Below are 55,817 nucleotides of genomic sequence, written 5' to 3'. Positions count from 1 at the left end.
CCGGTGCCGCAGGCCGTGTTGGACCGGGTGTGGCACGAGCCGGTGCAGCGCGCCCGCGCGCTCGACGGGCTCGTCGCGGACGGTCTGGTGGAGCCGCTTCCGGGCGGTCTGTATCGGCTGCCGCTGAGCTGACGGACAGCCAAGTCACAGCCGTCGTGCCTCTGTTACGGAGCAATTTGGCCGACAAAGGCCCACATAAAGGGACATAACAGTCGCACCCTTTACCCCGTTCCTACGGCTGTTACACAACCGCCGGATAGCCGATTGCTAGCCGCAGGCTGGTTCGGACAGCGCCGTGACAACCACTCCCTAACTTCTTTTCCGTGCCCGGCAGACCACCGGACACGGGGAACGAACGCAGGACTTCAGGCACGGGCCGGAGTAAACGGGGAACGGAGGCGGTTGATCATGGCGCAGGGCGAGGTGCTCGAGTTCGAGGAGTACGTCCGCACCCGGCAGGACGCGCTGCTGCGCAGCGCACGCCGACTGGTCCCGGACCCGGTCGACGCCCAGGACCTGCTGCAGACGGCGCTGGTGCGCACGTACGGCCGCTGGGAGGGCATCGCCGACAAGCGGCTCGCCGACGCCTATCTGCGCCGGGTCATGATCAACACCCGTACGGAGTGGTGGCGGGCGCGCAAGCTGGAGGAGGTCCCTACCGAGCAGCTGCCCGACGCGTCCGTGGACGACTCCACCGAACAGCACGCCGACCGGGCCCTGCTGATGGACGTCATGAAAGTGCTCGCACCGAAGCAGCGCAGTGTTGTAGTACTGCGACACTGGGAGCAGATGTCCACTGAGGAAACGGCCGCGGCCCTCGGCATGTCGGCCGGTACGGTCAAGAGCACGCTGCACCGGGCGCTCGCCCGGCTCCGCGAGGAGCTGGAGGCCCGCGATCTGGACGCACGCGCGCTGGAGCGTGAGGAGCGGGAGCGTTGCGCGGCCTGACCGGGGCCGGGCCCGACGGGGCCCGAGGCACTACACAGGCGGTGATCACGGTGGGGGCCGTGCTCGCCGCCATCGCCCTTTTCGTCGCCGCGTGCGGCACCGGGGGCACGGGGACCCGGGACGAGGGCCCGGCGCATGCGTCGGCGGTCGCGGGAGCCGTCGCCTCGCCCAGTCCGAGCACGACCACCGGCTACCGGCGGGTGGACGCGGTCGCGCTGATCAAGAAGGACCCGGCGGTCTCCCCCACGGTGAAGCGCGGGCTGAAGCCGTGCGGTACCGACGGCTACCCGATCGACGTCACCTACGGCTATCTGACCGGCGGATCCGTCAACGACATCCTGATCAACGTGTCGGCCTGCAGTGACTGGGTGGGCATCGGCACATACGTGTACCGGGACGTCGCAGGCACGTACAAGAATGTGTTCAAGGCGGAGGACTCGCCGGTCGTCGCGGAGATCGACGGCACCGACCTGACCGTGACGAAGCAGGTGTACGACACGGACGACCAGATGTCGAACCCGTCGCGGGAGACCGTGATCACCTACAGGTGGAAGGCGGGCCGCTTCAACGAGCGGTACCGGCACGACACCTACTACAGCAGAACCGGTGGCGACGCGGCGTCCGCGTCGGACAACTGAACCCCCACGACTGAACCCCCCACGCACGCACACAAGGACTGAGAGCACCGGGATGGCAGACCAGACCCACGTCCTGTTCGTCGAGGACGACGACGTCATCCGCGAGGCCACCCAGCTCGCCCTGGAACGCGACGGCTTCGCGGTCACCGCCATGCCCGACGGCCTGTCGGGCCTGGCGGCGTTCCGGGCGAACCGCCCCGACATCGCCCTGCTGGACGTCATGGTCCCCGGTCTGGACGGCGTCAGCCTGTGCCGTCGCATCCGGGACGAGTCGACCGTGCCGGTGATCATGCTGTCGGCGCGCGCCGACTCCATCGACGTCGTCCTCGGCCTGGAGGCGGGCGCCGACGACTATGTGACCAAGCCGTTCGACGGCGCCGTGCTGGTCGCGCGGATCCGGGCGGTGCTGCGTCGCTTCGGGCACGCGGGCGGCGGCGACCGGGCCGAGGCGGCGGAGGACACGATGACCGGGGGCGTGCTCACCTTCGGGGACCTGGAGATCGACACCGAGGGCATGGAGGTGCGCCGGGCCGGGCAGCCGGTCGCGCTCACCCCGACCGAGATGCGGCTGCTGCTGGAGTTCTCCTCGGCGCCGGGCACCGTGCTCTCCCGCGACAAGCTGCTGGAGCGCGTCTGGGACTACGGCTGGGGCGGGGACACCCGGGTCGTCGACGTGCATGTGCAGCGGCTGCGCCAGAAGATCGGCCAGGACCGGATCGAGACGGTCCGCGGCTTCGGCTACAAGCTGAAGGCCTGAGCGGGCGGCATGCGGGGGATCCTTCGGTACCCGGTCCGGCGCATGGAGCGCGCGGGCCTGCACACCGGGCTCAGATGGAAGCTCAGCGCGGCGATCGCGCTGGTGGCCGGCCTGGTGGCGATCGCGCTGAGTCTGGTCGTGCACAACGCGGCCCGGGTCTCGATGCTGGACAACGCACGCGACCTGGCCAGCCAGCGCGTCCAGTACGCGCAGCGCAACTACGAACTGAGCCGGCGGCCGAACTTCCCCAACATCAAGGTCGACGACCCGGAACTGCCGGACTCGATGCGCGAGATGGTGGAGCAGGGCCGGAAGGCCAGCGATGTCATCGATCACGGCGGGGTGCCGGACATCTGGGCGGCCGTGCCGGCCAAGGACGGGCATGTGCTGTCCCTGCACACCCACATGCCGGACCGTTCCACCGATGTGATGAAGGACCTCGACCAGGCGCTGGTCATCGGCTCCGTCGCGGTCGTGCTCGGTGGCAGCGCACTCGGCGTGCTGATCGGCGGGCAGCTGTCCCGGCGGCTGCGCAAGGCGGCCGCCGCGGCGAACCAGGTCGCCAGGGGCGAGACCGACGTCCGGGTGCGGGAGGCCATCGGCGGGGTCGTACGGGACGAGACCGACGATCTCGCGCGCGCGGTGGACGCCATGGCGGACGCGCTGCAGCAGCGCCTCGAGGCCGAGCGGCGGGTCACCGCCGACATCGCGCACGAGTTGCGCACCCCGGTGACCGGCCTGCTCACGGCCGCCGAACTGCTCCCCCCGGGCCGCCCGACCGAACTCGTCCTGGACCGGGCCAAGGCGATGCGCACGCTCGTCGAGGACGTCCTGGAGGTCGCCCGTCTGGACGGCGCCTCGGAGCGGGCGGAACTGCAGGACATCATGCTCGGCGAGTTCGTCTCCCGGCGCGTGGCCGCCAAGGACCCGGGGATCGAAGTAAGGGTGGTGCACGAGTCGGAGGTCACCACCGACCCGCGCCGACTGGAGCGGGTGCTGTTCAACCTGCTCGCCAATGCCGCCCGGCACGGCAGGCCGCCGATCGAGGTGACCGTCGAGGGCCGGGTCATCCGGGTCCGCGACCACGGTCCCGGCTTCCCCGAGGAACTGCTCGCCGAGGGACCGAGCCGCTTCCGCACGGGCAGCAAGGACCGCGCCGGTACGGGCCATGGGCTGGGCCTGACCATCGCGGCGGGCCAGGCCCGGGTGCTCGGTGCCCGGCTGACGTTCCGCAACGTACGGCCCGCCGGGACCCCCGACGGCATCCCCGCGGAGGGCGCGGTGGCGGTGCTGTGGCTGCCGGAACACGCGCCGACCGCCACGGGAAGCTATCCGACGCTGCCGTTGTCGGGGGGCAGCGCCCCGTAAGGGGCGCGGGGAACTGCGCGAGCAACCACGCCGGTGCCGCAGACGCGCGACGGCATGACGCGGCACCCCTGCCGGCGCACTCAGCGAAGCAGCGAGTCGGTGAGAAGCTCTGCGGCGGTCCCATCGAGCGGCGCGTGCCCCAACAGAAACCGGTACCAGAAGAACCCGTAGAACTGATCGACCAGCAGGTCGACATCCCGGTCGGCGGACAGTTCCCCCCGTTCCCGGCCCCGTTCGAGAATCCGCCGGACAGCCGCCCGACGTGACTCGGTGAACGTCCGCATCAGCTCGGCCAGATGCGGATCCCGGGCCGCCTCCCGGACGAGGGTGCGCAGAGCCGGGCCGGACGGCGGACGCCGCGACGCCTCGAAGGTGGCGACCGCCAGCTCCCGCAGATCCGCCCGGAGGCTCCCCGTGTCCGGCGCCGGCACGTCCTGGGCGGCGCGGTCGGTGAGGGCGTCCAGCAGGACGGCTCCCTTCGAGGGCCACCAGCGGTAGAGGGTCTGCTTCCCCACCCCGGCCGCGCGCGCGATCGTCTCCACACTCACCGGGGCACCGTCGGCGTCGGCGAGCAGTTCCAGCGCGGCGTCGAGGATCGCCCGGCGCGCGGCCTCGTTACGGCGGCGCCCGGTGTGCGGGCGGGGTTCGTTGCTGTCGTGCACGGGCCCATCCTCTCCGAGTCCCGACGGCCTCCCGAACCGCGGGATGGCGGCCAGGCCCAGACATCGCTTGACGAGACCGCCGGTCTCGGTAACACTTTAACGAGACCGGCAGTCTCGGCAACGAGTCGGAGCCCGGTGATTCCTCGGGAGAGAGCCACTCATGAGCACTTCGAACAGCCCTGTGCCTGCCCTCGCCGGACAGCGTGTCGTCGTCATGGGCGGCAGTTCCGGAATCGGCGAGGCGGCGGCCGCGTTCTTCGCGGCGGACGGCGCGGAGGTGGTCATCACCGGCCGCAGTCAGGACCGCCTCGCCGCCGCGGCGGACCGGATCGGCGGCAAGGTCTCGACCTACCGGCTGGACGGGGCGGACCGCGCCGCGGTGGACGCCTTCTTCGCCGGCTCCGGGCCCCTCGACCACCTGGTCGTCGCGCTCAGCGGCAGCAAGGGAGGCGGCCCCTTCGCCGAACTGGACCTGGCCGAGCTGGCGGAGGGCTTCGACGGCAAGTTCTGGCCGCACGTCCATGTGCTCCAGGCCGCGCTACCGGCGCTGCGCCGCGACGGCTCGGTGACGCTGGTGACCGCCGCCTCCGCCCGCGCCGCCCTGCCCGGCACCGCCGGCCTCGCCGCGATCAACGGCGCCCTGGAGGCGATGGTCCCGCCCCTCGCGGTGGAACTGGCCCCGCTCCGGATCAACGCCGTCTCCCCCGGCGTCGTCGACACCCCCTGGTGGAACGGCGTACCGACCGAACAGCGCCGGGCCCTCTTCGACGGCTTCGCCGCGATCACCCCCGTCGGCCGCGTCGGCCGTCCGAACGACATCGCCCGCGCCATCCACATGCTCGCGGCCAACGACTTCGTGACGGGCGTGGTACTGGAGGCGACGGGTGGAGCGACCTTGGCAACGGGGCGCTGACAAGGGCTCAGCAGGGGCACGGGGCTGTACCGAGTGCGGTCCGCCGCGTGCGCGTGACCGGTCACGACGGCGCCCCGGCCACCGGACCGCAGAGCGCCCCGAGTCATGAGGCCCTCAGCAAGCCCAGTCGCGCTCCAGATCCAGCCCGCCCTCCCGCCGCTGGGTGAAGGAGAACCAGTTGCCGGAGTCGTCCCGGAAGAGCGCCTCCGTGCCGTACGGCCGCTCCTGAGGCTCCTGGAGGAACTCCACCCCACGGTCCTTGAGCTTCTTGTAGTCGCCGTGGATGTCGTCCGTCACCAACACCCCTGCGCCGAGCGCCCCCTTGGCGACGAGCGTCCGCATCATCCCGGCTGACTCGGGGTCCATCGCGGGCGGCCCCGGCACCATGAGCGTCAGCTCCACGTCGGGCTGGCCGGGGGCGCCGACGGTCAGCCAGCGCGCACCGCCCTCCCCCATGGTCATGTCCGTGCGGACCTCGAGCCCCAGCTTCTGGGTGTAGAACTCCTTGGCCCGGTCCTGGTCCAGCACCCAGACGGTGGTGATGGCAAGCCCCTTGATCATGTTTCTGCTCTCCTGTCGGCGGATTCCCTCTCGTCACGGTAGGCAGGACCGGCGCCGGACCGCTTCTCCGATCTTGCGGTGCTGAATCCGCCGGCCCAGAGCATGGCGTAGCACCCGGGTATCAGAGAGGCCCCGCGCCCCACGTGCCGCGCGCGGTACTCGCTCGGGGTGAGTCCGGTGCGGGCCTTGAAACGGGCGGAGAACGTGCCGAGGCTGCTGAAGCCGACCAGGGTGCAGATCTCGGTCACGGTGAGGCTGGCGCAGCGCAGCATCTCCGCGGCGCGCTCGATCCGCCGGTGGGTCAGATACTGGCCCGGCGTCTCGCCGTAGACGTCCTTGAAGGCGCGCAGGAAGTGATACCGCGAGTACCCGGCGCAGGCCGCCACGGCGTCCAGATCGAGACCGGGGTCCGCCCAGTCCCGGTCCATAGCGTCCTTGGCCAGACGCAGCCGCCGCACTTTGTCCATGCAGCCGATGGTGACACGGGGCACTGACAACGCCACGGGCAAAGAAGAAGACCCCGGGGGCGGACACCGACCCGGGGTCTTCAGTTCAGGTGAGCCTCAGACCGCCTCGACGACCTGCACCGGAGCCGCGTCCTCGTCGCTCTTCGCCGAAGGCATCGCGCCCTTGAGCGGAACCTCCTTCACGAACACCGCCGCGGCCAGCACGAGCACCGCGATCCCCGCGCCCAGCAGGAACGCCGAGTGCGTACCGGCGGACACCGCGTACTGGTACGCGTCCCGGACCGGGGCCGGCAGCATCTTCAGGTGCTTCGCGTCCAGCGCCGCGGACTTCTCGGTGACGCCCTTGCCCAGCGCACCGGCCCGCTCGGCCATCACGTGCTTGACCCGGTCGTTGAACAGCGCGCCCATGATGGCCACACCGAAGGAGGAGCCGAGCGTACGGAACAGGGTCGTGGACGACGACGCGACGCCCATGTCCTTCATCTCCACGCTGTTCTGCGCCACCAGCATGGTGATCTGCATCAGGCAGCCCATGCCCAGACCCAGCACGGCCATGTAGATGCCGGAGGTCAGCCGGGTCGTACCCGTGTCCATCAGCGACAGCAGATACAGCCCGACGATCATCAGCGCACCGCCGACGATCGGGAAGATCTTGTAGCGGCCGCTGTTGGTGGTGACCCGGCCCGCGACCATCGAGGTCACGAGCATCGCACCGAGCATCGGCAGGAGCAGCAGACCGGAGTTGGTCGCGGAGGCGCCCTGCACCGACTGCTGGTACAGCGGCAGGTAGAGCGTGGCGCCGAACATCACGAAGCCGGTGATGAAGCCGATGACGGACATCAGCGTGAAGTTGCGGCTGCGGAACATGTGCAGCGGTACGACCGGCTCGGTGGCCCTGGTCTGCCACCACACGAAGCCGATCAGCGCGACGACGCCGATGCTGGTCAGCTCCATGATCCGCGCGGAGGTCCAGGCGTACTCGCTGCCGCCCCAGGTGGTGACCAGCACGATCGCGGTGATGCCGACGGTCAGCAGCGCGACACCCAGGTAGTCGATGCGCGCCTGCGACCGCTTCTTCGGCAGGTGCAGTACGGCGGTGACCAGCGCGAGGGCCACGGCCCCGAGCGGCAGGTTGATGTAGAAGGACCAGCGCCAGCCCCAGTTGTCGGTGATGGTGCCGCCGACCAGCGGGCCGCCGATCATCGCCAGCGCCATGACGCCGGCCATCATGCCCGTGTACTTGCCGCGCTCCCGCGGCGGGATCAGATCGCCGATGATCGCCATGACGCCGACCATCAGACCGCCGGCACCCAGGCCCTGTACGGCCCGGAAGCCGATGAGCTCGCCCATGTTCTGGGCCATGCCGCTGAGCGCCGAGCCGATCAGGAAGATCACGATCGAGGTGAGGAACGAGCCCTTGCGCCCGAACATGTCACCGAGCTTGCCCCAGATCGGGGTGGAGGCGGCGGTGGCGAGGGTGTAGCCGGTGACCACCCAGGACAGGTGCTCCAGGCCGCCCAGCTCGCCCACGATCGTCGGCATCGCCGTACCCACGATCATGTTGTCGAGCATCGCGAGCATCATCGCGATCATGAGTGCGAGCAGGACCACTCGCACGCTCTTGGGCTGTTTGCCCTCCGGTTTGCTTTCCATGACGCTTTCGACCGTGTCCGCCATCTCTTCCCATTCCCCCTGCGGCGGCTACTTACTTGCCGCCCGGCTAGTTCAGTACACTGGGAAGGTAGCCTGCCACTAGCCGGTCGTCAAGTAAGTTTCCGCGGGAGCGCAAGGAGTACGAGGATGGGCGTCACCATGGACGGCACGAAGCAACAGCGCCGCGGCAACACCCGCCAGCGCATCCAGGACGTGGCGCTCGAACTCTTCGCGGAGCAGGGCTACGAGAAGACCTCGCTGCGCGAGATCGCCGAGCGTCTCGACGTCACGAAGGCGGCCCTGTACTACCACTTCAAGACGAAGGAAGAGATCATCGTCAGCCTCTTCGAGGATCTGACGAAGCCGATCGAGGACCTGATCGAGTGGGGCCGCAGCCAGCCGCCCACCCTTCAGACCAAGCAGGAGATGGTACGGCGCTACAGCCGCGTGCTGGCCGACGCCGAACCGCTCTTCCGCTTCATGCACGACAACCAGGGCACGGTCCGGGACCTGCGCATCGGCGACATCTTCAAAGACCGGATGCGCGATCTGCGGGACATCCTCATCGACCCGAAGGCCGAGCTCGTCGACCAGGTGCGCTCGGTCAGCGCGCTGTTCACCCTGCACGCGGGGATGTTCCTGATGCAGGACCTCGAAGGCGACTTCGAGAAGAAGCGCACGACAGTCCTCGAAGTCGCCCTGGACCTGATCACCCAGGCGCACGAACACGCACGCCGGCAGGACTGACTCAGAGGCTGATGCCCTTGGCCCGCAGGAAGGCGACCGGGTCGACGGCGGAGCCGTGGTGCGGGGTCTTGCGGACCTCGAAGTGCAGGTGCGGGCCGGTGGAGTTGCCGGTGGAGCCGGACCGGGCGATGTGCTGGCCGGTCTTGACGATCTGGCCGGCCTTGACGTCGATCCGGGACAGGTGCGCGTACTGCGTGTAAGCGCCGTTGCCGTGCGAGATGACAACGGCGTTGCCGTACGCCGCGCCGTCACCGGCGCCGCCCGGGCCGGCCTTGACGACGGTGCCGCCGTGCGCGGCGACGACGTCGGTGCCGGTCGGTACGGCGAAGTCCTGGCCACTGTGCCTGGCGCCCCAGTGGCTGCCGGCCTGCGCGAAGCTCGCGGAGAGCGTGTACGGCTTCACCGGGTGGACCCAGGAGGCCGCGGAGGGTGCGGCGGCGCTCGCGACTCCGGTCCCCAGCACGGCCGCGGCCGCGGTTCCGGCGGCCAGGACGGCCACGCGGGAACGGAGCGAGGACGTACGGGAAGAACGGGACGTGACGCGCGGGGACATCGAAACCTCGTGGAGTCGGGGGCAGAATCGCCACCCGGTGAACGGTCGTTCCACCGAGCGGCCAATCCTGGATAACCCGGCACCCTGCCCGCACCAAAACGCCTCGTCTACGGCGTTCAGTAGTAGATGCGCCCCTTTACTTGCCCTTGAAGCTCTCTTTACCTGGCGGATTTACCGGCGGATCAATCCCACTATCCGAGCTAGTAAGGGACATATCGCCTGTGCGGCATATCACCGGCGACCCAATGCGGCGATCGTGGAAATGTGACGCACACCTCTGGTCACCTACCGTTCAGTAACCCTACGGTTCCCCTCGCGCCACCCTCACCTCAGATCATGCCCCTGACATTTCAGGCTTGCGTACGGACGTGAGAGGACCCCCACCGATGACCAGACGCCCCTGGGCGCTCCGCATTTCCGCAACCGCCGTCTCAGTGGCCGCCCTGGCCGCGATGGCCGCCCCGGCCCACGCGGCGGACGACACGGCGACCACGAGCAGCACCACCGCCAAGGTGGACTACGCCACCTGGCAGAAGGACTGCCAGGCCGTGATGGACCAGGCACTGCCGTACCTGAAGGAGCGGATCGCCGACGCCGGGCCGGGCGAGAAGCAGGCGATCGTCTTCGACATCGACAACACCACGCTGGAGACCGACTTCGGCTTCAGCTACCCGCAGCCGGCCAACAAGCCGGTCCTGAACGTCGCGCAGTACGCCCAGGAGCACGGCGTCTCGCTGTTCTTCGTCACGGCGCGCCCGGGCATCATCTACCTGCCCACCGAGTACAACCTCGAACACGACGGCTACGACGTCTCCGGCCTCTATGTCCGCGGCCTGTTCGACCTGTTCAAGGATGTCGCCGCCTACAAGACCGCCCAGCGCGTCGACATCGAGAACAAGGGCTACACGATCATCGCGAACATCGGCAACAGTGCCACCGACCTTTCCGGCGGCCACGCCGAGAAGACCTTCAAACTGCCGGACTACAACGGGCAGTTGTCGTAGGTCACTGCGTTCGCGGGCATGCGGAAGGGGCCGGTGCTGTGCAGCACCGGCCCCTTTCGTTCGGCCATTCCGCCGGAGGCTTACGCCTCCTTGCTCAGGTTCGGTCCGGCACCGCCGGCCGCCTGCTCGATCGGCGGGACGTCGGGCAGCGCCGACTTCTCCTCGCCGCGGAAGGTGAAGGTCTGGGACTCGCCCTCGCCCTCGGTGTCCACGACCACGATGTGACCGGGACGCAGCTCGCCGAAGAGGATCTTCTCCGACAGCGAGTCCTCGACCTCGCGCTGGATCGTGCGGCGCAGCGGACGCGCGCCCAGCACCGGGTCGTAGCCCTTCTTCGCCAGCAGTTCCTTGGCGGACTGGGAGAGCTCGATGCCCATGTCCCGGTCCTTCAGGCGCTCGTCCACCTTGCCGATCATCAGGTCGACGATCCGCAGGATGTCCGCCTGCGTCAGCTGCGGGAAGACGACCACGTCGTCGACGCGGTTGAGGAACTCGGGGCGGAAGTGCTGCTTGAGCTCGTCCGAGACCTTGTTCTTCATGCGCTCGTAGTTCGACTTCGTGTCACCCGTGGCCGCGAAGCCCAGGTTGAAGCCCTTGGAGATGTCCCGGGTGCCGAGGTTGGTCGTCATGATGATGACCGTGTTCTTGAAGTCCACGACCCGGCCCTGGGAGTCGGTCAGGCGACCGTCCTCCAGGATCTGCAGCAGCGAGTTGAAGATGTCCGGGTGGGCCTTCTCGACCTCGTCGAAGAGGACGACCGAGAACGGCTTGCGGCGCACCTTCTCCGTCAGCTGACCGCCCTCTTCGTAGCCCACGTAGCCGGGGGGCGAACCGAAGAGACGCGACACCGTGTGCTTCTCGCTGAACTCCGACATGTCGAGGGAGATCAGCGCGTCCTCGTCGCCGAAGAGGAACTCGGCGAGCGCCTTGGACAGTTCGGTCTTACCGACACCGGACGGGCCGGCGAAGATGAACGAACCACCCGGACGCTTCGGGTCCTTCAGACCGGCGCGCGTACGACGGATCGCCTTCGACAGCGCCTTGACGGCGTCGTTCTGGCCGATGACCCGCTTGTGGAGCTCGTCCTCCATGCGGAGCAGACGGGAGGACTCCTCCTCGGTGAGCTTGAACACCGGGATGCCCGTCGCCGTGGCGAGGACCTCGGCGATCAGCTCGCCGTCGACCTCGGCGACGACGTCCATGTCGCCGGCCTTCCACTCCTTCTCCCGCTTGGCCTTCGCGGCCAGGAGCTGCTTCTCCTTGTCGCGCAGGGAGGCGGCCTTCTCGAAGTCCTGCGAGTCGATCGCGGACTCCTTGTCCCGGCGGACGGCGGCGATCTTCTCGTCGAACTCGCGCAGGTCCGGCGGAGCGGTCATCCGGCGGATGCGCATCCGGGAACCGGCCTCGTCGATCAGGTCGATCGCCTTGTCCGGCAGGAAGCGGTCGGAGATGTACCGGTCGGCCAGGGTGGCGGCCTGGACCAGGGCCTCGTCGGTGATGGAGACGCGGTGGTGCGCCTCGTACCGGTCGCGCAGGCCCTTGAGGATCTCGATCGTGTGCGGCAGGGACGGCTCGGCGACCTGGATGGGCTGGAAGCGGCGCTCCAGGGCCGCGTCCTTCTCCAGGTGCTTGCGGTACTCGTCCAGCGTGGTCGCACCGATGGTCTGCAGCTCACCGCGGGCCAGCATCGGCTTCAGGATGGAAGCCGCGTCGATGGCGCCCTCGGCGGCACCCGCACCGACCAGCGTGTGCAGCTCGTCGATGAACAGGATGATGTCGCCGCGGGTGCGGATCTCCTTGAGCACCTTCTTCAGGCGCTCCTCGAAGTCACCGCGGTAGCGGGAGCCGGCGACCAGGGCGCCGAGGTCCAGCGTGTAGAGGTGCTTGTCCTTCAGCGTCTCGGGCACCTCGCCCTTGACGATGGCCTGGGCGAGGCCCTCGACGACGGCGGTCTTGCCGACGCCGGGCTCACCGATCAGCACCGGGTTGTTCTTGGTACGGCGGGACAGCACCTGCATGACCCGCTCGATCTCCTTCTCGCGCCCGATGACCGGGTCGAGCTTGGACTCACGAGCGGCCTGGGTGAGGTTCCGGCCGAACTGGTCCAGGACGAGGGAGGTCGAGGGCGTGCCCTCGGCCGGGCCGCCGGCGGCGGCGGTCTCCTTGCCCTGGTAACCGGAGAGCAGCTGGATGACCTGCTGCCGCACCCGGTTGAGGTCTGCTCCCAGCTTGACCAGGACCTGGGCGGCGACGCCCTCGCCCTCACGGATCAGGCCGAGCAGGATGTGCTCCGTGCCGATGTAGTTGTGGCCCAGCTGAAGAGCCTCGCGGAGCGACAGCTCCAAGACCTTCTTGGCACGGGGGGTGAAGGGGATGTGGCCGGACGGGGCCTGCTGGCCCTGGCCGATGATCTCCTCCACCTGCTGGCGGACCGCCTCAAGCGAAATGCCGAGGCTCTCCAGGGCCTTAGCGGCGACACCTTCGCCCTCGTGGATGAGACCCAGGAGGATGTGCTCGGTGCCGATGTAGTTGTGGTTGAGCATCCGGGCTTCTTCCTGAGCCAGGACGACAACCCGCCGCGCGCGGTCGGTGAACCTCTCGAACATCGTTAATCGCTCCTCAGAGCGGTCAGGCAGTGGGGGGAACTTCCCCTCCCTGTCCTTCCGCAGCTTAGTCCCGCAAGCGGGGACCGCTCATTCCAACTGCCGACACCGTCGATGGCCTCCTGACCGTGTGCGCCGACATCTGCTCCAACCCGATGGTGCGAGACGATGTTCCCGCAGGCCAGGCAGTTACCCCCATCGCCAGTACGCCGATGGCGAACGTGAGACGGCCCGTCCTGCGTGTCGTCCCCTCCCACTAGGCATGTCTTACCCGCCGGGACTGACACTCCATGCGGCGCGCACCGGTTCCCTCCGCTATGGGCGAACAACCTTGCGCCTCCCCGCACCCCCGCGCGCCCCCTCTTTCGGCACTCTGCGCGATCAATCTGACACGCAGCGTAACCCGGCGGATGCTTCGGCGGTTGCACTTGACATGGTTGGCTCGGTCCCCACGGCCTCAACGGTCCCCCTTCCTCGTCGTCCTCTCGATCCGGACGTACCGGACACCGGTGGTCTTCCGGACGGCCCGGATGCCCGGGTCCGGCACTGGTACGAGAACGATCTGGGCTGGGCGACAGTGCCCGGACGGCCGCTGCGGCTGCTCACCGGGGTGCGGTTCGACGTCCTGGACGTGCCGGCCGAGGCGGGCGCGGGGGCGCTCCGGCATCTCGCGCCGGGCTCTCCGGTGGCCCTTCGGGGCGACCGGATGGAGCTGCTGGTGGCCGCGGGCAGCGCGGAGGAGCTGCCGGGGTTGCTGGACTGGCTGGAGTGGAGCGCCGTGGCCCTCGACCTGCGGGTCCTGGGGGCGGGCGACGCGATGGAGGCACCGGTCCCGCCGGCGACCGGGTCCGAGGGGTTCGTGCGGGCCGGGTCCGTGCAGGGGGCCGCCGTGTGGCTGCGGCCCCCTGGGCCCGGAGGCGAGGTCGAGGCCTCGCTGCCGGCGATGCCGGCCCTGGGGCGCGAGAAGGGCGCCCCCGATCTCGTACGACTGCTGGACACGGTGGCAGCGCAGTGCCACCGGGTCCGGCTGCGGCGCCCGCGCGCGGGACTGCCGACCGCCTGCCGGCGGGATCAGCCGTTGGCCTTCTCGTAGGCCTCGCGAATGGTCGCGGGAACACGACCGCGGTCGTTGACCTCGTAACCGTTCTCCTTCGCCCAGGCGCGGATCGCCGCGGTGTCCTGGCTGCCACCGGAAGCGGCACGCGCCTTTCCGCGTCCGCCCGACGCACGGCCACCGGTACGACGACCGCCCTTCACATAGGGATCGAGAAGGCCGCGCAGCTTGTCCGCATTGGTGGTCGTGAGATCGATCTCGTACGTCTTGCCGTCCAGCGCGAACGTCACGGTCTCGTCCGCCTCGCCGCCGTCGAGGTCGTCGACAAGAAGGACCTGAACCTTCTGTGCCACCGGATTTCCTTTCATCGATAACGTTGAGGACCAGGGCTCTGCGGCGTCCCGCCGTTTCGCCGCCCCTGTTATATGCAGTACTGCAGTACGTCGGAAAGCAAACCGCTTTTGCCGGAAAAACACAAACCCCTGGGAGAGGACGGGTAGAGGACCGACGGACCGCCTCCGCCCGGAAACATGCGCGTTTCGGACATAGGGCACCGGGGCAATGACGATCACAGATGCAGAAGCATCCGGCTGTTACCCAAGGTGTTCGGTTTCACTCGTTCGAGACCCAGGAACTCCGCGACGCCCTCGTCATAGGAACGCAACAGCTCCGCGTACACATCGGTGTCGACCGGTGTCTCGCCGATCTCCACGAAGCCGTGCTTCCCGAAGAAGTCCACTTCGAAGGTCAGGCAGAAAACCCGGCGAACGCCGAGCCAGCGCGCGGTCTGCAGCAACTTCTCCAGCAACTGATGACCGACACCGGCGCCCTTGAGGCCGGGCTTCACCGCGAGAGTGCGGACTTCCGCGAGGTCCTCCCACATGACGTGCAGCGCACCGCAGCCGACCACCTCGGCGTTGTCGTCGCGTTCTGCGACCCAGAACTCCTGGATGTCTTCGTAAAGCGTGACCGTGGCTTTGTCGAGCAGGATGCGGTCACGGGCGTAGGCGTCGAGGAGGCGGCGCACCACCGGGACATCGCTGGTCCGGGCGCGCCGGACCGTGATGGCTTTTGCGGACACTTCAGGGCGCTCTGCTGACATGAGCGGACGCTATCGCCCGTCCGCGTCCGGTGCCGAGCCGGGGTTCTCCTCTTCCCGCGCTTCGGGCGCTTCCCGTTCCGGGGCTTCCCGGTCTTCCTCTCGCGCGGCTTCCTGTTGCCGCGGTTCGGGAGCTTCCTGGGTTTCCGGTCCCTGGACGATGCGTACGGCGTCCCGTAGGGCCTGGCGCTGTTCGTCGCTCATCATCCCGAAGAAGGCGACGAGAGCGGCTGCCGGGTTGTCGCTCTGCGACCAGGCGTCGTTCATGAGGGCGGCGGCGTACGCGGCTCGCGTCGAGACGGCCTCATATCGATAGGCCCGCCCTTCCGCCTCGCGGCGCACCCAGCCCTTCTGATGGAGATTGTCCAAAACCGTCATCACGGTGGTGTACGCGAGGGAGCGTTCCTGCTGGAGGTCTTCCAGGACTTCTCGAACGGTCACCGGGCGGTTCCACTTCCACACCCGCGTCATGACCGCGTCTTCGAGTTCTCCCAATGGGCGAGGCACACCTCAGAACAATAGTGGGAGATCCCGGCAATGGCGTGCCGAACGTGCACTAAGCCCATGAATGCGAACAAAAAGGGCGCGCGGCTCGACGTGACGGAGCCGGGGCCCGGCGGCGGTCGGACTCAGGCGTCGCCGCGGGCGGAGGCCTTACGCGCGCTCTCCGCGCGCGCGAGGGCGGCGTCGACGGCCGCGTCCTCCTTGGCCTTGGCGGCCCCGCCCTGGGTCTTCACGATCACCCTGACCACACCGATGAAGAACACGGCCATCACGACCGGGGGCACGAGCGCGGAGACGTAGTCCATGCGCACCAGAGTAGCCACGCGCCCACACCCGAAAGGTACGGGGGTACGCAAACCTCCGGCCCGACAGGCCCCCCACCACGGCCCGCCGACCGCCGACGGCGAGTCCGCCCCACCAGGGCCACCCGCACCCGACGACGAAGCCTGCACGGGTGGTGCGGGTTCGGGCGGGTCAACGGGTCCCGCGCCGGGGACGGTCAGCCGGCGGCCAGCTGGCGGGTTTCGGCCGGGTTCGCCGGCGGCACCGGCTTGCGGCGCGGGAAGACCTCCCCCGGCGTCGGAATGGGCCGCTTCGGCGCCGCCGGCTCCGTACCGGGCCGCTCCCCAGGTGTCGGCGCAGGTTTCGGCGCGGGCTCCCGCGGAGGCTTCTGGGTGGGCTTCTGGGGCTCTCCGGCCGCCTCCGAGCCCTGCCATACCCCGGAAGCCCCGCCGCCGCCGGGAAGGGCCATCAGGCGGGTGCGAGAGGGCGGTACGGCGGGCGCCGGCACCTTGCGCGCGCCCTGCGCGAACCGGGCCCGTACGTCCTGCTCGGCCAGCGCCTGGCAACGGTCCAGCAGTGCGGCCGCCACCGGGTTCCCGCGCAGCGCCCGCAGCGCGGCGAGATCGTCCGGCGCCGGCCGGTGCCCGGCCCCCAGCGCCTCCTCCAGGAGGGTGAGGTAGCCGACGGCGGTACCCGGCAGCGCGGCCCGGTACCGGCCGAGGTCTGCCACCAGGAAAGCGCGCAGTCTCGCCCCCTCGTGCAGCGCCTCGTCGAGCGACGCGGCGAGCCGGAAGCAGTCCTGGACGTCCTCGGCGGACGCTTGGCCGGGGTGAAGGGCGAGGGCGAGGGCGCGGCGGAGCACACGCAGCTCCTCCACGCCGAACGCCATGCCGCCGCGGGATCCGTATGGCGTGGGCATGCGGCGACGCTACCGCTAATCGGACAAAAGTGACGAATAGGGATGTTTTTTCGCCGCGTGTCGCTCCCGGTTTCCCTCGACCGGGGCTACGGCACGCACGCGACCGGACCAGGCACGCACGCGTGGAGCAGGAAGAACCGGCGCCCCGCCCAGGCACCGGTCACCTCACCCGCCGGTCACCGCACGCCGGTCACCTCACAGCCGCGACACGTTCCGCTCGTACACCAGCCGCAGCCCGATCAGCGTCAGCCACGGCTGGTGCTCGTCGATCACCGAGGACTCCCCCAGCACCATCGGCGCGAGCCCGCCCGTGGCGATCACCCGCACGTCGTCCGGATCGTCGGCGAGCTCCCGCGCCATCCGGCCGACGACCCCGTCGACCTGCCCCGCGAAGCCGTACACGATGCCGGACTGCATGGCCTCGACCGTGTTCTTGCCGATCACGCTGCGCGGCCGGGCCACCTCGATCTTCCGCAGCTGGGCGCCCTTGACGCCGAGCGCCTCCACGGAGATCTCGATGCCGGGCGCGATGACCCCGCCGACGTACTCCCCGCGCGCGGAGACCGCGTCGAACGTGGTCGCCGTACCGAAGTCGACGACGATCGCCGGGCCGCCGTACAGCTCGACGGCCGCGACCGCGTTGATGATCCGGTCCGCGCCGACCTCCTTGGGGTTGTCGGTGAGGATCGGCACGCCCGTCTTGACGCCCGGCTCCACCAGGACGGCGGGGACGTCGCCGTAGTAGCGCCGGGTGACCTCGCGCAGTTCGTGCAGCACCGACGGGACGGTCGCGCAGATCGCGATGCCGTCGATGCCGTCGCCCAGCTCCTCGCCGAGCAGCGGGTGCATGCCCATCAGGCCCTGGAGCAGCACCGCCAGCTCGTCCGCCGTTCGGCGCGCGTCCGTGGAGATGCGCCAGTGCTCGACGATGTCCTCGCCGTCGAACAGGCCGAGGACGGTGTGCGTGTTGCCGACGTCGATCGTGAGGAGCATCGCGGTTACTCCGCCTCGCGCAGGTCGAGGCCGATGTCCAGGATCGGCGCGGAGTGGGTGAGCGCGCCGACGGCCAGGAAGTCCACGCCCGTGTCGGCGTACACGCGCGCGATGTCGAGCGTGAGCCGGCCGGAGGCCTCCAGCAGGGCCCGCCCACGCACGATCCCGACGGCCTCCGCGCACTCGTCGGGCGTGAAGTTGTCCAGCAGGATCAGGTCCGCGCCGGCCTCGACGACCTCGCGCAGCTGGTGCAGGGTGTCGACCTCGACCTCGATCGGGATGTCCGGGAAGTTCTCCCGTACGGCCTTGAAGGCCTGCGCGACGCCGCCGGCGGCGACCACGTGGTTGTCCTTCACCAGGGCCGCGTCGGACAGCGACATGCGGTGGTTGACGCCTCCGCCGCAGCGGACGGCGAACTTCTCCAGCGAGCGCAGGCCCGGGGTCGTCTTGCGGGTGTCCCGCACGCGCGTCTTGGTTCCCTCCAGCACGTCCGCCCACGCGCGCGTGGCGGTCGCGATGCCGGACAGCCGGCACAGGATGTTCAGCGCGCTGCGCTCGGCCGTCAGCAGGTCACGCGTGCGCGTGGTGACCGACAGCAGCTTCTGCCCGGCCTCGACGCGGTCGCCGTCCTCGACGTGCCGCTCGACCTCGAACTCGTCCGTGCAGACCACGGACAGCACGGCCTCGGCGACCCTCAGACCCGCCACGACGCCCGCCTCGCGCGCGGTGAAGTCGCCGGTGGCGGTGACGTCCTCGGGGATGGTCGAGACGGTCGTCACGTCCACGCCGCCGTCCAGGTCCTCCTGGATGGCGATGTTGGCGATGTCCTCGACCTCGATCGGGTCGAGGCCGGCGGCGGCCAGCAGCTCGGCGAGCGCGGGGTCGAGCCCGCTCACTGCGTATTCTTCGGCCCCCTCGTCGCCGTCAGCGCCGCAGGCGCAGCCGTCGCCGCAGCCGCCGGTCGGGGCGAGGGGAAGGTCGTCGGTGCTCACGTCTGTCACTGCTCCTGAGGCGCTGGGTGTTACCGGGTAGGGGGGAAGTCTGCGGTGTCCGTGGTGTGCACGGCCAGGGACCGGTCGGGGTTCAGCCGTACGACGATGTGGCGCCGCCAGTGGGTGTCGTCCCGCTCGGCGCGGTCCTCGCGCCAGTGGCAGCCGCGGGTCTCCTCGCGCAGCCGCGCGGCGGCGACCAGGACGCGGGCGACGCACAGGAGGTTGGTGGCCTCCCAGGTGTCGACGCCGGGCTCGGCGGTCTTGCCGTTCTCCTCGAGGGCGTCGCGGGCGTCCGTGTGCAGCCGCTGCAGCTCCTCGGCCGCCTTGGCGAGGGACCCCGCGGAGCGCAGCACGCCGGCGCCCTCGGTCATGATCCGCTGGATGGCGAACCGGGTCTCGGGGACGAGCAGCGGGTGCGCGGGCGTCTCAAGGTGCGGGACCGGCACGGGCACACGCGCGTGGAGGCCGTCTTCCGCCCGCGCGGCGACGATGTCGGCGGCGATCCGCTCGGCGTACACGAGGCCTTCGAGGAGGCTGTTGGAGGCGAGCCGGTTCGCGCCGTGCACGCCGGTGCAGGCGACCTCGCCGCACGCGTACAGGCCGGGCACGGTCGTACGGCCCCGGGCGTCGGTGCGCACGCCTCCGGAGGCGTAGTGGGCGGCCGGGGCTATCGGGATCGGGTCGGTGAGCGGGTCGATGCCGTTGGCGCGGCAGGCGGCCAGGATGGTCGGGAAACGGTGCTCCCACATCTCGGCGCCGAAGTGCCGGGCGTCGAGGTACATGTGCTCGGCGCCCTGCTCCAGCATCCGCCGCAGGATGCCCTTGGCGACGATGTCCCGGGGCGCCAGCTCGGCCAGCTCGTGCTGCCCGACCATGAAGCGCACCCCGCCGGCGTCGACCAGGTGGGCGCCCTCGCCGCGCACCGCCTCGGAGACCAGCGGCTGCTGGCCCTCGGCGTCCGGGCCGAGGAACAGCACGGTCGGATGGAACTGCACGAACTCCAGGTCGCTGACCTCGGCGCCCGCGCGCAGCGCCAGCGCCACGCCGTCGCCGGTCGACACCGACGGGTTGGTGGTCGCGGAGAACACCTGGCCCATGCCGCCGGTCGCGAGCACCACCGCGGGCGCGTGCACGGCGCCCACGCCGTCGTGCTGGCCCTCGCCCATCACGTGCAGCGTGACGCCCGCCGTACGGCCGTCGGCGTCGGTCAGCAGGTCCAGCACGAGCGCGTTCTCGATGGTGTGCAGCCCACGCGCGCGTACGGCCTCCACGAGCGCCCGGGAGACCTCCGCGCCGGTGGCGTCGCCGCCCGCGTGCGCGATCCGGCGCCGGTGGTGGCCGCCCTCGCGGGTGAGGTGGATGTCGCCCTCGTCGTCGGTGTCGAAGTGGGCACCGGTGGAGATCAGCCGGCGTACCGCGTCGGGACCCTCGGTGACGAGGATCCGTACGGCCTCCTCGTCGCACAGGCCCGCGCCGGCCACCAGAGTGTCGTCCAGGTGCTGCTCGGGCGTGTCACCCTCGCCGAGTGCGGCGGCGATGCCGCCCTGTGCCCAGCGCGTGGAACCGTCGTCGAGGCGGGCCTTGGTGACGACGACCGTCGTCAGGCCCGCGGCCTCGCAGCGCAGGGCCGCGGTCAGGCCGGCCACTCCGGAACCGACGACGACCACGTCCGCGGCGATGGCCCAGCCGGGGGCGGGCGCGTGCAGTCGTATGCCTGTGCTGGTCACGAGGCGGCTCCAAAGGTCAAGGGGAGATTGTCGATCAGCCGGGTGGTCCCGACCCGGGCGGCGACGGCGAGGACGGCCTCGCCGGTGAAGTCGTCACCGATCTCGGTGAAGTCAGACGGGTCGACGAGCGCGAGGTAGTCCAGTTCGAGCGGCGGGACGAGCCGGGCGGCCTCGTCGAGCACCTGGCGGGCGGCCGCACGGACGGCCGCCGGGCCGCCGGGGGACGCGGTGGCGACCGCGTGCGCGTCGGCGGCCGCGCGGGACTCCCCGAGGGCGCTCAGCGCCTCGGCACGCGCGTGCGTGGAGGGCACTTCGCGGGCACGCGCGCGCAGCGCCTCCTGCGCGGCGTGCCGGTCACGGCCCGAGAACAGCGCGTGGGACAGCGCGAGCGCCGTACGGCGCTCGTCCGGCGAGAGGTAGCGGTTGCGGCTGGACAGGGCGAGCCCGTCCTCCTCGCGCACGGTCGGTACGCCGAGGATCTCGACGCCGAAGTTCAGGTCCCGCACCATGCGCCGGATCAGGGCCAGCTGCTGGGCGTCCTTCTGGCCGTACAGGGCCACGTCGGGCCGGGTGAGGTGGAGCAGCTTGGCGACGACGGTGAGCATGCCGTCGAAGTGGCCGGGACGCGAGGCGCCCTCCAGCCGTTCGCCCATGGGGCCGGCGGTGATCCGGACCTGGGGGGCACCGCCGGGGTAGACCTCGTCCACGGAGGGCGCGAACACCGCGTCCGCACCGGCCTGTTCGGCGATCTTCACGTCGGCGTCGAGAGTGCGCGGGTACCGGTCCAGGTCCTCGCCCGCGCCGAACTGCAGCGGGTTGACGAAGACGGTGACGACGACCTCGCCGTCCGGTCCCGCGATCTCACGCGCGGTGCGGATCAGGGTGGCATGGCCCTCGTGCAGGGCGCCCATGGTCATCACGACGGCACGGCGACCGTTGCGCACGCGCGCGTGCAGCTCGTCGGCGGTGCTGAGCAGGACGGTGGTCATCGGTCGTTCCCCTCGGTGCCGGTGGTGCCTGGGCCGGTGCTGCCGTTCGTGCCGTCGGCGCCGTCGGCCAGCACACCGAGCAGGTCCTCGGCGAGTTCCGGCTTCAGCAGGCCGTGCGCGAGCGCCCGGTCGGCGGTCGCGCGGGCCATCGCGACATAGCCCGCGACGGTCTGCGGGGCGTGCCTGCGCAGCTCGGTGATGTGTGCGGCGACCGTGCCGGCGTCGCCGCGCGCGACGGGCCCGGTGAGCGCCGCGTCGCCGGAGCGCAGCGCGTTGTCCAGAGCGGCGCCGAGCAGCGGGCCGAGCATCCGGTCGGGCGCCTCGACGCCCGCGGTGCGCAGCAGCTCCATGGACTGGGCGACCAGGGTCACCAGATGGTTGGCGCCGAGCGCGAGGGCCGCGTGGTAGAGCGGGCGGTTCTGCTCGCTGATCCACTCCGGCTCGCCGCCCATCTCGATGACGAGGGCCTGCGCGGCCAGCCGCAGCTCCTCGGGCGCCGTGACACCGAAGGAGCAGCCGGCGAGCCGCTGCACGTCCACCGGAGTGCCCGTGAAGGTCATCGCGGGGTGCAGGGCCATCGGCAGCGCGCCCGCGCGCAGGGCCGGGTCGAGGACCCGTGCGCCGTACCGGCCGGAGGTGTGCACGAGGAGCTGGCCCGGCCGTACCGCACCGGTCTCGGCGAGGCCGGCGACCAGGCCGGGCAGGACGTCGTCGGGGACGGTGAGCAGCACCAGGTCGGCGCGCGCGAGAACCTCGGCGGGCGGCACCAGCGGCACGTCCGGGAGCATGGTCCCGGCGCGCCGCCGGGAGGCGTCGGAGACGCCGGAGACGGCCACTGGGCGATGTCCGGCGAGCTGGAGGGACGCGGCGAGCGCGGGGCCCACGCGACCGGCGCCGACGACGCCGACGGTGAGCCGCGCGGGGCGGTCCTTGAGGTCTTGCTGGTGGACTGTACTCACGCGACGGCGGCCTTCCCGTTCCAGTCCGCTCTGGGTACCGGACGATTTCTCGTCATGTTAACGCTATCTCGGTCCGGCGCCGATCGGTCGTCCACAGGCTGTGGGTTACGCCACGTGTACGCCCCGCAGCCGCGTGTCCACCCTCGCCCCGGCCGCGCCCCGGCCCGCGCGGCGTCAGGGCATCGGCGTGCGCCGGAACCGGCTGCCCGCCCGGACTCCCGCAGGGCATGATCCGTACATGACTGATACGGCGGAACCGGACGAAGAGCGGCAGGACGAAGAGCGGCAGGCGGAGCAGTCCGAGCAGGAGCGGATGCGGGAGCGGCGCCGGGCCGCCTCCGCGAAGGCGGAGCGCGTGCTGTCGCGCCCGGGCGTCCAGCGCACGATCCGGGAGCGGCTGGCAGCCCTCCAGGAGGCGTCACCCGAGGTGTACGACCTGGACCGGCCCGTGGACATGTACGGCAACGGGATCGTGGCGGACCTGGAGGAACGGGTCGCGGCCCTGCTCGGCACGGAGGCCGCCGCGTTCTTCCCGACCGGCACCATGGCCCAGCAGGTCGCCCTGCGCTGCTGGGCGGGCCGCACCGGCGACCGCACGGTCGCCCTGCACGCCCTGGCCCACCCCGAGGTGCACGAACGGCAGGCGTTCAGCCAGGTCAGCGGGTTGCGCCCGGTGCGCGTGACCAGTGAGCCACGGCTGCCGACCGCCGCCGGGGTACGCGACTTCGACGAGCCCTTCGGCACGCTGATGCTGGAACTGCCCCTGCGAGACGCCGGTTTCGTGCTGCCCACCTGGGAGGAGCTGACCGAGGTCGTCGAGGCCGCGCGGGAGCGCGACGCGGTGGTGCACTTCGACGGCGCGCGCCTGTGGGAGTGCACGGTCCACTTCGGCCGGCCCCTGAAGGAGATCGCGGACCTGGCGGACAGCGTCTACGTGTCGTTCTACAAATCCCTCGACGGCTTCGGCGGCGCCGTGCTGGCCGGCCCGAGGACGCTGGTGGAGGAGGCGAAGACATGGCGGCACCGGTACGGCGGCATGGTCTTCCAGCAGTTCCCCACCGTGCTGTCGGCGCTGGCCGGGCTGGAGCGCGAGCTGCCCCGGCTGCCGGACTATGTGCGGCACGCGCGCGTGGTCGCCGCCGCGCTGCGCGAGGGTTTCGCCGCGGCAGGGGTCCCGTGGTCGCGCGTGCACCCGGAGGAACCGCACACCCACGACTTCCAGGTCTGGCTGCCGTACGCCCCGGACGTCCTGATGGAGGCGGCGGTGCGCCAGGCCGAGGAGACGGGCACGTTCCTCTTCGCCGGTCCCTGGAACCGTGGCGGGCCGGGGGTGTCCTTCACCGAGGTCGCCGTGCGCTCTCCGGGCCTGGAGTGGACCACGGACGACGTACGGGCGGCCGTGGCCGACTTCGTGACCCGACTGCCCAAGGTGTGATCACAAGGCGCGTCGTCAGTCGAACCGGATGTGCCGGATGGTCACGCCCGCCTGCCGCACCCGGGTGCGCACCCGGCCGTCGGCGTTGGGCTTCAGCGTCAGCCCGGCCAGGACGGCGATCCGGTCCGCGGTCTTCGCCACGGTGGAGTGGTCCGTCCACAGATGCTCGGCGAACTCCGGCTCACTCAGCCGCTCCAGACAGTGGTCGAGCTGCTGGACCGCCCAACTCTCCCTGCGCAGCATCGCGTTCTTCCCGGCCGAGAACGGAAGGAACGCTCCCAGGCCGCGCCCGCTGAGCCGCTTCAGGACGGTCTCGCGCTCGGCGAGGAGCGTGAAGTGGTGTACATCATGGCTGAGTTCCCGCAGCCGCCCGACCGTTTCGGCGAAGCAGCCGGATTCGGTGACCGTCATGGGGACGATCACCACGCCGTCGTGCCGGGTGAGAGCCAGGTCCAGGACCTCCACCACGCCCTGCCGCCAGGCCGCCAGGTCCTGGAAGTCTCCCCGCAGTCCGGGCGGCAGCATGCGGCGCAGACCGAAGCCGGCGTGCTCGGGGTCGCAGATCACACTGCCGGGCAGACGGCGGTGGATCTCGTGTGCGGTCTGTGTCTTGCCGCCCCCGAAGGGGCCGTTGATCCACAGGAGCATGCGCAGACCCTACCGACGCGCCGGCGGCGGTGTGTCCGCTCAGCCGTGCCCGCCGGCCCGGACGAGCCCCGTCTCGTACGCCAGCACCACGACCTGCACCCGGTCGCGCAGGCCGAGCTTGGTCAGGATGCGGCCGACGTGGGTCTTCACCGTGGCCTCGCTCAGCACCAGCCGGGCCGCGATCTCACCGTTGGACAGGCCCTGCGCGACCAGCACCATCACCTCCCGCTCCCGGTCGGTGAGCCGCTCCAGCTCCTTGTGCTGCGGCTCCTTGCCCGCGGACGGCAGCATCGGCGCGAAGCGGTCCAGCAGGCGCCGGGTGGTGGAGGGCGCCACGACCGCGTCACCGCTGTGCACGGCGCGGATCGCGCCCAGCAGATCACCGGGCGGCACGTCCTTGAGCATGAAGCCCGAGGCGCCGGCCTTCAGCCCGGAGAAGGCGTACTCGTCCAGGTCGAAGGTGGTCAGGATCAGCACCTTCGGCGGGTTGGGCTCCGCGCAGATCCGCCGGGTGGCCTCCACGCCGTCCAGCTTGGGCATGCGGACGTCCATCAGGACGACGTCGACGGGCGTGGACCGCAGCACCTGCAGGGCCTCGACGCCGTCGCCCGCCTCCGCCACGACCTCCATGTCCGGCTGGGCGGCGAGCACCATCCGGAACCCGGTGCGCAGCAGCACCTGGTCGTCGACGAGCATCACGCGGATCGTCATCGGGCCTCTTTCGTTCGGGACGGAGGGTGTCCGTCCGGGGCGGTGGTGGTACGGGCCTTGTGGTGCCGGTGTCACAGGTGTCCACAGGGGGCGTGCGGGCCGCGTCAGTGCGCCGGTTTGAGCGGGAGCAGGGCGCTGATCCGGAATCCTCCGCCCGGGCGCGGTCCCGCGTCCAGGGTGCCGCCGACCATCCCTACCCGCTCGCGCATACCGATCAGGCCGTGCCCCCGGCCGTCGGCGCCGCCCTCCTCGTACAGCTCGTGCGGCGCGCCCTTGCCGTCGTCCTCGACGAGCAGGCCCAGCCCGTCGTCGAAGTAGACCAGCCGGACGCTCGCGCCCGCGTTGGGCCCGCCGTGCTTGCGGGTGTTGGTGAGCGCCTCCTGGACGATCCGGTAGGCGGTCAGCTCCACGCCGCTCGGCAGCGGGCGCGGGGTGCCCTCGACCTTGAAGTCGACCGGGAGGCCGGAGCTGCGGCACTGCTCGATCAGCTCGTCGATCTGCCCGACGTCGGGCTGAGGGACGTACTGCCCGCTCTCCTGGTGCTCCCCGGTGCGCAGCACGCCCAGCAGGCGGCGCATCTCGGCGAGCGCCTGACGGCCGGTGGAGGAGATCGTCTCCAGGGCCTTCTTGGCCTGGTCGGGCGCGGTGTCGAGGACGTAGGCTGCGCCGTCGGCCTGCACCACCATCACCGACACGTTGTGCGCCACGACATCGTGCAGCTCGCGCGCGATACGGGCGCGCTCGGCGGCGACCGCGACCTTCGACTGCGCCTCGCGCTCCTTCTCCAGGCGCGCCGCGCGCTCCTCCAGCTGGGCGAAGTAGGCGCGTCGGGTGCGCATGGAGTCACCGAGCACCCAGGCGAGCGCGAAGGGCACCGTCTGGAAGACGACGACGGCGATCTGCCCCAGAAAGCTGGCGTGCTCGTTCGGCCAGCGGATCTGCGCGAGGGTCGCCGCGACGAGGCTGGCGGTGAGCGCGAGCCGGGAGGCCCAGCGCGCGCCGACCGTCGCCACCGTGTAGGTGATCACCAGCATCGCGAAGTCGGCGACGGTCGTCTCGACGTCCAGCACCAGCTGGGCCAGCCCCGTCGCGAGGGCGACCAGCAGCATCGGCTCGGGAAAACGGCGGCGCAGCGCGACGACGACGCACAGGACGGCTGACACGGCCGCCGCCGGGGCGAGCGGCATGTGGTGACCGGGCGCCCCGTGGAGACTGACCACGCTCAGACCGGACAGCCCGAGCAGGACGACGGCCCAGAAGGTGTCGACCCAGGTCGGGTGGCGGCGGAGGAAGTCGTAGAGGCGCTGCACGTAACCCAGAGTAGGGAAACCGGATGCGTGCAGGGGTCAACCGGAGGGCCGATCCGCGCCCGGGGCGCGTACTCCGCAAGGTGGAGGAAGTGATCACCTGTGTGCCTAGTCTGTTGCGGTGACGGATGAGACGGCACGCGAAGCGGGACGGCGCCCCGGCGACGAAGACGGCCGGCGCGGCCGGCGCGGCTGGCGTACGGCGACCGAGGCGGCGCTGTACGGGCCCGGCGGCTTCTACCGCCGCCCGGAGGGCCCGGCCGGCCACTTCCGTACGTCCGTGCACGCCTCCCGGCTGTTCGCGCAGGCGGTGGCCCGGCTGCTGTGCCGGGTCGACGAGGCGCTGGGCCGGCCCCCGGTACTCGACTTCGTGGACATGGGCGCCGGGCGCGGGGAACTGGTCACCGGGGTGCTGGCCGCCCTTCCGGCAGAAATGGCCGCACGCGCGCGTGGGTACGCCGTCGAGCGCGCCGACCGCCCGGCCGGGCTGGACGAACGGATCACCTGGCTGGACACGCCCCCGGCCACCGTCACGGGGCTGCTGTTCGCCAACGAGTGGCTGGACAACGTGCCCGTGGACGTCGCCGAGGTCGACTCCGCGGGTGCGCCCCGGCTGGTGCTCGTCGCAGACGACGGCACCGAGCGGCTCGGGGACCCGGTGACCGGCGCGGAGGCGGACTGGCTCGCCCGATGGTGGCCGCTGCCGGCCGAGGAAGGGCTGCGCGCGGAGATCGGGCTGCCCCGTGACCTGGCGTGGGCGTCTGCGGTGGACCGGGTGGTGCGCGGTCTCGCGGTGGCCGTGGACTACGCGCACACCGTCGACACGCGCCCCCCGTTCGGGACGCTCACCGGTTTCCGGGAGGGCCGCGAGACGGCACCCGTGCCGGACGGGTCGTGCGACATCACGGCGCACGTCGCACTGGACGCATGCGCGGCGGCCGTCACCGCGCGCACGGTCCCCCGCGCCGGCGCCTCGGACACGCCCACGGCGTCGGACACGCTCTCGGACACGGCGCGCACGCCCTTCGATGCGGCGCGCACGCCCTTCGATGCGGCGCGCACGCTCGCGGATACGGCGCGCACGGCCGGAAACACGGCGCTCGCCCCCTCCGACGACGCGCCCGGCACGCCGCCGGGCACGGCTTGCACGCCGCAGAACACGGCGCACACACCCCCAGGAGAGGCGCATGATCCGAAACACAGTCCCTTGAGCACGGCCCAGGCGCCCCCCGGCACAGAGCGCACACTGCCCCCCGCGCGCCTCCTCACGCAGCGCGCCGCCCTGCGCGCCCTGGACCTCACCGGCGCACGCCCCCCGCTCGCGCTGGCCTCCACCGACCCCGCGGCCTACGTGCGCGCCCTCGCGAGCGCCGGGGAGGCCGCCGAACTCACCGCCCCGGGCGGACTCGGCGACTTCGGCTGGCTGGTCCAGCCGGTTGGAATTCCGGACCCGCTCGCCTGAGCCGGCCGCCCTGCCACCCGTTTCCTGCGACCCGCCTACCTGTCGTCCTGCGACCGGCCTACTTGTCGATGTCGCCGACCACGAAGAACATCGAGCCCAGGATCGCCACCATGTCCGCCACCAGCGTCCCCGGCAGCAGCTCGGTCAGCGCCTGGATGTTGTTGTACGAGGCAGACCGCAGCTTCAGCCGGTACGGCGTCTTCTCGCCCTTGCTGACCAGGTAGTAGCCGTTGATGCCGAGCGGGTTCTCGGTCCACGCGTACGTGTGCCCCTCGGGCGCCTTCAGCACCTTCGGCAGCCGCTGGTTGATCGGCCCCGGAGGCAGCTCGGCGAGCCGGTCCAGGCAGGCGTCGGCGAGGTCGAGCGCGTTGTGGGTCTGCTCCAGCAGGACCTCGAAACGGGCGAGGCAGTCACCCTCGCTCCGGGTGACGACCCTCAGGGTGTCCTGGAGGTCGCCGTACGCCAGGTACGGCTCGTCACGGCGCAGGTCGAAGTCGACGCCCGAGCCACGCGCGATGGGCCCGCTCACGCCGTAGGCGTGCACGGTCTGCGGCGTCATCGCGCCCACCCCGCGCGTGCGCCCCCGGAAGATCTCGTTGCCGAGCACCAGGTCGTCGAAGACGTCCATGCGCGAGCGCACGTCGGCGACGGCGGCACGCGCGCGTGCGGCCCACCCGGCCGGCAGGTCCTCCTTGAGGCCGCCGACGCGGTTGAACATGTAGTGCATGCGCCCGCCGGAGACCTCCTCCATGACGTTCTGGAGCACCTCGCGCTCACGGAACGCGTAGAACACCGGCGTGATCCCGCCCAGCTCCAGCGGGTAGGAGCCGAGGAACATCAGGTGGTTCAGCACCCGGTTCAGCTCGGCGAGCAGCGTGCGCGTCCACACCGCACGCTCGGGCACCTCCATGCCGAGCATCCGCTCCACGGCGAGGACCACGCCCAGCTCGTTCGAGAACGCCGACAGCCAGTCGTGGCGGTTGGCGAGCACGATGATCTGGCGGTAGTCGCGCGCTTCGAAGAGCTTCTCGGCGCCGCGGTGCATATAGCCGATCACCGGCTCCGCGTGCACGATGCGCTCCCCGTCCAGCACGAGCCTGAGGCGCAGCACGCCGTGCGTGGACGGGTGCTGGGGCCCGATGTTGAGCACCATGTCGGTGCTTTCCGCGGCGCCGCCGATCCCGACCGTGGTCTCCGTCGTAGGAGTCATGGCCCCAGTTTCCCCTACGTACGCTGGGCCCATGGAGACGGGGAGCCCGGAGGAGACCGGGATACCGGGGGCCGAGCTGGAATGGCGGGGGCTGCAGCCCGCTCTGATGCGGGTACGCCGGCTGCTCGTGGTGGTGTGGGCGGGCGTGCTCGCGGTCGTCACCGGGCTGATCCTGGGCCTGCTCGTGGGGCCCGCGTGGGCCGCCCTCGCCCTGGTGCCCGTGGCCGGCGCCGCGTGGTGCTGGCGGCTGGTGGGGCGCAACTGGCGCTCGTGGCGGTACGCCGAGCGCGCGGACGACCTGCTGATCAGCCGCGGTGTCCTGTGGCGCGAGCAGACGGTGGTGCCGTACGGGCGGATGCAGCTGGTGGAGGTCACCTCCGGGCCCGTCGAGCGGCGCTTCGGGCTGGCCACCGTGCAGCTGCACACGGCGGCCGCCGCGACCGATGCCACCATCCCCGGCCTGGACCCGGCCGAGGCGGAACGGCTGCGCGACCGGCTCACCGAGCTGGGCGAGGCGCGATCGGCGGGCCTGTGACGACCCCGGACGAAGGCATACAGGCGACGGACTCCACCGGTGCTGAAGGTCGCGCGGACGTGATCGAGCGCCGACTGCATCCCGTCACGCCGTTCCGCCGGGCGTGGGCGCCGATCGCCGTACTCGCGGGATGGGCGGTGCACGACCCGAACGGGACGCAAGCGCAGCTGGCCCGGCTGACCGCGACCGCGCTGCTGCTGGGGCTCGCGGTGCTGGTGCCGGTGGCCGGCCTCTACGGCTTCCTCTCCTGGTGGTTCACGCACTTCGCGGTGACCGACACCGAACTGCGCATCCGTACCGGCCTGTTGTTCCGGCGCACCGCACACATCCGGCTGGAGCGCATCCAGGCCGTGGACGTCTCCCGTCCGCTCCTCGCGCGCCTGGCGGGCGTCGCCAAGCTGCGGATCGACGTCGTCGGCGCCGACGACAAGGACGAGCTGGCCTTCCTCGGCGAGCAGGAGGCGCGCGACCTGCGTGCGGAGCTGCTGGCGCGCGCGGCGGGTTTCGCGCCCGAGACGGCGCGGGAGGTCGGCGAGGCGCCGGCGCACGAGCTGTTGCGCGTGCCCTCACGCGCGCTGGCGCTCTCCTTGGTGCTGACGGGCGCCACCTGGGGCTCGCTGTGCGCCGCGCTCGTCGTACCGACCGTGCTGTGGCTGGCCACCCACAACCTGTGGACGGTCCTCGCGACCGCCCTGCCGCTGTTCGGCGCGGCCGGGGCGAGCAGCGCGGGACGGTTCGCCGGCGAGTTCGACTGGAAGGTGAGCGAGTCACCGGACGGGCTGCGCATCGACCACGGGCTGCTCGACCGTACGCACGAGACGGTCCCGCCCGGCCGGGTGCAGACCGTGCGGATCGTGGAGCCGCTGCTGTGGCGGCGGCTCGGCTGGGTGCGCGTGGAACTGGACGTGGCCGGGTCCGCCAACTCGGTGCTGGTGCCGGTGGCTCCGCGCCCGGTGGCCGAGTCGGTCGTCACGCGCGTGCTGCCGGGCGTGACGGTGCCTCAGGAGCTGTCGCGGCCGCCGGGGCGGGCCCGCTGGTGCGTGCCGGTGTGGTGGCGCGGCCAGCGCCTCGCGGTCACCGGCGCGGTGTTCGCCGCCCGGCACGGTCTGCTGCGGCGCCGGCTCTCGCTGGTGCCGCACGCCAAGGTGCAGAGCGTGCGGCTGAGCCAGGGGCCCTGGCAGCGCCTCTGGCGGCTCGCCGACGTGCACGTGGACACCGGGGCGGACAAGACGGTGACGGCCGGTCTGCGGGACGCCGAGGAGGCCGCGCGGCTGCTGCACGCCCAGGCGGAGCGGTCCCGTACGGGCCGCAGGGACGCCCGCCCCGACCGCTGGATGACCGGATGACGTCGGGCCCGGCTCCCCTCGCGGGAGGCCCGGCCCGATGGCAGATGCCTGATGGCTGGTGCGGCTCAGGAAGCCGCGCTGCGCAGCCCCTGGACGTCGATCTGCTCGGTCTCGTCGTGCGCGGTCAGGTCGATGACCTGGCCGACGCCGTCCGACCGCGCGTCGGCGTGCTTGAACTCGACCTCGCTCTCGGCCTTGTGCACGGCGAGGGCCTCCTGGCCGACGACGTCGGCGAGATCCTCGTTCTGCACGGAGTCCAGCGGGGCCTTCGGTGCGTCCTTCTGGGTGCCGAAGAAGTCGAATCCGCCCTCGACCACGGGGCGTCGTGCGGGCGCGGCCGGTACGACGGCCACGGCGGTCGGCACCGTGAAGTGCCCGGCGGGCGGCCGGCACATGGGCTGGGCGGGCTCGGCCGGTGCGAGGGAGGCGGCGACCGCGCGCGTGTGCCCGTCGGCCGCCACGGGCTGCCCCTTCGCCTCATCCTCCTGGCCGGCCGGCGCACCGGCCTCGCTCGCGGAAGCGGCGGCGCCGTGTGGCATGCCCTCCGCCACGTCTTCGCGGTTGCCGTCCACTGCGCCTTCTGCCTGCGCGGCGGAGGGGGGCCCGCCGGCGTCGGCCTTGCGGGCATCGGCCTCGCCCGACGGGACGGCACCCGCGTCGGTCCCGGTCTCGGTGGCGCCGGGCGCGCCCGCCTCGGGGGCCGCCGCCTTCGGGGCCAGGTGCGGGGAAGCCGCTTCGGAAGCCGCGGGCGCGGCCGTGTCCGTGTCCACGGAAGCGGGGGCGTCCGTCTCGGAGTCGCCCGAGGCCTCGGCGTCGAAGCGGGCCAGGGCCGTCAGGGCCTGCCCGTACAGCCGTGCACCCTCGGGCGAGAACACCGCGTACGCCGTCGGCTCGTCCCCGGAGTCCGCCCCGGCCTCGGCGCCGGCCTCGGCAGGCTCTTCGGCCGCCTTCACCACGGCCGGCTCCGGCTCGTCCTCGGCGCGGCGCGCGGGCGGCAGCGCGGGCGAGGGCGCGGCCGCCTCGATCTCCAGCAGCCGGCGTCCCTCCAGCGCGCTCGCGCGCTCGGTCTCCGCCGTGGCGTACCGGCGCAGCAGGGACGCGTGCTCGTTGCGCAGGCCGGCCAGCTCCGCGCGCTTGGCGCGCAGCCGCTGCTCCAGCTTCGTGCGCAGCTCGCGCGACTCCTCCAGGTCGGTCTCCAGTTCGGCGACCCGTTCCTCGTACCGCCACTCGTCGCCGGCACGCGCGCGTGTGAGCTCGGCGACCCGCTTGCCCGCGTGGATGTCCCAGCGGCGCATCACGAAGGCGCCCACGACGGCCGTGGCCGCGGCGGCCCCGGCCAGCGCGCGCAACACCGTGGCCTCGGAGAACACCCAGGGACCCAGCGCGCAGACGACGGAGACCCCGGCGATCGCCGACGGCGGCAACAGCCGGTGCAGAGGCGGTGAATGGCGGTGGCGTCCACGTGGCATGGCCAGAAACTTACCGCGCGTAGGCGAATCGCGGACCCCCGCCCCGTAAAAACCCGGCCACATCACCGGCTTCACGGGGCGTGGGGGCAACGAGGTTCAGTGGGCGACCAGCCGCGTGCTGAGCCACTGGAGCGTGGCGGGGATCTCCCGCCGCCAGGTGTTGAAGTTGTGCCCGCCGCTCGGAAGGATGATCGACGAAATCCTGGTCACGTTCGTCGCCTGCACACTCTTGATGAATCTGAGCGTGTCCTTGTAGTTGTGCTCGCCGACCCTGCTGCTGGTGACGAGCAGCGATGTCTCGGGCGCGGTCAGATGCCTGAGCGTCCAGAAGAGGTCGGATCGATTCTGCAGGTTCTTGTCACCGCGGAAGAGGTCCCCGGTGGTGGGATCGATCGGCGCCTTGTAGTACGGCGACAGGCCCGCGGCGGCCCCGTACGAACCCGGATGGTGCATGGCGATCTTCAGCGCACAGTAACCGCCGGTCGAGTCGCCGACGATGCCCCAGCTGGCGGGCGTCTTGTCGACCCGGTAGTGGGCCATCACCGAGTCGCGCAGGTCCTTTGCGAAGAACGTCTCGGTCTGCGGGCCACCGGGAACGTCCACGCACTCGGTGTCCCGCGGCGGCGCCACGGTCGGCCGCAGCATCACCAGGATCATCGGCTGCATCTTCCGCTGCCTGGCCAGCTGCTGCGCCGTACCGGGGTAGTGCAGCTTGTCCACCAGCGCCTGAGCCGTACCGGGGTAACCCGTGAGCACGACGGACACCGGGAACTTGCGCGCGCTGTTCTGTGGCTGGAAGTACTCCGGAGGCAGGTACACGAACGCCGGCGTGGCGATGTGCGTCGTACGGCCGATGATGTCGACCCTCTGGACCTGCCCGGCCACCTGTGGCAGCGCGCTGCTCGCACCGATGACCCGGGCCGTGGAGACGACCTGGACGGGGCTGTTGCCGCCGCCCGCTATATGGTCGACGACCACCCCCTGGCCGTTCTCCTGGCCGAACAGGTCCGCCCAGCTGGCGTAGAAGCCGAACGCCTGGTTGGCGGCGAGGCCCACCGAGGCGAACAGCGCCAGCTGGGTGGTGAGCAGTAGACCGACCCGCCCGCTGACGGCCCGCCAGTTCTGCCGGGCGAGCCGCGGCCACAGCCATACCGTGCCGAGGAACAGCAGCACGGCGAGGACGATCGTCAGCATCAGCACTTTGTTGCTCGTGAGACCCATGGGCTGTTCCTGCCTGCGCTCTCCGCCCGGCGCCCGCCCACACTTCGTCGCGAGGGCTTGCCCGAGGCTTTCCTTGGCCTTTGACCCGACTTTCCGGTGGGGAGTGAACCTCTCTCCCCAAGACACCGTCCTAGAGGGCGCAATGTCGCCGGATGCCCGATCGGGCCCGGGTCCAAGGTCTCTCGCAGAACTACGGGATGCGATGTCTGTCAGGATAGATGGGGAAATGTCGGGCGAGGTTCCGGGCCGATCAAGCCGGGCGCGGCGCATACTGCGCGGCCCGCGCCCCGAGGCCGCCCCCGTACTCGTCGGCAGGGCGGCCGCCCTCGTGGGCGTCCTGGACATTGCCGCGGGCGTGTTCCCGCGTTTCCGCCACAGCCGTATGCACGCCATCGCCGAGGTGCTGCCGGGCTCGTTCGGGCCCTTCGCGGCAGCGCTCTCGCTGAGCGCCGGCGTGCTGTTGCTGCTGCTCGCGCACGGGCTCAAACGGCGCAAGCGCCGGGCGTGGCGGGCCGCGGTCGCGCTGCTGCCCGCGGGCGCGGCGGCGCAGTTCACGTACCGGCACTCGGTCGTCGGCGTGCTCATCGCGGTGGCACTGCTCGTGCCGCTGCTGGTGCATCGTGACCAGTTCGCGGCCCTGCCGGACCCGCGCAGCAGGTGGCGCGCTCTTACCAACTTCGTACTCATGAGCGCCGGTTCTCTCGTCCTCGGACTCGTCATCGTCAGCGTCCACCCGCACCGGACGATCGGCGATCCGAGCCTGGCCGACCGGCTGACGCACGTCGTCTACGGCCTGTTCGGCTTCGAGGGCCCGGTCGACTACCAGGGCGACACGTCCTGGACCGTCGCCTTCTCCCTCGGCGCCCTCGGCTGGATCACCGCCGCCACCACCATCTACCTGGCCTTCCGCCCCGAACACCCGGCCGCCCGCCTCACCGAGGAGGACGAGTCCCGGCTGCGGGCCCTGCTGGAGAAGCACGGCCGCCGCGACTCGCTCGGCCACTTCGCGCTGCGCCGCGACAAGGCGGTCGTCTTCTCCCCCAGCGGCAAGGCCGCGGTCACCTACCGCGTCGTCTCCGGCGTGATGCTCGCCAGCGGCGACCCCATCGGCGACGTCGAGGCCTGGCCCGGCGCCATCGAGCGCTTCATGGACGAGGCCAAGGCGCACTCCTGGACGCCCGCCGTCATGGGCTGCTCGGAGACGGGCGGCGAGGTGTGGACCCGTGAGACGGGCCTGAACGCCCTGGAACTGGGCGACGAGGCGGTGGTGGACGTCGCGGATTTCTCCCTCGCCGGACGCGCGATGCGCAACGTGCGACAAATGGTCAAGCGCATCGAGCGAGCCGGCTACGAAACCCGGGTACGGCGTATTCGTGACCTCGGCGACGCCGAACTGGAGCGCATCCGGCGGGCGGCCGAGGACTGGCGCGGCACCGACACCGAGCGCGGCTTCTCCATGGCGCTCGGCCGCGTCGGCGACCCCGCCGACGGCGACTGCCTGATCGCCACCGCGCACAAGCAGGACGACGCGCCCGGCGAGTACGGCGACCTGAAGGCGGTCCTGCACTTCGTGCCCTGGGGCAAGGACGGCGCCTCGCTGGATCTGATGCGCCGCGACCGCAGCGCCGACCCCGGCATGAACGAACTGCTCATCGTCGCCGCCCTCCAGGCCGCGCCGAAGTTCGGCATCACCCGGATCTCGCTGAACTTCGCGATGTTCCGCTCCGCCCTCGCCCGCGGCGAGAAGATCGGCGCCGGGCCGGTGCTGCGCGCCTGGCGCGGACTGCTGGTCTTCCTCTCGCGCTGGTTCCAGATCGAGTCGCTGTACAAGTTCAACGCCAAGTTCCAGCCGCGCTGGGAACCCCGCTTCGTGGTCTACCGGAACAACGCCGACCTGCCCCGCATCGGGTTCGCCGCCATGCAGGCGGAGGGCTTCGTCGACCTCGCCCTGCCGCTCCCGCGCTTCCTGCGCCGGCGCAGGGCGGCCGCCGAGCGCCCCTGCGCGCACGCCATGGCGGAACGGGACGTCCGCGCGGCCTGAACGCCGCGGGACGGCCATGGGCACCGCACGCCCTGGTGGTGGTGCGGCCGAGAACGGGCCCGGGCGGGCACCCCAACCCCTCCAGCACAGGGGCTCCCGCCCGGGCCGCCGCGCGTTCCCGGCGCCCTGCTGGGCCTACGCTGAACGTATGAACAACCTCAGCGGGCGCGGCCGGGTGGCCGGCCTTCCGGTATGGAACCGGTGCGCGGTCATGGGTGTCGTCAACGTGACCCCCGATTCCTTCTCCGACGGCGGCCGCTGGTTCGACACGACCGCCGCCGTCAAGCACGGCCTGGACCTCGTCACCGAGGGCGCGGACCTCGTCGACGTCGGCGGCGAGTCCACCCGCCCCGGCGCCACCCGGGTGGACGAGGCCGAGGAACTCAGGCGGGTCATCCCGGTCGTCCGGGGCCTCGCCTCCGAAGGCGTCGTCGTCTCGGTCGACACCATGCGCGCCTCCGTCGCCGAACAGTCCCTCGCGGCCGGCGCCGCCCTCGTCAACGACGTCAGCGGTGGCCTCGCCGACCCCGCGATGATCCCGGTGGTCGCCGCCGCGGGCGCCCCGTTCGTCGTCATGCACTGGCGCGGCTTCCTCCAGGGCGGCAACGTCAAGGGCGTCTACGAGGACGTCGTCACCGAAGTCGTGGACGAACTGCACGCACGCGTGGAGGCGGTTCTGGCCGGCGGCATCGCCCCCGACCGCATCGTCGTCGACCCCGGGCTGGGCTTCTCCAAGGAGGCCGAGCACGACCTCACCCTCCTCGCCCACCTCGACCGCCTGCGCGCCCTCGGCCACCCCCTGCTGGTCGCCGCGTCCCGCAAGCGGTTCCTCGGCCGCGTCCTCGCCGGAGCCGAGGGCGCGCCCCCGCCGGCCCGGGAGCGCGACGCCGCCACGGCCGCCGTCTCCGCACTCGCGGCGCACTCCGGCGCATGGGCGGTGCGCGTCCACGAGGTACGCGCCACTGCGGACGCGGTCCGGGTCGCGCGCGCCGTGGAGGAGGCGCGTACGGCCGGCACGGCGCCGGACACGCGGAGTGAGCGCGGGGCGCGTGGAGCAGTGAGCGCGCCGAGCGCCGAGCAGGAACCCGGGGCGTGCGGCAGTGGGCGCGCGCCCGGCACCAGTGGTGAGCGCGCGGCAGAAGGAGCCCGGTGAGCGCCCCTCACACCGACGTCGAGCAGGTGGAGGCCGCCAACACCGCCTTCTACGAGGCGATGGAACGCGGTGACTTCGAGGAGCTGTCCTCCCTCTGGCTCACCCCCGCCGACCTCGGCGTGGACGAGGAGTACCACGACCCGGCGGACACCGGTGTGGTCTCGTGCGTGCACCCCGGCTGGCCGGTGCTCACCGGCCGCGGCGAGGTCCTCAGGTCGTACGCCCTGATCATGGCGAACACCGACTACATCCAGTTCTTCCTCACCGATGTGCACGTCTCCGTCACCGGCGACACCGCGCTCGTCACCTGCACCGAGAACATCCTCAGCGGCGGCCCCGCCCCCGAGGACGGCGCGGAACTGGGGCCGCTGGTCGGCCAGCTCGTCGTCGCCACGAACGTGTTCCGGCGCACACCCTCCGGCTGGAAACTCTGGTCGCACCACGCCTCCCCCGTGCTGGCGGAGAGCGACGACGAGGACGGCGAGACCGGCACGGACGGCGTGGAAGGTGTGGGCGGCGCGGATCCCGACGGCGGACCCCTCGCCTGAGCGGGTAGACGCTCCACAGAGGCCAAGAAGTGGTTGGAATCACCTACCCCGGGGTAGAAGCCGCTACCAGCCCATGACACGGCCGTGTTTCCCTGGGGAAACACGGGATGAACCCTCGTGGTCCCGGCCCGGGCCCGCGCCCCGCGGCCCGGCTTTGTCAGTGCCCGCAGGTAGATTCGTCCGGGGACGGTGTGCCGCCCGCACGTGGTACGGACCGGTCCTTCCCGACGATTGCAGGAGTGATTCGCGTGGATCGTGTCGCGCTGCGCGGCCTCAAGGCCCGCGGGCACCACGGTGTGTTCCCCAAGGAGCGCGAGGAGGGACAGACCTTCATCGTGGATCTCGTCCTGGGGCTGGACACCCGGCCGGCGGCGGCCGACGACGACCTGACGAGGACCGTCCACTACGGCATCGTGGCCGAGGAGGTCGTGGCCGTGGTCGAGGGTGAGCCGGTGAACCTCATCGAGACCCTCGCCGCGCGGATCGCCCAGACCTGCCTGAAGCACGAAGGGGTACAGCAGGTCGAGGTCTGCGTCCACAAGCCGGACGCGCCGATCACCGTCCCCTTCGACGACGTGACCGTCACCATCACCCGGAGCCGAGTATGACCCGACCTTTCCTCCAGGGTCACAGCGACCCGACCGTCCAGCCGGTGCCCGCCTCGGTCGTCGAGAAGGTCGACGCCGCCGACACGACCCTGCAGAACCCGAAATGGGCCGTCATCTCCATCGGCGCCAACCTCGGCAACCGCCTGGAGACCCTCCAGGGCGCCGTCGACGCGCTGGAGGACACCCCCGGTGTCCGTGTGAAGGCCGTCTCCCCGGTGTACGAGACGGAGCCCTGGGGCGTGGCACCCGGCAGCCAGCCGTCGTACTTCAACGCGGTCGTGGTCCTCAAGACCACTCTGCCCCCGTCCTCCCTCCTGGAGCGGGCACACGCCATCGAGGAGGCGTACCAGCGCGTCCGCGACGAGCACTGGGGCCCGCGCACCCTGGACGTCGACATCGTCGCCTACGCCGACGTCACCTCCGACGACCCGCAGCTCACCCTGCCCCACCCGCGTGCCCACGAGCGCGCCTTCGTGCTCGCCCCCTGGCACGACGTGGACCCGCAGGCCCAGCTGCCCGGCCGCGGCCCGGTGGCCGACCTGCTTGCGGCCGTCACCCGTGCGGGCGTCCAGCCCCGAGCGGACCTGGAACTCCGACTGCCTGAATAGTCGTTAAGGTCAAGACGACTCGAACGACAAGGTCGAGACGACCGCAGTCCGGACCGGTCCGGGGGAGCTGAAGGGACACCGTGAGAGAGCTGCGCATCAGGTTGCTGGCAGGCGTGTTCGTCGTGGCCGGCATCCTGTCCTGGGCGGGCGCCCGCCTCTGGAACTCGATCGGGACCCTTCCCAGCGTCCCCCTGGCCGCCCCCATCGTGCTCGCCCTGATCGCGGTGGTCCTGCTCTCGACGGCGCTCTCCCTGCGCGCCCGTCTCAGGGCCCAGCGCGAGCGCCGCCCCGGCGCAAAGGGCGTCGACCCCCTGATGGCCGCCCGCGCGGTCGTCTTCGGTCAGGCCAGCGCCCTGGTCGCCGCCCTCGTCTCCGGCATGTACGGCGGCACGGGCGTCTTCCTGCTGGAGCTTCTCGACATCTCCGCCCGCCGTGACCAGGCCGTGTACGCCGGCTTCTCGGTCCTGGCCGGCATCGGTGTCATAGCGGCGGCCCTGTTCCTGGAGCGGGTGTGCAAGCTCCCGGAGGACGAGGACCAGAACCCCCCGGGAGCGGAACCGGCGGCCTGACCGCCGGTTTCCCCAAGCAGCGGTTCAGCGCGCCATGATCAGGCTCATGGCCTCGTTCCGCGTCGCCGCGTCCCGCAGCTGACCGCGCACGGCGGACGTTATGGTCTTCGCGCCCGGCTTGCGGATGCCGCGCATGGACATGCACATGTGCTCGCACTCGACGACCACGATGACGCCCCGCGGCTCCAGGATCTCCATCAGGGAGTCCGCGATCTGCGTGGTGAGCCGTTCCTGCACCTGCGGCCGACGGGCATAGACGTCCACCAGGCGGGCCAGCTTGGACAGACCGGTGATCTTTCCGGTCACGGACGGGATGTAGCCGACGTGGGCGACGCCCCGGAACGGCACCAGATGATGCTCACAAGTGGAGTACACCTCGATGTCCTTCACGAGCACCATCTCGTCGTGGCCGAGGTCGAACGTCGTGGTGAGCACGTCCTCGGGCCGCTGCCACAGGCCCGCGAAGATCTCCCTGTAGGCCCGCGCCACGCGCGCCGGTGTCTCCCTGAGGCCCTCCCGGTCCGGGTCCTCGCCGACCGCGATCAGCAGTTCCCGTACGGCGTTCTCGGCGCGCTTCTCGTCGAATTCGCCGATGGGGGCTTCGCCGTCCAGCGTCACCGGGTCGGTCATGTGCTTCCTCGATCCTGTACCTCTGTCGCGTGGCGGCGGCCACGCGCGTGCATGCGGACATACGAACGCCGCGCCCCCAGGCTAAAACCTGGTGGGCGCGGCGTTCATTCCAGGCCGATTGGCCGAAACGCGGTCAGCTCTCCGGACGGTCCTCCGGAGTCTGGTCCGTCACCGGGGCGGACTCCGCGGCCGTGGACTTGGCCGTGCTGATCGCGGCCGTCGCGCCGTTCGCGCCGTTCGTCAGTGCCAGCTCCTTCGGGGAGAGCACCGGCGGGCGGGTGGACGGCGTGCGGCGGGAGGAGCCGGTCCAGGCGGGCCGCGGCGGGCGCTTGACGATGGGGGCGAAGACCTCGGCGATCTCCTCCTTGCCCAGGGTCTCCTTCTCCAGCAGGTGAAGGACGAGCTGGTCGAGCACGTCGCGGTTCTCGACCAGGATCTCCCAGGCCTCGTTGTGCGCGGTCTCGATGAGCTTCTTGACCTCTTCGTCCACCAGCGCGGCGACCTCTTCCGAGTAGTCGCGCTGGTGAGCCATCTCACGTCCGAGGAAGGGCTCGCTGTTGTCGCCACCGAACTTGATGGCGCCGAGCCGCTCGGTCATGCCGTACTGGGTGACCATCGCGCGGGCCAGGTTGGTGGCCTTCTCGATGTCGTTCGCGGCGCCGGTGGTCGGGTCGTGGAAGACCAGTTCCTCGGCGGCGCGGCCGCCCAGCATGTAGGCGAGCTGGTCGAGCATCTCGTTGCGCGTGGTCGAGTACTTGTCCTCGTCCGGCAGGACCATCGTGTAGCCGAGGGCACGGCCGCGGGACAGGATCGTGATCTTGTGGACCGGGTCGGAGTTCGGCGAGGCCGCCGCGACCAGGGCGTGACCGCCCTCGTGGTACGCGGTGATCTTCTTCTCCTTGTCCGACATGATCCGGGTCCGCTTCTGCGGGCCCGCGACCACACGGTCGATCGCCTCGTCCAGCGCTCGGTTGTCGATCAGCTTCTGGTCGCCGCGGGCCGTCAGGAGGGCCGCCTCGTTCAGCACGTTCGCGAGGTCGGCGCCCGTCATGCCGGGGGTGCGGCGGGCGACGGCGGACAGGTCGACGTCGGGCGCGACCGGCTTGCCCTTCTGGTGGACCTTGAGGATCTCCAGGCGGCCCTGCAGGTCCGGCGGGTCGACCGCGATCTGCCGGTCGAAGCGGCCGGGGCGGAGCAGTGCCGGGTCGAGGATGTCCGGGCGGTTCGTGGCGGCGATGAGGATCACGCCGCCCTTGACGTCGAAGCCGTCCATCTCGACGAGCAGTTGGTTCAGGGTCTGCTCGCGCTCGTCGTGACCACCGCCGAGGCCGGCGCCGCGATGGCGGCCGACCGCGTCGATCTCGTCGACGAAGACGATCGCCGGGGCGTTCGCCTTGGCCTGCTCGAACAGGTCACGGACCCGGGAGGCACCGACACCGACGAACATCTCGACGAAGTCGGAGCCGGAGATCGAGTAGAAGGGGACACCTGCCTCGCCGGCAACGGCGCGGGCGAGGAGGGTCTTACCGGTACCGGGGCGGCCGTAGAGCAGCACACCCTTGGGGATCTTGGCGCCGACGGCCTGGAACTTGGCCGGCTCCTGCAGGAACTCCTTGATCTCGTGGAGTTCCTCGACGGCCTCGTCGCAGCCGGCGACGTCGGAGAAGGTGGTCTTCGGGGTGTCCTTGGTGATGAGCTTGGCCTTGGACTTGCCGAAGTTCATGACCCGGGAGCCGCCGCCCTGCATCTGGTTCATCAGGAACAGGAAGACGACCACGATGAGGACGAAGGGCAGCAGGGAGAGCAGGACACCGACGAACGGGTTCTGCTTGGACGGCGAGACCGTGTAGCCGTCCGGAATCTGCTTGTCCTGGTACTTGGTCTGCAGCTGGCCGGCGATGGTCACGCCCTGGTCGCCGATGTAGCTCGCCTGGATCTTGGAGCTGCCGTCGACCTTCTGGCCGTCCTTGAGGGTGACCTTGATGGTCTGCTCGTCGCCGGTGGTGAGCTTGGCCGACTGGACCCTGTTGTCAGTGATCGCTGCGACGACCTGGCCGGTGTCCACCGTCTTGTAGCCGCCGGACGAGCCGACGACCTGCATCAACACGACCACGGCAAGGACGGCCAGCACGATCCACATGACCGGCCCACGGAAGTATCGCTTCACGTCCATCCATACGGAGCGGTGCCGCCCCGTCCCTCCTGCCATAGTGAGTTTGATAAGACAGTTCTTCTGACGGTACCCCAGCGTGGTGGTCCGAAGCCGCACGAAGTCCGCTTCGAGGGGCCGGGGAGCCCGTCTCTGCATGCTTCAACGGCCTGGAACCCGCCGGGGTTCCCGATCGTCCTACAAGGCTTGAGCCGAGTGGCTCACACCACCCGGTGCGGCTCAGCCGCCGTAGACGTGGGGCGCGAGCGTACCGACGAACGGCAGGTTCCGGTACTTCTCGGCGTAGTCGAGGCCGTAGCCGACGACGAACTCGTTGGGGATGTCGAAGCCGACCCACTCGACGTCGATGGCGACCTTGGCGGCGTCCGGCTTGCGCAGCAGCGTGCACACCTTCAGGGAGGCGGGCTCGCGGGAGCCGAGGTTGTTGATCAGCCAGGACAGGGTCAGGCCTGAGTCGATGATGTCCTCGACGATCAGGACGTGCTTGCCCTTGATGTCGGTGTCGAGATCCTTGAGGATCCGCACGACGCCGGAGGACTGGGTGCCCGCGCCGTAGGAGGACACGGCCATCCAGTCCATGGTGACGGGGGTGGACAGCGCCCGGGCGAGGTCCGCCATGACCATCACGGCGCCCTTGAGGACGCCGACGATGAGCAGGTCCTTGCCCGCGTACTCCGCGTCGATCTTCGCGGCCAGCTCGGCCAGCTTCGCGTCGATCTCTTCCTTGGTGATGAGCACCTGCTGGAGGTCGGCACCCATGTCTTTCGCGTCCACCCGCATCACTTTCGGTCGTCCCGCACTTACGGCCGCAGTCCACGGCCACCGGCTGCCCGGACCGGCCGCCGGAGGATCGCTCCGCGGGGCCGGGATTCAGCCTTGCCGAATCACCAGTCTGCCACCCTGCCGCTGTGCGACGACTTTGCCCGGGAGATTGATGGCTCCCTGGCCGCGCCAGCCGGTGATCAGGCGGTCGACTTCCTCGATGTGGCGGGCGAACAGCGAACCGGCCGGGGCGCCGGCCTCGATGGCGGCGCGGCGCAGGATGCGGCGGCGCACGGCGGGCGGGAGGGCGTAGAGCTTGGCGCACTCCAGCAGGCCTGCCGCGTCGCGTACGGAGGCCTCGGCCTGGCTGGCCCAGGCGTCGAGGGCGTCGGCGTCGTCGCGGGAGAGCTGGGCGGTGCGGGCGAGCGCCTCCACGACCCCTTTGCCGAGGGCCTTCTCCAGGGCGGGCAGGCCTTCGTGCCGCAGCCGGGAGCGGGTGTAGGCGGGGTCGGTGTTGTGAGGATCGTCCCAGACGGGGAGGGACTGGACCATGCAGGCCTTGCGGGCGGTCTGCCGGTCGAGTGCCAGGAAGGGGCGCCGGTAACGGCCGTCGGCCCCCGAGACCGCGGCCATGCCGGACAGGGAGCGGATGCCGGAGCCGCGGGCGAGGCCGAGCAGGACGGTTTCGGCCTGGTCGTCGCGGGTGTGGCCGAGCAGGACGGCGGTGGCGCCGTGGTGTTCGGCGACGGCGTCGAGGGCGGCGTAGCGGGCGTCGCGGGCGGCGGCCTCGGGCCCGCCGTCGCGGCCCACGGTGACGGCGATGGACTCGACCGGGTCGAGGCCGAGTTCGCGCAGGCGCAGGACGACCTCGTCGGCGCGGAGGTCGGAGCCGGGCTGGAGGCTGTGGTCGACGGTGACGCCCCCGGCGCGGATGCCGAGCTTGGGCGCTTCGAAGGCGAGGGCGGAGGCGAGGGCCATGGAGTCGGCGCCGCCGGAGCACGCGACGAGCACGAGCGGGGAGGGGAGCCGCTCGGCTGTCCGGTCCGGGTGCTCGCCGAGGGCCTGCCGACCGGGGCCGCCGAGGGCCTGCCGGGCCTGCCGACCGGGCTCGCCCAGGGCCGGCCGGCCCGGGCCGACGGAGGTCCGTACGCCGGGGCTGCCGGAGGTCTGGTGGTCGTTGAGGATGTCATGGAGGACGCGGCGGACCGCCAGGCGTATCGCCGCGACCGCAGGATGGGGACCCATGTCCGGTTCCCTTCATGAAGTTTTCGGGGGGTGAGCCCGAGTCGGTCACTCAGAGTGTGTAGATGGTGACAGAAGCGGGCGGTTCCCCGAGCATTGCACGCCTACGCATGGCTCACGGTCCCTCGGACGGGTGATTGGAGGGGCGTTCGCCTGCCGTCGGCCGGATTCGATTCACGACGTGTCCATGCCGTTCACGACTCGGCCTTGCGGTGCACCCTCGCGACCCAGTCCGCCGGTTTGGCGATCTCCGCCTTGGTGGGCAGGGTGTTGGGCGAGGTCCACACGCGGTTGAAGCCGTCGATGCCGACCTGCTCGACGACGGCCCGTACGAACCGTTCGCCGTCCCTGTACTGCCTGAGTTTGGCGTCCAGACCGAGCAGCTTGCGCAGGGCGAGGTCGAGGCGGGAGGCACCCTTGGCGCGTCGCTGCTGGAACTTCTCGCGGATCTCCGCCACGGTCGGTACGACGCTGGGGCCGACGCCGTCCATCACGTAGTCGGCGTGGCCCTCCAGCAGGGACATGACGGCGGTGAGACGGGCGAGGATCTCGCGCTGGGCGGGGGTCTGCACCAGCTCCACGAAAGAGCGGCCGCCGTCCTCCCCCGCCTCGCCCTCGGGACGGCCTCCGGCGAGGGACTGGGCGGCTTCCCTGATGCGCTCCAGGAAGGTCATCGGGTCGACGTCGGTCTCCGCCAAGAACGACTGGATTTCGCCCTCGAGGTGGTCGCGCAGCCAGGGCACGGCCGTGAACTGGGTGCGGTGGGTCTCCTCGTGCAGGCACACCCACAGCCGGAAGTCGTGGGGTTCCACGTCGAGTTCGCGCTCGACGTGGACGATGTTGGGTGCGACGAGCAGGAGGCGGCCGCCGCCGTTCTCGCCGGCCGGGAGGTCGCGGGTGGCGGGGGCGAAGGTCTCGTACTGGCCGAGGACGCGGGAGGACAGGAACGACAGCAGCATGCCGAGTTCCACGCCGGTGACCTTGCCGCCGACGGTGCCGAGGACGGCGTTGCCGGGGCTGCCGGCGCGCCGTTCCTGCATCTTCTCCAGGAGCGGCCGGAGGATCTCGCGGAAACCGGCGACGTTGGCGCGGACCCAGCCGGGCCGGTCGACGACCAGGACGGGGGTGTCGTGGATCTCGTCGGTGCCCATACGAGTGAAGCCCCGGACGTGTTCCTCCGAGGCCTTGGCGTGCCGGCGCAGTTCCGCGACGACGGCGCGGGCCTCGTCGCGGCTGACGTCGGGGCCCGGTCGTACGAGCCGTGTCGCGGTTGCCACCGCGAGGTTCCAGTCGACCATCCCGGGAGATGTGGTGCCACCGAAGCCAGTCATGTCGTCAACCGTACGGGAACGCTCCCGCTGGGGGCAGGCCGTGAAGGGATGGCGAGGGGCGGGGCGTTGGGCCGGCCCCCGGCGCTGACCGCTCCCCACGCTCGCCTTCGCTCACGCGGGGGCACCCCCATCGCCCTGCGGAACGACTGCCCATGCCGGTGGCGGAGGTCCGCCGCCGCCGGCGGTCGGCCGCGCGGATGGGTGGGCGGGCACACCCGGGCGGCCGGGCGGGCGGTTGCGGCCGGGTGGATGGGCCCGGCGGGGTGAGGGGTCCACTGCGCTCGGCAGGCGTCGCCGACGGTCGGCAGGGGCCCACAGCGGGCAGGGGGCCAGCAGTCGGCAGGGCGCCCACAGCTCGCAGGGGTCACCCGCAGCCGCAGGCCGCCAGGGCTGTGGCCGTCTTGTCCAGGGCCGACTCGGCCTCCCCGGGGTTCGTCGTGCCGGAGGCCATGAAGGCGAAGGCCAGGAGGCGGCCGTCGGCGTCGACGACCGTGCCGGCGAGGGTGTTCACGCCGGTCAGGGTGCCGGTCTTGGCGCGTACGGCGCCTGCCGCGCTGTCGGTGAAGCGGTCGGCCAGGGTGCCGGTGAAGCCGGCCACGGGCAGGCCGGTGAGGACGGGGCGCAGGCCGGGGCGGTCGGGGTCGCCGGCGGTGACGAGGAGGGCGGTGAGCAGGTCGGGGGTGAGCCGGTCGTCGCGGTCGAGGCCGCTGCCGTCGTGGAAGGAGGCGCCGGACATCGGCAGGCCCAGCTTGGTCAGCCGGGCGGAGATCGCCTTGGCGCCGCCGTCGAAGCTGCCGGGCAGGCCGCTGGTGAGGGCGGTCTGGCGGGCGAGGGCCTCGGCGATGTCGTTGTCGCTGTTGGTCAGCATGCGCTCGACCACCTCGGACAGCGGGGGCGAGGAGACCGTGGCGAGGGTCTGCGCGCGCGTGCTGGCCTTGGAGGGGCCGGGGGGTGTGGTGGTGATGCCCGCGGCCTTCAGGAAGGTCGCGAACCTGCTCGCCGCGTCCTTCGCCGGGTCGCTCACGCGGGGCGCCGGGCCGCTGCTGGAGTCGTCGGTGCGGCCCTCGTCGGCGATCAGGGCGCTGACCGGCGCGAGGTTGTCGTTGACGCCGATGGGGTGCACGGAGGGACCGGAGTACAGGGTGGTGTCGTAGGAGAGCGTGACCTCGTGGATGCCGCGCTTCTGCAGGGCCTTCGCGGTGTTCGCCGCGAGGTCGCGCAGGCCGGCCCAGCCGTCGGCGTTCTTGCGCGCCGTCAGCGTGGGGTCGCCGCCGCCGACCAGGACGAGCTCGCCGGTGTCGGGTTCAAGGGCGGCGCGGGTGGTGAAACGGTGGTCGGGGCCCAGGGCGGACAGGGCGGCGACGGCGGTGGCGATCTTGGTGGTGGAGGCGGGGGTGAGGGCCTCGCCGGCGTCGGCACCGTACAGGCGCCTGCCGGTGGCGACGTCGACGACGGCGGCCGCGTGGGTGCCGCCCAGCGCGGCGGCGTCCAGGAGGGGCCCCAGGACGTCGGGGAGGGGCTTTCCGCCCGGCGCGGCCTTCTTGGTGCCGACGGCGCTCGTCGAGCCGTCCAGGCCCACCAGGACGGGTCCGGCGCTCGGGGCGGGCCGGGGCGCATCCACCGACGTGCCGGACCGGCCGTGATCTGCGCCACCTGTCCGCTCCAGGGCGGCGGCCCGCTCCCTCTCGGCCGTACGCTGGCCGTTGGCGTCCCAGGGGCCGGCCGTGGTCACCACACCGGCGGCCAGCGCCAGGCCGGCGGTGGTGGCAGCCGCGGTGTACTGCCAAGTCTTCACGGCCTGCGGCCGCGGCAGAGCCGGGGTCCGGGACCGCAGGGCTCGCGTCAACCGTGCGATCCGCGGCTTCGCGGCCGCCCCGGCTCGCGCCAGACGCGGTCGTACGGCGTTCGCGATCCGCACCACCTGTGGCCTCGCGGCCCGCCAAGGCCTCAGCTCTGGCACGACCACCAGCCCCTTTCGCGATCACACACCTGCGTGAGGGACACTTAACCACCAGAACTATGTGCTGATCATGGAGGAGCCACCGGTGGAGTTCGACGTCACGATCGAGATCCCGAAGGGTTCGCGCAACAAGTACGAGGTGGACCACGAGACCGGTCGGATCCGCCTGGACCGTCGCCTCTTCACCTCGACCGCCTACCCGACCGACTACGGCTTCGTCGAGAACACCCTCGGCGAGGACGGCGACCCGCTGGACGCGCTGGTCATCCTGGACGAGCCGACCTTCCCGGGCTGCCTGATCAAGTGCCGCGCGATCGGCATGTTCCGCATGACGGACGAGGCGGGCGGCGACGACAAGCTGCTGTGCGTTCCGGCCACCGACCCGCGTGTGGAGCACCTGCGCGACATCCACCACGTGTCGGAGTTCGACCGCCTGGAGATCCAGCACTTCTTCGAGGTGTACAAGGACCTGGAGCCCGGCAAGTCGGTCGAGGGCGCCAACTGGGTGGGCCGCACGGACGCCGAGGCGGAGATCGAGCGTTCCTACAAGCGCTTCAAGGAGCAGGGCGGTCACTGAGCCCGCTGTTCCTGCGGACGGGCCGTACGCGCACGCGTGCGGCCCGTCCGCATCCACGCGCGTGTACGGCCCGTCCGGGTACGTGTGCGCATACTGAGCCGTACGGAAGGTGTCGTTCAGGGAGCAGTACGAGGTGACGGAGGCGGAGGACCGCAAGCCCCGGTCCGACGAGGCGCGGTACGACCCGGAGATCACGTCCGAGTTCGCCATTCCCGCGGGTCTCGACGTGCCGAAGACGGCCGGTGAGCCGGAGACCACCTCCGAGTTCGCCTTGCCGGAGGGCCTGGAGACGCCGCACACGCCGGGTGCCGAGCCGGAGGGGTCGGCGTTCAGCCCACCGAGCACCTACGGCGCCAAGGACTCGCTGACGGCGTTCACCCCGGCCACCGGAGTGCCGCTGGTCAGCCTGGTCAAGGACGCGCCCTGGCAGGACCGGATGCGCACGATGCTGCGCATGCCGGTGGCCGAGCGCCCCGCGCCGGAGCTGGTGCAGCGCACCGAGGAGGAGGGCCCGGCGGTCCCGCGCGTGCTCGACCTGACCTTGCGTATCGGCGAGCTGCTGCTGGCCGGCGGTGAGGGCGCGGAGGACGTGGAGACCGCGATGTTCGCGGTGTGCCGCTCCTACGGCCTGGACCGCTGCGAGCCGAACGTCACCTTCACGCTGCTGTCGATCTCGCACCAGCCGTCGCTGGTGGAGGACCCGGTGACCGCCTCGCGGACGGTACGGCGGCGGGGCACCGACTACACCCGGCTCGCGGCCGTGTTCCGGCTGGTGGACGATCTGACCGACCCGGAGACCCATGTCTCCCTGGAGGAGGCCTACCGGCGGCTGGCGGAGATCCGCCGCAACCGGCACCCCTACCCCGGCTGGGCACTGACCCTGGCCAGTGGGCTGCTGGCCGGTGCGGCGTCGGTGCTGGTCGGCGGCGACCTGATCGTGTTCGTCGCCGCCGCGATGGGCGCGATGCTCGGCGACCGGCTGGCCTGGCTGTGCGCGGGGCGCGGGCTGCCGGAGTTCTACCAGTTCACGGTCGCCGCGATGCCGCCCGCGGCGGTCGGGGTGGCGTTCGCGCTGGCGCACGTGGACGTGAAGGCGTCCGCCGTCGTCACCGGTGGACTGTTCGCGCTGCTGCCCGGGCGGGCGCTGGTGGCGGGCGTCCAGGACGGTCTGACCGGCTTCTACATCACCGCGTCGGCCCGTCTGCTGGAGGTCCTGTACTTCTTCGTCGGCATCGTCGCCGGCGTGCTGGTCGTCCTGTACTTCGGGGTGAAGGTCGGCGGCAAGCTCAACCCGGACGCGGCGCTCGTCATCAACGAACGGCCGCTGATCCAGATCGCGGCCTCCATGCTGCTGTCGCTGACGTTCGCTGTGCTGCTCCAGCAGGAGCGGTCGACCGTGCTGTGGGTGACCCTCAACGGCGGCGTCGCCTGGACGGTGTACGGCGCGATGCACTACGTCGCCGACATCTCGCCGGTGGCGTCCACCGCTGTGGCCGCCGGGCTGGTCGGCCTGTTCGGACAGCTGCTGTCGCGGTACCGGTTCGCGTCGGCGCTGCCCTATACGACGGCGGCGATCGGGCCGCTGCTGCCGGGTTCCGCCACGTATTTCGGGCTGCTGAACATGGCCCAGAACGAGGTGAACAAGGGGCTGGTGTCGCTGGCCAACGCGGCGTCGCTGGCGATGGCCATCGCCATCGGCGTCAATCTGGGGTCGGAGGTCTTCCGGTTGTTCCTGAGGGTGGGATCCCCCGGCAAGCGGAAGTCCGCCAAGCGGACCAGGGGGTTCTGAGGGCCCGCGCCCCGGTCGGCTACTGCTGGCGGTAGTCGTAGGGGTACTGGTGCTGTGCCTGGTCGTACTGCTGCTGCGCCTGGTCGTACTGCTGCTGGGGCTGGTCGTACTGCTGCTGGTCGTACTGCTGCTGGTGGTACGGCTGCTGCGGGTACTGCTGGTGGTCGTAGTACTGCTGCTGGTCGTAGCCCTGGTTCCAGTACTGCTGCTCCTGCGGCTCGTACGGCTGGTCCGGCTCGATGCGGCGCAGCTGGGTGGTGGCGGTGTCCATGCCCGGGGGCTGCTGGTACTGCGGCCGGGGTGCCGGGGCGGACTGCGCTGCCTGCTTCTCCTTGCCCTTCTTCTCCTTGCTCCGCGCCCGCAGGAACTCGATCGCGATCGGGACCACGGAGACGAGGACGATCAGGATGAGGATCGCCTCGATGTTGTTCTTGACGAAGTCGATGTTGCCGAGCCAGGAACCGAGCAGGGTGACGCCCGCGCCCCACAGGGTGCCGCCGATGACGTTGAAGATCAGGAACGAGCGGTACTTCATGCCGCTGACGCCGGCGATGATCGGCGTGAACGTGCGCACGATCGGCACGAAACGGGCCAGGACCAGGGACTTCGGGCCGTACTTCTCGAAGAACTCGTGCGCCTTGGTGACGTTCTCCTGCTTGAACAGGCGGGAGTCCGGGCGGTTGAACAGGGACGGGCCGACCTTCTTGCCGAACATGTAGCCCGCCTGGTCGCCGAGGATCGCGGCGAGGCAGATCAGGCCGATCGCGCCCCACAGCGGGACGTGCATCTGATGCGAGGTGATCAGCAGGCCGCAGGTGAACAGCAGCGAGTCACCCGGCAGGAAGAAGCCGATGAGCAGGCCGGACTCGGCGAAGACGACGAGCAGCAGACCCCAGATGCCGTAGGTGTCGAGCAGATGGCTGGGATCGAGCCAGCTCGGGCCGAGGGCGAGTGTCATCACGGGTCCGGGCTCCTGAAGGGGTGAAGGCGGCTACGGCGACTGGTCTTCCATGAAGGGCCGCACAAAGCTATCAACGTGATGTGACCGCCCCAGGTTCCACCGGTGTCTCCAGGATGCACTGTGGGATGGCTGGGAGAAGGCTGTGACTCATGGGACTCGATGACTACGGCGGCGGCCAGGGGCCCCAGCCGGACGTGCTGGTCGTGACCACGAACGACGTGCCCGGGTACCGGGTGCAGCAGGTGATCGGCGAGGTCTTCGGACTCACCGTGCGCTCGCGGCACCTCGGCAGCCAGATCGGCGCCGGGCTGAAGTCGATGATCGGCGGCGAGCTGAAGGGGCTGACGAAGACGCTCGTGCAGACCCGCAACCAGGCCATGGACCGCCTGGTGGAGCAGGCACGCGCGCGTGGGGCGAACGGGGTGCTGGCGTTCCGGTTCGATGTGACGGAGGCCGCCGACGTGGGAACCGAGGTGTGCGCCTACGGCACGGCGGTGGTCCTGGCCCGGGAGTGAGCCCCGTACGCACCCGGGCCGGGACCGGTCAGCAGGTGTGGCGGTCGGCGTTGGCGAGGATCGCCGCGCGCAGGTGCTCGGCGACACCGGGGCGCATGGAGTCGTAGAACGCCTTGAAGCGCTCGTCGGAGACGTACATCTCCCCGAAGCACCGGTGCATGTCGTAGGGCACCTCGAAGTAGTACCTGCTGATGTGCTGCCGGTGTTCCTCGGCCAGGTCCATGGCCGCCTCGCCGGTGGGCCGCTCGCCGGCGGCCACCAGGTCGGCGTACCGCCGGCCCCAGTCGTCGACCTCGGCCCGGATGCGCTTCCAGTCCTCCTTGGTGTAGGTGGCGGCGCGGCGCTGCGACTCGGCGTACACCTCCGTGTCGCCCCAGCGCGCCTCCGCCTCCTCGCGGTACTGCTCGGGGTCCTTGTCCCCGAACACCTCGAACCGCTCCTCCGGCGTCAGGTTGATGCCCATCTTGCGTGCCTCCATGGCGTGCTCCACGGCCGCGGCCATCTTCTGGAGCCTCTCGATCCGGGCGGTCAGCAGTTCGTGCTGGCGGCGCAGGTGTGCGCGCGGGTCCGCGTCCGGGTCGTCGAGCAGGGCCGCGACCTCCTCGAGCGGGAAGCCGAGCTCCCGGTAGAACAGGATCTGCTGGAGCCGGTCGAGGTCGGCGTCGGTGTAGCGCCGGTGGCCGGCGTGGGTGCGCCCGCCGGGCACGAGCAGGCCGATCTCGTCGTAGTGGTGCAGGGTGCGCACCGTGACCCCGGCGAACCCCGCGACCTGTCCCACGGAGTAGCTCACTTTTCCGCTCCTTCGGTCGGTACGCCCTCCACGCTGAGGCCTCACGTCACGTGAGGTGCAAGCCGGTTTCCGTTCGCACCATTTCAGGGTGTTCTGCGGATTTTGTCCGCTTATGGTGAGCCCGTGGCCCAGGAAACCGACGCGGCGCAGGCGCCCCCGACCGCTCCTTCGGCACCCGCGCGGGCCCTGCTTCCGTACATCCTGCCCGCCGTGGCCGTCGGCGTGGTCGCGAGCCTGCTCTACATCGGGGTGAGCGCGGCGGCGGAGCAGCTCCAGCACGTGCTGTGGGGGCCGCTCCCGGACGCGCTCGGGGTGGGCCGCTACTCGGTGCCGTGGATGTTCGCGGTGCTGACCGCCACGGGCCTCGCGGTCGGCCTCGTGGTGTGGAAGGTGCCCGGGCACGCCGGGCCCGACCCGGCCACCCTCGGCCTGAACGCCCCTGCGCTGCCGCCGGTCGTGCTGCCGGGCCTGGTGCTGGCGACCGGGCTGATGCTGGCCGGCGGCCCGAGCCTCGGCCCGGAGAACCCGATCATCGCCGCGAACGTGGGCCTCGCGGTCTGGCTCGGTACGCGCCTGGTGCCCCGGATGCCGGGCACGCTGTGGCCGGTGCTGGCGGAGTCGGCGACGATCGGCGCGCTGTTCGGCACGCCGGTGGCGGCGGCGCTGGTCATCTCCGAGGCGCTGGCCGGACGCCCGATGCAGGGCCGGCTGTGGGACAACCTGTTCGCACCGCTGACCGCCGGCGCGTGCGGGGCCATCACGACCACCCTGGTGTTCCGTCCGACTTTCGACCTGGGCCTGCCGCCCCTGGGCCACCCGGACGCGAAGGACGTCCTGGCGGCGCTCGTGATCGCCCCGGCGGCCGCGCTGCTCGGCATGGGCGCCGTGTACGCCTTCCCGCTCGTCCACGCGGCCTTCCGGCGGCTGCGGCACCCCATGCTGATGCTTCCGGCCGGCGGGATCGTGCTGGCCGCTCTGGGGACCCTGGGCGGCCATCTGACGCTCTTCAAGGGGCTGTCGGAGGTCGCAGAGCTGGCCCGGCACCCGGACGGCTGGTCGGCGGGGCAGTTCGCCGGGATGGCGGTGGTGAAGCTGGCCGCGCTGCTCGTCGCCGCGTCCTGCGGTTTCCGTGGCGGCCGTATCTTCCCGGCCGTCTTCGTCGGCAGCGCCCTCGGCCTGTGCGCCCACGCACTCGTTCCGGCCGTACATCCGGCACTGGGCGTGGCGACAGGCGTCCTGGGCATGCTCCTCGCGATCACCCGGCAGGGCTGGGTGAGCCTGTTCACCGCCGCGGTGCTGGTCGCCTCGCCCGCCGTCATCGCCGTGCTGTGCATCGCGTCGCTGCCGGCCTGGCTCCTGGTGACGGGGCGCCCGCAGATGCAGTTGGGCGAGGACGGCACCCCGATCCGCTGAAAACCTTCCCCGGAATCCCTGGAGGCACGTTCATGGCCCTGCACAAAGGTCCCGAGAAACACGAACAGCGGACGATGTCCGTCAACCCGTTCTACGGGGAGGCCAACCCGGTCGGCGGCATGACCGAGGCCCCGCCCACGCACCGGCTCCCGGACGCGCCGCTGGCCCCGGCCACGGCGTACCAACTCGTGCACGACGAGCTGATGCTGGACGGCAACTCCCGGCTGAATCTGGCCACGTTCGTCACCACCTGGATGGAGCCGCAGGCCGGGGTGCTGATGGCGGAGTGCCGGGACAAGAACATGATCGACAAGGACGAGTACCCGCGCACGGCCGAACTGGAGCGGCGCTGTGTGGCGATGCTCGCCGACCTGTGGAACGCGCCGGACCCGGCGACGGCGGTGGGCTGTTCCACGACCGGCTCGAGCGAGGCCTGCATGCTCGCCGGGATGGCGCTCAAACGACGGTGGGCCGCACGCAACGCCGGCCGTTACCCCGGCGCCCGCCCCAACCTGGTCATGGGCATCAACGTCCAGGTCTGCTGGGAGAAGTTCTGCAACTTCTGGGAGGTGGAGGCCCGGCTCGTGCCCATGGAGGGCGACCGGTTCCACCTGGATCCGCAGGCGGCGGCCGAGCTGTGCGACGAGAACACCATCGGGGTCGTCGGCATCCTCGGCTCGACCTTCGACGGCTCCTACGAGCCGGTCGCGGAGCTGTGCGCCGCCCTGGACGCCCTCCAGGAGCGCGCCGGGCTGGACATCCCGGTCCACGTGGACGGCGCGTCCGGCGGCATGGTGGCGCCCTTCCTGGACCCGGACCTGGTGTGGGACTTCCGGCTGCCGCGCGTGGCCTCGATCAACACCTCGGGGCACAAGTACGGGCTGGTGTATCCGGGCGTCGGCTGGGCGCTGTGGCGGGACAAGGAGGCGCTGCCCGAGGAGCTGGTCTTCCGGGTCAACTACCTGGGCGGCGACATGCCGACCTTCGCGCTCAACTTCTCCCGGCCCGGCGCCCAGGTGGTCGCGCAGTACTACAGCTTCCTGCGGCTCGGCCGTGAGGGGTACCGCGCGGTGCAGCAGTCGACGCGGGACGTGGCGACCTCGCTCGCCGAACGGATCGCGGCGCTGGACGACTTCCGGCTGCTGACCCGGGGCGACCAGCTGCCGGTCTTCGCCCTCACCACCGCCCCGGAGGTGACGTCGTACGACGTCTTCGACGTCTCCCGGCGGCTGCGCGAGAGCGGCTGGCTGGTGCCCGCGTACACCTTCCCGGCGAACCGGGAGGACCTGTCCGTGCTGCGGGTCGTGTGCCGCAACGGCTTCTCCCACGACCTGGCCGACCTGTTCCTGGCCGACCTGACCCGCCTCCTGCCGGAACTGCGCCGGCAGCCGCACCCACTGACGCGGGACAAGGGGGCGGCGACCGGGTTTCATCACTGAGGCACCGGGATTCTCCGACGCCATCGCCGCCCGCGACTCCCTGCCGCACCGGCTCGGCCCGGCCGCCCGTCGCCCGTCTCAGGACGGGCGGCGGCCGGGAGCTCCCCGGAGCCGCCGTGCGCCCACCGGCCGAGCGCGTACGCCACGTCGGCCGTCAGTGCCGGGCGGTCGCCGGCTGGAGCATGTCGGCGGCCGGGCGGACGTCACCAGGGCCTGCCGGCCGTCCAGTTGCTCGCCCAGGGGCCGCGTACGGGCCCGGCAGGCCGATGCGACGGCGGACGGCGCGTACAAGGTGGCTTCGCCGGCCGGCAGCGGGCTGTGAAGGGTGCTCGGCGCTTTCGAGGCGCCTACGGCTCGGGGCATTCCCGCCGCAGGCGGGTGCGGGTGCGTGGCGGCACTTCGCGCGGTTCCCCGCGCCCCTGCTCTTGCCGGCGTCAGCCCCCGGGATGCCCCTCCCCCGTCGCGTACGGGTTCTCCGCGTCGGCGAGCACGCCGACGAACGGATCGCCCTCGCCGGCGAACGTGTAGGCGCCGGTCTCCAGGCGTTCGACGAGGCCCTGGGTCCACTCGGCCTCGGAGTCGGCCGTATGGAGCCACATGTTCATGATCTCACCGATGTGACCGAGCTGCCCGGGCCCCTCCTCGGGCACATAGTGCTCGGTGACCGAGGAGCGCCACGCCGCGATGCGGCGCATGCGCTCCTTCAGCAGCGCCACCGCCTCGGACCGCGGCAGGTCGACCATGAAGCCGACCGCCGCCGTCTTCACGTCGCCGCGCTGGTCGTAGGTGACCAGCGCGGCGCGCAGCAGGGCGAAGTACTCCTCGGTGCCCTTCTCGGTCAGCTCGTACTCGGTGCGCGGCGGGCCGCCGGCCGTGGACGGCGCGATCTCGTGCGCGTGCAGCAGCCCCTGCTTGGCCATCTGCTTCAGGGCGTGGTAGATCGAGCCCGGCTTGGCGTTGGACCACTCGTGCGCG

Annotated in this window: 55 protein-coding genes (2 of these 55 running past the window's edge); 24 read left to right on the top strand and 31 right to left on the bottom strand. The window is 71.2% G+C overall.

What is annotated here, in order from left to right:
- The 5 genes from SRB17_RS21535 to cseC form a co-directional block, all read left to right on the top strand.
- Positions 1 to 132, top strand: partial view of an A/G-specific adenine glycosylase gene (locus SRB17_RS21535; RefSeq protein ID WP_153541000.1) — the end only. Its footprint begins 744 nt before the window's first position; 132 of the gene's 876 nt are visible here — the last part of the coding sequence; the start codon falls outside the window, past its left edge; its stop codon occupies positions 130 to 132.
- A gap of 276 nt (positions 133 to 408) precedes the next feature.
- Entirely contained in the window at positions 409 to 948 is a 540-nt protein-coding gene (locus SRB17_RS21530; RefSeq protein ID WP_030751823.1) for a SigE family RNA polymerase sigma factor, read from the top strand.
- A 41-nt stretch (positions 949 to 989) separates the two neighbouring features.
- Positions 990 to 1,586 carry a hypothetical protein gene (locus SRB17_RS21525; RefSeq protein ID WP_323376029.1) on the top strand — a complete coding sequence of 199 codons (597 nt, stop codon included), beginning with the start codon at positions 990 to 992 and terminating at the stop codon, positions 1,584 to 1,586.
- Positions 1,587 to 1,638: 52 nt separating this feature from the next.
- Positions 1,639 to 2,343 (top strand): two-component system response regulator CseB, encoded by a 705-nt coding sequence (gene cseB, locus SRB17_RS21520; protein WP_153540996.1) that lies wholly within the window; start codon positions 1,639 to 1,641, stop codon positions 2,341 to 2,343.
- A gap of 9 nt (positions 2,344 to 2,352) precedes the next feature.
- Entirely contained in the window at positions 2,353 to 3,711 is a 1,359-nt protein-coding gene (cseC, locus tag SRB17_RS21515; protein WP_153540993.1) for a two-component system sensor histidine kinase CseC, read from the top strand.
- An 80-nt stretch (positions 3,712 to 3,791) separates the two neighbouring features.
- On the opposite strand, the gene SRB17_RS21510 is transcribed toward cseC, so the two are convergent.
- Positions 3,792 to 4,373 (bottom strand): TetR/AcrR family transcriptional regulator, encoded by a 582-nt coding sequence (locus tag SRB17_RS21510; RefSeq protein ID WP_323376028.1) that lies wholly within the window; start codon positions 4,371 to 4,373, stop codon positions 3,792 to 3,794.
- 160 nt (positions 4,374 to 4,533) lie between these two features.
- On the opposite strand from SRB17_RS21510, the gene SRB17_RS21505 reads away from it, so the two are divergent.
- A complete protein-coding gene (locus SRB17_RS21505) occupies positions 4,534 to 5,286 on the top strand; it encodes an SDR family oxidoreductase (RefSeq protein WP_228396155.1) in 753 nt (250 codons plus the stop codon).
- Positions 5,287 to 5,400: 114 nt separating this feature from the next.
- Here SRB17_RS21505 and SRB17_RS21500 read toward each other — a convergent pair whose 3' ends face one another.
- From SRB17_RS21500 to SRB17_RS21490, 3 genes are all read right to left on the bottom strand, one after another.
- Positions 5,401 to 5,847, bottom strand: coding sequence for a VOC family protein (locus tag SRB17_RS21500; RefSeq protein ID WP_153540988.1), 447 nt, complete (start codon positions 5,845 to 5,847; stop codon positions 5,401 to 5,403).
- Positions 5,844 to 6,314, bottom strand: a complete 471-nt coding sequence (locus SRB17_RS21495) for a helix-turn-helix transcriptional regulator (protein ID WP_153540986.1) — start codon at positions 6,312 to 6,314, stop codon at positions 5,844 to 5,846. Before SRB17_RS21495 ends, SRB17_RS21500 begins: the two co-directional genes overlap by 4 nt.
- Positions 6,315 to 6,410: 96 nt before the next feature.
- Positions 6,411 to 7,991 carry an MDR family MFS transporter gene (locus SRB17_RS21490; RefSeq protein WP_153540983.1) on the bottom strand — a complete coding sequence of 527 codons (1,581 nt, stop codon included), beginning with the start codon at positions 7,989 to 7,991 and terminating at the stop codon, positions 6,411 to 6,413.
- A 123-nt stretch (positions 7,992 to 8,114) separates the two neighbouring features.
- On the opposite strand from SRB17_RS21490, the gene SRB17_RS21485 reads away from it, so the two are divergent.
- The gene (locus tag SRB17_RS21485) at positions 8,115 to 8,714 is read left to right on the top strand and encodes a TetR/AcrR family transcriptional regulator (RefSeq protein ID WP_153540980.1); all 600 of its coding nucleotides are present in this window, start codon (positions 8,115 to 8,117) and stop codon (positions 8,712 to 8,714) included.
- Position 8,715: 1 nt separating this feature from the next.
- Here the strand turns inward: SRB17_RS21485 and SRB17_RS21480 are convergent, their stop codons facing one another.
- Positions 8,716 to 9,267, bottom strand: a complete 552-nt coding sequence (locus SRB17_RS21480) for a M23 family metallopeptidase (protein ID WP_153540977.1) — start codon at positions 9,265 to 9,267, stop codon at positions 8,716 to 8,718.
- Between the two features lie 386 nt (positions 9,268 to 9,653).
- Here SRB17_RS21480 and SRB17_RS21475 point away from each other — a divergent pair, with 386 nt between their 5' ends.
- Entirely contained in the window at positions 9,654 to 10,271 is a 618-nt protein-coding gene (locus tag SRB17_RS21475) for an HAD family acid phosphatase (RefSeq protein WP_153540975.1), read from the top strand.
- A gap of 80 nt (positions 10,272 to 10,351) precedes the next feature.
- Here the strand turns inward: SRB17_RS21475 and SRB17_RS21470 are convergent, their stop codons facing one another.
- Complete coding sequence (locus SRB17_RS21470) at positions 10,352 to 12,877, bottom strand: ATP-dependent Clp protease ATP-binding subunit (protein WP_153540972.1); 2,526 nt, start codon at positions 12,875 to 12,877, stop codon at positions 10,352 to 10,354.
- A gap of 430 nt (positions 12,878 to 13,307) precedes the next feature.
- Between SRB17_RS21470 and SRB17_RS21460 the strand changes: the two genes are divergently transcribed.
- Positions 13,308 to 13,967, top strand: a complete 660-nt coding sequence (locus SRB17_RS21460; protein WP_194294081.1) for an SCO3374 family protein — start codon at positions 13,308 to 13,310, stop codon at positions 13,965 to 13,967.
- Here SRB17_RS21460 and SRB17_RS21455 read toward each other — a convergent pair.
- The 10 genes from SRB17_RS21455 to SRB17_RS21410 all read right to left on the bottom strand — a co-directional run bounded on the left by SRB17_RS21455 (position 13,946) and on the right by SRB17_RS21410 (position 22,392).
- The gene (locus SRB17_RS21455) at positions 13,946 to 14,281 is read right to left on the bottom strand and encodes an Lsr2 family protein (protein WP_323376027.1); all 336 of its coding nucleotides are present in this window, start codon (positions 14,279 to 14,281) and stop codon (positions 13,946 to 13,948) included. The genes SRB17_RS21460 and SRB17_RS21455 overlap by 22 nt on opposite strands.
- 215 nt (positions 14,282 to 14,496) lie before the next feature.
- On the bottom strand, positions 14,497 to 15,030 hold the full coding sequence (locus tag SRB17_RS21450) for an amino-acid N-acetyltransferase (RefSeq protein WP_153540970.1): 534 nt from the start codon (positions 15,028 to 15,030) through the stop codon (positions 14,497 to 14,499).
- 9 nt (positions 15,031 to 15,039) lie between these two features.
- Positions 15,040 to 15,498: a BlaI/MecI/CopY family transcriptional regulator gene (locus SRB17_RS21445; RefSeq protein ID WP_416237072.1), complete on the bottom strand. Its 459-nt coding sequence runs from the start codon at positions 15,496 to 15,498 to the stop codon at positions 15,040 to 15,042.
- A 158-nt stretch (positions 15,499 to 15,656) separates the two neighbouring features.
- On the bottom strand, positions 15,657 to 15,836 hold the full coding sequence (locus SRB17_RS21440; RefSeq protein ID WP_153540964.1) for a hypothetical protein: 180 nt from the start codon (positions 15,834 to 15,836) through the stop codon (positions 15,657 to 15,659).
- A gap of 194 nt (positions 15,837 to 16,030) precedes the next feature.
- On the bottom strand, positions 16,031 to 16,702 hold the full coding sequence (locus tag SRB17_RS21435) for a hypothetical protein (RefSeq protein WP_153541335.1): 672 nt from the start codon (positions 16,700 to 16,702) through the stop codon (positions 16,031 to 16,033).
- A 225-nt stretch (positions 16,703 to 16,927) separates the two neighbouring features.
- The gene (locus SRB17_RS21430) at positions 16,928 to 17,725 is read right to left on the bottom strand and encodes a type III pantothenate kinase (RefSeq protein WP_153540962.1); all 798 of its coding nucleotides are present in this window, start codon (positions 17,723 to 17,725) and stop codon (positions 16,928 to 16,930) included.
- Between the two features lie 5 nt (positions 17,726 to 17,730).
- Positions 17,731 to 18,717: a carboxylating nicotinate-nucleotide diphosphorylase gene (gene nadC / locus SRB17_RS21425; RefSeq protein ID WP_323376025.1), complete on the bottom strand. Its 987-nt coding sequence runs from the start codon at positions 18,715 to 18,717 to the stop codon at positions 17,731 to 17,733.
- Positions 18,718 to 18,746: 29 nt separating this feature from the next.
- Positions 18,747 to 20,444, bottom strand: coding sequence for an L-aspartate oxidase (locus SRB17_RS21420; RefSeq protein ID WP_323376024.1), 1,698 nt, complete (start codon positions 20,442 to 20,444; stop codon positions 18,747 to 18,749).
- Positions 20,441 to 21,433 (bottom strand): pantoate--beta-alanine ligase, encoded by a 993-nt coding sequence (gene panC / locus SRB17_RS21415; protein ID WP_153540960.1) that lies wholly within the window; start codon positions 21,431 to 21,433, stop codon positions 20,441 to 20,443. The genes SRB17_RS21420 and panC overlap by 4 nt, the downstream gene beginning before the upstream one ends.
- A complete protein-coding gene (locus tag SRB17_RS21410; protein ID WP_323376023.1) occupies positions 21,430 to 22,392 on the bottom strand; it encodes a Rossmann-like and DUF2520 domain-containing protein in 963 nt (320 codons plus the stop codon). Before SRB17_RS21410 ends, panC begins: the two co-directional genes overlap by 4 nt.
- A gap of 238 nt (positions 22,393 to 22,630) precedes the next feature.
- Here SRB17_RS21410 and SRB17_RS21405 point away from each other — a divergent pair, with 238 nt between their 5' ends.
- A complete protein-coding gene (locus tag SRB17_RS21405; protein ID WP_153540956.1) occupies positions 22,631 to 23,827 on the top strand; it encodes a threonine aldolase family protein in 1,197 nt (398 codons plus the stop codon).
- 15 nt (positions 23,828 to 23,842) lie between these two features.
- Here SRB17_RS21405 and SRB17_RS21400 read toward each other — a convergent pair whose 3' ends face one another.
- The 3 genes from SRB17_RS21400 to SRB17_RS21390 form a co-directional block, all read right to left on the bottom strand.
- Positions 23,843 to 24,475, bottom strand: coding sequence for an AAA family ATPase (locus SRB17_RS21400; protein WP_153540953.1), 633 nt, complete (start codon positions 24,473 to 24,475; stop codon positions 23,843 to 23,845).
- A 39-nt stretch (positions 24,476 to 24,514) separates the two neighbouring features.
- The gene (locus SRB17_RS21395) at positions 24,515 to 25,186 is read right to left on the bottom strand and encodes a response regulator transcription factor (protein WP_153540951.1); all 672 of its coding nucleotides are present in this window, start codon (positions 25,184 to 25,186) and stop codon (positions 24,515 to 24,517) included.
- Between the two features lie 104 nt (positions 25,187 to 25,290).
- A complete protein-coding gene (locus SRB17_RS21390) occupies positions 25,291 to 26,496 on the bottom strand; it encodes a sensor histidine kinase (RefSeq protein WP_323376022.1) in 1,206 nt (401 codons plus the stop codon).
- Between the two features lie 118 nt (positions 26,497 to 26,614).
- Between SRB17_RS21390 and SRB17_RS46460 the strand changes: the two genes are divergently transcribed.
- Positions 26,615 to 27,955 (top strand): SAM-dependent methyltransferase, encoded by a 1,341-nt coding sequence (locus SRB17_RS46460; RefSeq protein WP_323376021.1) that lies wholly within the window; start codon positions 26,615 to 26,617, stop codon positions 27,953 to 27,955.
- Between the two features lie 58 nt (positions 27,956 to 28,013).
- Here SRB17_RS46460 and SRB17_RS21375 read toward each other — a convergent pair whose 3' ends face one another.
- A complete protein-coding gene (locus tag SRB17_RS21375; RefSeq protein ID WP_153540946.1) occupies positions 28,014 to 29,165 on the bottom strand; it encodes an NADH-quinone oxidoreductase subunit D in 1,152 nt (383 codons plus the stop codon).
- 31 nt (positions 29,166 to 29,196) lie between these two features.
- Between SRB17_RS21375 and SRB17_RS21370 the strand changes: the two genes are divergently transcribed.
- Entirely contained in the window at positions 29,197 to 29,700 is a 504-nt protein-coding gene (locus tag SRB17_RS21370; protein ID WP_153540943.1) for a PH domain-containing protein, read from the top strand.
- A 17-nt stretch (positions 29,701 to 29,717) separates the two neighbouring features.
- Complete coding sequence (locus SRB17_RS21365) at positions 29,718 to 31,046, top strand: PH domain-containing protein (RefSeq protein ID WP_323376051.1); 1,329 nt, start codon at positions 29,718 to 29,720, stop codon at positions 31,044 to 31,046.
- A gap of 65 nt (positions 31,047 to 31,111) precedes the next feature.
- Here SRB17_RS21365 and SRB17_RS21360 read toward each other — a convergent pair whose 3' ends face one another.
- Entirely contained in the window at positions 31,112 to 32,515 is a 1,404-nt protein-coding gene (locus tag SRB17_RS21360) for a hypothetical protein (protein ID WP_194294080.1), read from the bottom strand.
- A gap of 96 nt (positions 32,516 to 32,611) precedes the next feature.
- Entirely contained in the window at positions 32,612 to 33,736 is a 1,125-nt protein-coding gene (locus tag SRB17_RS21355; RefSeq protein ID WP_153540941.1) for an alpha/beta hydrolase, read from the bottom strand.
- 226 nt (positions 33,737 to 33,962) lie between these two features.
- Between SRB17_RS21355 and SRB17_RS21350 the strand changes: the two genes are divergently transcribed.
- The 6 genes from SRB17_RS21350 (at position 33,963) to SRB17_RS21325 (ending at position 39,263) form a co-directional block, all read left to right on the top strand.
- Positions 33,963 to 35,777: a phosphatidylglycerol lysyltransferase domain-containing protein gene (locus SRB17_RS21350; protein WP_153540938.1), complete on the top strand. Its 1,815-nt coding sequence runs from the start codon at positions 33,963 to 33,965 to the stop codon at positions 35,775 to 35,777.
- Positions 35,778 to 35,925: 148 nt separating this feature from the next.
- Positions 35,926 to 36,930, top strand: coding sequence for a dihydropteroate synthase (folP, locus tag SRB17_RS21345; protein ID WP_153540935.1), 1,005 nt, complete (start codon positions 35,926 to 35,928; stop codon positions 36,928 to 36,930).
- Positions 36,927 to 37,478, top strand: a complete 552-nt coding sequence (locus SRB17_RS21340; RefSeq protein ID WP_323376020.1) for a nuclear transport factor 2 family protein — start codon at positions 36,927 to 36,929, stop codon at positions 37,476 to 37,478. Before folP ends, SRB17_RS21340 begins: the two co-directional genes overlap by 4 nt.
- A gap of 248 nt (positions 37,479 to 37,726) precedes the next feature.
- The gene (gene folB, locus SRB17_RS21335; protein ID WP_323376019.1) at positions 37,727 to 38,086 is read left to right on the top strand and encodes a dihydroneopterin aldolase; all 360 of its coding nucleotides are present in this window, start codon (positions 37,727 to 37,729) and stop codon (positions 38,084 to 38,086) included.
- Positions 38,083 to 38,694, top strand: a complete 612-nt coding sequence (folK, locus tag SRB17_RS21330) for a 2-amino-4-hydroxy-6-hydroxymethyldihydropteridine diphosphokinase (protein ID WP_153540933.1) — start codon at positions 38,083 to 38,085, stop codon at positions 38,692 to 38,694. Before folB ends, folK begins: the two co-directional genes overlap by 4 nt.
- An 80-nt stretch (positions 38,695 to 38,774) precedes the next feature.
- Positions 38,775 to 39,263 carry a DUF3180 domain-containing protein gene (locus SRB17_RS21325; RefSeq protein WP_323376018.1) on the top strand — a complete coding sequence of 163 codons (489 nt, stop codon included), beginning with the start codon at positions 38,775 to 38,777 and terminating at the stop codon, positions 39,261 to 39,263.
- Positions 39,264 to 39,287: 24 nt separating this feature from the next.
- Here SRB17_RS21325 and folE read toward each other — a convergent pair whose 3' ends face one another.
- The 6 genes from folE to dacB form a co-directional block, all read right to left on the bottom strand.
- Positions 39,288 to 39,893: a GTP cyclohydrolase I FolE gene (gene folE / locus SRB17_RS21320; RefSeq protein ID WP_153540932.1), complete on the bottom strand. Its 606-nt coding sequence runs from the start codon at positions 39,891 to 39,893 to the stop codon at positions 39,288 to 39,290.
- A gap of 133 nt (positions 39,894 to 40,026) precedes the next feature.
- Positions 40,027 to 42,066, bottom strand: coding sequence for an ATP-dependent zinc metalloprotease FtsH (ftsH, locus tag SRB17_RS21315; protein ID WP_194294079.1), 2,040 nt, complete (start codon positions 42,064 to 42,066; stop codon positions 40,027 to 40,029).
- Positions 42,067 to 42,282: 216 nt separating this feature from the next.
- A complete protein-coding gene (gene hpt / locus SRB17_RS21310) occupies positions 42,283 to 42,843 on the bottom strand; it encodes a hypoxanthine phosphoribosyltransferase (protein WP_031165039.1) in 561 nt (186 codons plus the stop codon).
- Between the two features lie 90 nt (positions 42,844 to 42,933).
- Positions 42,934 to 44,070 carry a tRNA lysidine(34) synthetase TilS gene (tilS, locus tag SRB17_RS21305; RefSeq protein ID WP_153540931.1) on the bottom strand — a complete coding sequence of 379 codons (1,137 nt, stop codon included), beginning with the start codon at positions 44,068 to 44,070 and terminating at the stop codon, positions 42,934 to 42,936.
- 191 nt (positions 44,071 to 44,261) lie between these two features.
- Positions 44,262 to 45,398, bottom strand: a complete 1,137-nt coding sequence (locus tag SRB17_RS21300; protein ID WP_153540920.1) for a zinc-dependent metalloprotease — start codon at positions 45,396 to 45,398, stop codon at positions 44,262 to 44,264.
- Positions 45,399 to 45,762: 364 nt separating this feature from the next.
- On the bottom strand, positions 45,763 to 47,364 hold the full coding sequence (gene dacB / locus SRB17_RS21295) for a D-alanyl-D-alanine carboxypeptidase/D-alanyl-D-alanine-endopeptidase (protein WP_416237071.1): 1,602 nt from the start codon (positions 47,362 to 47,364) through the stop codon (positions 45,763 to 45,765).
- A gap of 79 nt (positions 47,365 to 47,443) precedes the next feature.
- Between dacB and SRB17_RS21290 the strand changes: the two genes are divergently transcribed.
- Both SRB17_RS21290 and SRB17_RS21285 read left to right on the top strand, forming a co-directional pair.
- On the top strand, positions 47,444 to 47,935 hold the full coding sequence (locus SRB17_RS21290; protein WP_031115900.1) for an inorganic diphosphatase: 492 nt from the start codon (positions 47,444 to 47,446) through the stop codon (positions 47,933 to 47,935).
- 133 nt (positions 47,936 to 48,068) lie between these two features.
- Entirely contained in the window at positions 48,069 to 49,724 is a 1,656-nt protein-coding gene (locus SRB17_RS21285; protein WP_323376049.1) for a threonine/serine ThrE exporter family protein, read from the top strand.
- A gap of 19 nt (positions 49,725 to 49,743) precedes the next feature.
- On the opposite strand, the gene SRB17_RS21280 is transcribed toward SRB17_RS21285, so the two are convergent.
- Positions 49,744 to 50,682 (bottom strand): VTT domain-containing protein, encoded by a 939-nt coding sequence (locus SRB17_RS21280; RefSeq protein WP_153541314.1) that lies wholly within the window; start codon positions 50,680 to 50,682, stop codon positions 49,744 to 49,746.
- Positions 50,683 to 50,834: 152 nt separating this feature from the next.
- Between SRB17_RS21280 and SRB17_RS21275 the strand changes: the two genes are divergently transcribed.
- Positions 50,835 to 51,200: a YbjQ family protein gene (locus tag SRB17_RS21275; RefSeq protein ID WP_153540915.1), complete on the top strand. Its 366-nt coding sequence runs from the start codon at positions 50,835 to 50,837 to the stop codon at positions 51,198 to 51,200.
- 28 nt (positions 51,201 to 51,228) lie between these two features.
- Here the strand turns inward: SRB17_RS21275 and SRB17_RS21270 are convergent, their stop codons facing one another.
- The gene (locus SRB17_RS21270) at positions 51,229 to 51,990 is read right to left on the bottom strand and encodes a MerR family transcriptional regulator (protein WP_323376016.1); all 762 of its coding nucleotides are present in this window, start codon (positions 51,988 to 51,990) and stop codon (positions 51,229 to 51,231) included.
- Positions 51,991 to 52,113: 123 nt separating this feature from the next.
- Between SRB17_RS21270 and SRB17_RS21265 the strand changes: the two genes are divergently transcribed.
- Together SRB17_RS21265 and SRB17_RS21260 are read left to right on the top strand one after the other, a co-directional pair.
- A complete protein-coding gene (locus tag SRB17_RS21265; protein WP_323376015.1) occupies positions 52,114 to 53,403 on the top strand; it encodes an ion channel protein in 1,290 nt (429 codons plus the stop codon).
- Positions 53,404 to 53,435: 32 nt separating this feature from the next.
- Entirely contained in the window at positions 53,436 to 54,842 is a 1,407-nt protein-coding gene (locus SRB17_RS21260; protein WP_153540912.1) for a glutamate decarboxylase, read from the top strand.
- 434 nt (positions 54,843 to 55,276) lie between these two features.
- Here the strand turns inward: SRB17_RS21260 and SRB17_RS21255 are convergent, their stop codons facing one another.
- Positions 55,277 to 55,817: the 3' portion of a PadR family transcriptional regulator gene (locus tag SRB17_RS21255; RefSeq protein ID WP_153540910.1), read on the bottom strand. The gene runs 92 nt beyond the window's last position; 541 of the gene's 633 nt are visible here — the last part of the coding sequence; its start codon lies off the right edge, out of view; the stop codon is at positions 55,277 to 55,279.

It is taken from the genome of Streptomyces sp. RB17 (assembly GCF_009604455.1).
Taxonomy (GTDB): Bacteria; Actinomycetota; Actinomycetes; order Streptomycetales; family Streptomycetaceae; genus Streptomyces.
Note: the sequence above shows the minus strand (reverse complement) of the source record. Positions and strands in the feature narration are given on the sequence as shown.

Coding starts and splice junctions, on each gene's coding strand:
- SRB17_RS21500 (WP_153540988.1), bottom strand. CDS start 5,847: ATGATCAAGGGGCTTGCCATCACCACCGTCTGGGTGCTGGACCAGGAC.
- SRB17_RS21475 (WP_153540975.1), top strand. CDS start 9,654: ATGACCAGACGCCCCTGGGCGCTCCGCATTTCCGCAACCGCCGTCTCA.
- SRB17_RS21280 (WP_153541314.1), bottom strand. CDS start 50,682: ATGACACTCGCCCTCGGCCCGAGCTGGCTCGATCCCAGCCATCTGCTC.
- SRB17_RS21300 (WP_153540920.1), bottom strand. CDS start 45,398: ATGACTGGCTTCGGTGGCACCACATCTCCCGGGATGGTCGACTGGAAC.
- hpt (WP_031165039.1), bottom strand. CDS start 42,843: ATGCGGGTGGACGCGAAAGACATGGGTGCCGACCTCCAGCAGGTGCTC.
- panC (WP_153540960.1), bottom strand. CDS start 21,433: ATGACCACCGTCCTGCTCAGCACCGCCGACGAGCTGCACGCGCGCGTG.
- SRB17_RS21480 (WP_153540977.1), bottom strand. CDS start 9,267: ATGTCCCCGCGCGTCACGTCCCGTTCTTCCCGTACGTCCTCGCTCCGT.
- SRB17_RS21485 (WP_153540980.1), top strand. CDS start 8,115: ATGGGCGTCACCATGGACGGCACGAAGCAACAGCGCCGCGGCAACACC.
- SRB17_RS21445 (WP_416237072.1), bottom strand. CDS start 15,498: ATGACGCGGGTGTGGAAGTGGAACCGCCCGGTGACCGTTCGAGAAGTC.
- SRB17_RS21355 (WP_153540941.1), bottom strand. CDS start 33,736: ATGGGTCTCACGAGCAACAAAGTGCTGATGCTGACGATCGTCCTCGCC.
- folP (WP_153540935.1), top strand. CDS start 35,926: ATGAACAACCTCAGCGGGCGCGGCCGGGTGGCCGGCCTTCCGGTATGG.
- SRB17_RS21440 (WP_153540964.1), bottom strand. CDS start 15,836: ATGGACTACGTCTCCGCGCTCGTGCCCCCGGTCGTGATGGCCGTGTTC.
- SRB17_RS21405 (WP_153540956.1), top strand. CDS start 22,631: ATGACTGATACGGCGGAACCGGACGAAGAGCGGCAGGACGAAGAGCGG.
- folE (WP_153540932.1), bottom strand. CDS start 39,893: ATGACCGACCCGGTGACGCTGGACGGCGAAGCCCCCATCGGCGAATTC.
- ftsH (WP_194294079.1), bottom strand. CDS start 42,066: ATGGACGTGAAGCGATACTTCCGTGGGCCGGTCATGTGGATCGTGCTG.
- SRB17_RS21275 (WP_153540915.1), top strand. CDS start 50,835: ATGGGACTCGATGACTACGGCGGCGGCCAGGGGCCCCAGCCGGACGTG.
- SRB17_RS21360 (WP_194294080.1), bottom strand. CDS start 32,515: ATGCCACGTGGACGCCACCGCCATTCACCGCCTCTGCACCGGCTGTTG.
- folK (WP_153540933.1), top strand. CDS start 38,083: ATGACCCGACCTTTCCTCCAGGGTCACAGCGACCCGACCGTCCAGCCG.
- SRB17_RS21435 (WP_153541335.1), bottom strand. CDS start 16,702: ATGGCGTTCGGCGTGGAGGAGCTGCGTGTGCTCCGCCGCGCCCTCGCC.
- cseB (WP_153540996.1), top strand. CDS start 1,639: ATGGCAGACCAGACCCACGTCCTGTTCGTCGAGGACGACGACGTCATC.
- SRB17_RS21470 (WP_153540972.1), bottom strand. CDS start 12,877: ATGTTCGAGAGGTTCACCGACCGCGCGCGGCGGGTTGTCGTCCTGGCT.
- SRB17_RS21460 (WP_194294081.1), top strand. CDS start 13,308: ATGGTTGGCTCGGTCCCCACGGCCTCAACGGTCCCCCTTCCTCGTCGT.
- SRB17_RS21530 (WP_030751823.1), top strand. CDS start 409: ATGGCGCAGGGCGAGGTGCTCGAGTTCGAGGAGTACGTCCGCACCCGG.
- SRB17_RS21395 (WP_153540951.1), bottom strand. CDS start 25,186: ATGACGATCCGCGTGATGCTCGTCGACGACCAGGTGCTGCTGCGCACC.
- SRB17_RS21350 (WP_153540938.1), top strand. CDS start 33,963: ATGTCGGGCGAGGTTCCGGGCCGATCAAGCCGGGCGCGGCGCATACTG.
- SRB17_RS21450 (WP_153540970.1), bottom strand. CDS start 15,030: ATGTCAGCAGAGCGCCCTGAAGTGTCCGCAAAAGCCATCACGGTCCGG.
- SRB17_RS21495 (WP_153540986.1), bottom strand. CDS start 6,314: ATGGACAAAGTGCGGCGGCTGCGTCTGGCCAAGGACGCTATGGACCGG.
- SRB17_RS21375 (WP_153540946.1), bottom strand. CDS start 29,165: ATGACTCCTACGACGGAGACCACGGTCGGGATCGGCGGCGCCGCGGAA.
- SRB17_RS21260 (WP_153540912.1), top strand. CDS start 53,436: ATGGCCCTGCACAAAGGTCCCGAGAAACACGAACAGCGGACGATGTCC.
- SRB17_RS21505 (WP_228396155.1), top strand. CDS start 4,534: ATGAGCACTTCGAACAGCCCTGTGCCTGCCCTCGCCGGACAGCGTGTC.
- SRB17_RS21370 (WP_153540943.1), top strand. CDS start 29,197: ATGGAGACGGGGAGCCCGGAGGAGACCGGGATACCGGGGGCCGAGCTG.
- SRB17_RS21430 (WP_153540962.1), bottom strand. CDS start 17,725: ATGCTCCTCACGATCGACGTCGGCAACACGCACACCGTCCTCGGCCTG.
- SRB17_RS21400 (WP_153540953.1), bottom strand. CDS start 24,475: ATGCTCCTGTGGATCAACGGCCCCTTCGGGGGCGGCAAGACACAGACC.
- tilS (WP_153540931.1), bottom strand. CDS start 44,070: ATGGGTCCCCATCCTGCGGTCGCGGCGATACGCCTGGCGGTCCGCCGC.
- cseC (WP_153540993.1), top strand. CDS start 2,353: ATGCGGGGGATCCTTCGGTACCCGGTCCGGCGCATGGAGCGCGCGGGC.
- SRB17_RS21490 (WP_153540983.1), bottom strand. CDS start 7,991: ATGGCGGACACGGTCGAAAGCGTCATGGAAAGCAAACCGGAGGGCAAA.